49 protein-coding genes and 2 pseudogenes (1 of these 51 only partly in view) are annotated in these 55,485 nt (G+C 72.1%); 22 read left to right on the top strand and 29 right to left on the bottom strand.

Features of this window, described 5'->3' with window-relative positions:
• The 3 genes and pseudogenes from ACWD4G_RS07975 to ACWD4G_RS07985 all read right to left on the bottom strand — a co-directional run.
• A protein-coding gene (locus tag ACWD4G_RS07975) for a pyridoxamine 5'-phosphate oxidase family protein (RefSeq protein WP_451291360.1) crosses the window boundary here: on the bottom strand, window positions 1-310 show its 5' portion. It extends 134 nt beyond the left edge of the window; only the first 310 of its 444 coding nucleotides appear in the window; its start codon is at window positions 308-310; the stop codon falls past the left edge of the window.
• A 54-nt stretch (window positions 311-364) separates the two neighbouring features.
• On the bottom strand, window positions 365-1,057 hold the full coding sequence (locus tag ACWD4G_RS07980; protein WP_451291361.1) for a helix-turn-helix domain-containing protein: 693 nt from the start codon (window positions 1,055-1,057) through the stop codon (window positions 365-367).
• 13 nt (window positions 1,058-1,070) lie between these two features.
• Window positions 1,071-1,466 (bottom strand): annotated as a pseudogene (locus ACWD4G_RS07985) (zinc-binding dehydrogenase); the annotation flags it as partial.
• Window positions 1,467-1,804: 338 nt separating this feature from the next.
• On the opposite strand from ACWD4G_RS07985, the gene ACWD4G_RS07990 reads away from it, so the two are divergent.
• The 3 genes from ACWD4G_RS07990 to ACWD4G_RS08000 all read left to right on the top strand — a co-directional run bounded on the left by ACWD4G_RS07990 (window position 1,805) and on the right by ACWD4G_RS08000 (window position 3,631).
• Complete coding sequence (locus ACWD4G_RS07990; protein WP_451291362.1) at window positions 1,805-2,173, top strand: STAS domain-containing protein; 369 nt, start codon at window positions 1,805-1,807, stop codon at window positions 2,171-2,173.
• Window positions 2,174-2,306: 133 nt separating this feature from the next.
• Window positions 2,307-2,888 carry an Rv1733c family protein gene (locus tag ACWD4G_RS07995; protein WP_451291363.1) on the top strand — a complete coding sequence of 194 codons (582 nt, stop codon included), beginning with the start codon at window positions 2,307-2,309 and terminating at the stop codon, window positions 2,886-2,888.
• A gap of 41 nt (window positions 2,889-2,929) precedes the next feature.
• Window positions 2,930-3,631 (top strand): universal stress protein, encoded by a 702-nt coding sequence (locus ACWD4G_RS08000; RefSeq protein WP_451291364.1) that lies wholly within the window; start codon window positions 2,930-2,932, stop codon window positions 3,629-3,631.
• Window positions 3,632-3,707: 76 nt separating this feature from the next.
• On the opposite strand, the gene ACWD4G_RS08005 is transcribed toward ACWD4G_RS08000, so the two are convergent.
• From ACWD4G_RS08005 to ACWD4G_RS08045, 9 genes are all read right to left on the bottom strand, one after another.
• Window positions 3,708-4,205, bottom strand: a complete 498-nt coding sequence (locus tag ACWD4G_RS08005) for a flavodoxin domain-containing protein (protein WP_451291685.1) — start codon at window positions 4,203-4,205, stop codon at window positions 3,708-3,710.
• 45 nt (window positions 4,206-4,250) lie between these two features.
• On the bottom strand, window positions 4,251-5,018 hold the full coding sequence (locus tag ACWD4G_RS08010) for a CBS domain-containing protein (RefSeq protein WP_451291366.1): 768 nt from the start codon (window positions 5,016-5,018) through the stop codon (window positions 4,251-4,253).
• 30 nt (window positions 5,019-5,048) lie between these two features.
• On the bottom strand, window positions 5,049-7,748 hold the full coding sequence (locus ACWD4G_RS08015; protein ID WP_451291367.1) for a bifunctional acetate--CoA ligase family protein/GNAT family N-acetyltransferase: 2,700 nt from the start codon (window positions 7,746-7,748) through the stop codon (window positions 5,049-5,051).
• 172 nt (window positions 7,749-7,920) lie between these two features.
• Window positions 7,921-8,934, bottom strand: coding sequence for a type I glyceraldehyde-3-phosphate dehydrogenase (gene gap, locus ACWD4G_RS08020; RefSeq protein ID WP_451291369.1), 1,014 nt, complete (start codon window positions 8,932-8,934; stop codon window positions 7,921-7,923).
• A 31-nt stretch (window positions 8,935-8,965) separates the two neighbouring features.
• Window positions 8,966-11,377 (bottom strand): phosphoketolase family protein, encoded by a 2,412-nt coding sequence (locus tag ACWD4G_RS08025; protein ID WP_451291371.1) that lies wholly within the window; start codon window positions 11,375-11,377, stop codon window positions 8,966-8,968.
• Between the two features lie 124 nt (window positions 11,378-11,501).
• Window positions 11,502-12,380, bottom strand: coding sequence for a universal stress protein (locus ACWD4G_RS08030; protein ID WP_451291373.1), 879 nt, complete (start codon window positions 12,378-12,380; stop codon window positions 11,502-11,504).
• A 5-nt stretch (window positions 12,381-12,385) separates the two neighbouring features.
• The gene (adhP, locus tag ACWD4G_RS08035; protein WP_451291374.1) at window positions 12,386-13,408 is read right to left on the bottom strand and encodes an alcohol dehydrogenase AdhP; all 1,023 of its coding nucleotides are present in this window, start codon (window positions 13,406-13,408) and stop codon (window positions 12,386-12,388) included.
• A 45-nt stretch (window positions 13,409-13,453) separates the two neighbouring features.
• Window positions 13,454-14,398: a universal stress protein gene (locus ACWD4G_RS08040; RefSeq protein ID WP_451291375.1), complete on the bottom strand. Its 945-nt coding sequence runs from the start codon at window positions 14,396-14,398 to the stop codon at window positions 13,454-13,456.
• 176 nt (window positions 14,399-14,574) lie between these two features.
• Complete coding sequence (locus ACWD4G_RS08045) at window positions 14,575-15,204, bottom strand: DoxX family protein (protein WP_451291687.1); 630 nt, start codon at window positions 15,202-15,204, stop codon at window positions 14,575-14,577.
• A gap of 251 nt (window positions 15,205-15,455) precedes the next feature.
• Between ACWD4G_RS08045 and ACWD4G_RS08050 the strand changes: the two genes are divergently transcribed.
• Window positions 15,456-17,174 (top strand): SulP family inorganic anion transporter, encoded by a 1,719-nt coding sequence (locus ACWD4G_RS08050; protein WP_451291376.1) that lies wholly within the window; start codon window positions 15,456-15,458, stop codon window positions 17,172-17,174.
• A 9-nt stretch (window positions 17,175-17,183) separates the two neighbouring features.
• Here the strand turns inward: ACWD4G_RS08050 and pflA are convergent, their stop codons facing one another.
• From pflA to ACWD4G_RS08080, 6 genes are all read right to left on the bottom strand, one after another.
• Window positions 17,184-17,909 carry a pyruvate formate-lyase-activating protein gene (pflA, locus tag ACWD4G_RS08055; protein WP_451291377.1) on the bottom strand — a complete coding sequence of 242 codons (726 nt, stop codon included), beginning with the start codon at window positions 17,907-17,909 and terminating at the stop codon, window positions 17,184-17,186.
• A gap of 8 nt (window positions 17,910-17,917) precedes the next feature.
• Window positions 17,918-20,176 (bottom strand): formate C-acetyltransferase, encoded by a 2,259-nt coding sequence (pflB, locus tag ACWD4G_RS08060; protein ID WP_451291378.1) that lies wholly within the window; start codon window positions 20,174-20,176, stop codon window positions 17,918-17,920.
• 120 nt (window positions 20,177-20,296) lie between these two features.
• Entirely contained in the window at window positions 20,297-21,220 is a 924-nt protein-coding gene (locus ACWD4G_RS08065) for a carbamate kinase (protein WP_451291379.1), read from the bottom strand.
• 3 nt (window positions 21,221-21,223) lie between these two features.
• A complete protein-coding gene (gene argF / locus ACWD4G_RS08070) occupies window positions 21,224-22,234 on the bottom strand; it encodes an ornithine carbamoyltransferase (protein WP_451291380.1) in 1,011 nt (336 codons plus the stop codon).
• 21 nt (window positions 22,235-22,255) lie between these two features.
• A complete protein-coding gene (locus ACWD4G_RS08075; RefSeq protein ID WP_451291381.1) occupies window positions 22,256-23,485 on the bottom strand; it encodes an arginine deiminase in 1,230 nt (409 codons plus the stop codon).
• A 45-nt stretch (window positions 23,486-23,530) separates the two neighbouring features.
• Window positions 23,531-25,015 carry an APC family permease gene (locus ACWD4G_RS08080; protein ID WP_451291382.1) on the bottom strand — a complete coding sequence of 495 codons (1,485 nt, stop codon included), beginning with the start codon at window positions 25,013-25,015 and terminating at the stop codon, window positions 23,531-23,533.
• A gap of 256 nt (window positions 25,016-25,271) precedes the next feature.
• Here ACWD4G_RS08080 and ACWD4G_RS08085 point away from each other — a divergent pair, with 256 nt between their 5' ends.
• Entirely contained in the window at window positions 25,272-26,660 is a 1,389-nt protein-coding gene (locus tag ACWD4G_RS08085; protein WP_451291383.1) for an AlbA family DNA-binding domain-containing protein, read from the top strand.
• 56 nt (window positions 26,661-26,716) lie between these two features.
• Here ACWD4G_RS08085 and ACWD4G_RS08090 read toward each other — a convergent pair whose 3' ends face one another.
• Window positions 26,717-26,917, bottom strand: a complete 201-nt coding sequence (locus ACWD4G_RS08090; RefSeq protein ID WP_451291384.1) for a hypothetical protein — start codon at window positions 26,915-26,917, stop codon at window positions 26,717-26,719.
• Window positions 26,918-27,112: 195 nt separating this feature from the next.
• Here ACWD4G_RS08090 and ACWD4G_RS08095 point away from each other — a divergent pair, with 195 nt between their 5' ends.
• The 4 genes from ACWD4G_RS08095 (at window position 27,113) to ACWD4G_RS08110 (ending at window position 30,228) form a co-directional block, all read left to right on the top strand.
• Entirely contained in the window at window positions 27,113-27,406 is a 294-nt protein-coding gene (locus tag ACWD4G_RS08095) for a cyclic nucleotide-binding domain-containing protein (RefSeq protein ID WP_451291386.1), read from the top strand.
• Window positions 27,407-27,422: 16 nt separating this feature from the next.
• Complete coding sequence (locus tag ACWD4G_RS08100) at window positions 27,423-28,142, top strand: CBS domain-containing protein (protein WP_451291388.1); 720 nt, start codon at window positions 27,423-27,425, stop codon at window positions 28,140-28,142.
• 250 nt (window positions 28,143-28,392) lie between these two features.
• A complete protein-coding gene (locus tag ACWD4G_RS08105) occupies window positions 28,393-29,094 on the top strand; it encodes a response regulator (protein WP_451291389.1) in 702 nt (233 codons plus the stop codon).
• A 135-nt stretch (window positions 29,095-29,229) separates the two neighbouring features.
• Window positions 29,230-30,228 carry an Acg family FMN-binding oxidoreductase gene (locus ACWD4G_RS08110; protein WP_451291390.1) on the top strand — a complete coding sequence of 333 codons (999 nt, stop codon included), beginning with the start codon at window positions 29,230-29,232 and terminating at the stop codon, window positions 30,226-30,228.
• A gap of 11 nt (window positions 30,229-30,239) precedes the next feature.
• Here the strand turns inward: ACWD4G_RS08110 and ACWD4G_RS08115 are convergent, their stop codons facing one another.
• The 5 genes from ACWD4G_RS08115 to ACWD4G_RS08135 all read right to left on the bottom strand — a co-directional run bounded on the left by ACWD4G_RS08115 (window position 30,240) and on the right by ACWD4G_RS08135 (window position 33,923).
• Window positions 30,240-30,836, bottom strand: a complete 597-nt coding sequence (locus tag ACWD4G_RS08115; protein WP_451291391.1) for a hypothetical protein — start codon at window positions 30,834-30,836, stop codon at window positions 30,240-30,242.
• A gap of 171 nt (window positions 30,837-31,007) precedes the next feature.
• The gene (locus ACWD4G_RS08120; RefSeq protein WP_451291393.1) at window positions 31,008-31,892 is read right to left on the bottom strand and encodes a DNA-processing protein DprA; all 885 of its coding nucleotides are present in this window, start codon (window positions 31,890-31,892) and stop codon (window positions 31,008-31,010) included.
• A gap of 66 nt (window positions 31,893-31,958) precedes the next feature.
• Entirely contained in the window at window positions 31,959-32,423 is a 465-nt protein-coding gene (locus tag ACWD4G_RS08125; RefSeq protein ID WP_451291395.1) for a hypothetical protein, read from the bottom strand.
• Window positions 32,424-32,456: 33 nt separating this feature from the next.
• Window positions 32,457-32,717 carry a hypothetical protein gene (locus ACWD4G_RS08130; RefSeq protein WP_451291397.1) on the bottom strand — a complete coding sequence of 87 codons (261 nt, stop codon included), beginning with the start codon at window positions 32,715-32,717 and terminating at the stop codon, window positions 32,457-32,459.
• Between the two features lie 468 nt (window positions 32,718-33,185).
• A complete protein-coding gene (locus ACWD4G_RS08135; protein WP_451291399.1) occupies window positions 33,186-33,923 on the bottom strand; it encodes a TetR/AcrR family transcriptional regulator in 738 nt (245 codons plus the stop codon).
• Window positions 33,924-34,122: 199 nt separating this feature from the next.
• Here ACWD4G_RS08135 and ACWD4G_RS08140 point away from each other — a divergent pair, with 199 nt between their 5' ends.
• Both ACWD4G_RS08140 and ACWD4G_RS08145 read left to right on the top strand, forming a co-directional pair.
• On the top strand, window positions 34,123-36,000 hold the full coding sequence (locus ACWD4G_RS08140; protein WP_451291401.1) for an FAD-dependent monooxygenase: 1,878 nt from the start codon (window positions 34,123-34,125) through the stop codon (window positions 35,998-36,000).
• 146 nt (window positions 36,001-36,146) lie between these two features.
• Window positions 36,147-36,911 carry a hypothetical protein gene (locus ACWD4G_RS08145; protein ID WP_451291403.1) on the top strand — a complete coding sequence of 255 codons (765 nt, stop codon included), beginning with the start codon at window positions 36,147-36,149 and terminating at the stop codon, window positions 36,909-36,911.
• 66 nt (window positions 36,912-36,977) lie between these two features.
• Here ACWD4G_RS08145 and ACWD4G_RS08150 read toward each other — a convergent pair whose 3' ends face one another.
• A complete protein-coding gene (locus tag ACWD4G_RS08150; protein WP_451291405.1) occupies window positions 36,978-38,279 on the bottom strand; it encodes an MFS transporter in 1,302 nt (433 codons plus the stop codon).
• Between the two features lie 339 nt (window positions 38,280-38,618).
• Here ACWD4G_RS08150 and ACWD4G_RS08155 point away from each other — a divergent pair, with 339 nt between their 5' ends.
• Window positions 38,619-39,320: a TetR family transcriptional regulator gene (locus ACWD4G_RS08155; RefSeq protein ID WP_451291406.1), complete on the top strand. Its 702-nt coding sequence runs from the start codon at window positions 38,619-38,621 to the stop codon at window positions 39,318-39,320.
• Between the two features lie 381 nt (window positions 39,321-39,701).
• A pseudogene (locus ACWD4G_RS08160) lies at window positions 39,702-39,921 on the top strand (hypothetical protein); the annotation flags it as partial.
• 217 nt (window positions 39,922-40,138) lie between these two features.
• On the opposite strand, the gene ACWD4G_RS08165 reads toward ACWD4G_RS08160, so the two are convergent.
• Window positions 40,139-41,761 (bottom strand): MFS transporter, encoded by a 1,623-nt coding sequence (locus tag ACWD4G_RS08165; RefSeq protein WP_451291407.1) that lies wholly within the window; start codon window positions 41,759-41,761, stop codon window positions 40,139-40,141.
• A gap of 378 nt (window positions 41,762-42,139) precedes the next feature.
• On the opposite strand from ACWD4G_RS08165, the gene ACWD4G_RS08170 reads away from it, so the two are divergent.
• Both ACWD4G_RS08170 and ACWD4G_RS08175 read left to right on the top strand, forming a co-directional pair.
• Entirely contained in the window at window positions 42,140-42,778 is a 639-nt protein-coding gene (locus ACWD4G_RS08170; RefSeq protein ID WP_451291409.1) for a TetR/AcrR family transcriptional regulator, read from the top strand.
• A 63-nt stretch (window positions 42,779-42,841) separates the two neighbouring features.
• Window positions 42,842-43,639, top strand: coding sequence for an LmeA family phospholipid-binding protein (locus tag ACWD4G_RS08175; protein ID WP_451291410.1), 798 nt, complete (start codon window positions 42,842-42,844; stop codon window positions 43,637-43,639).
• 81 nt (window positions 43,640-43,720) lie between these two features.
• Here the strand turns inward: ACWD4G_RS08175 and ACWD4G_RS08180 are convergent, their stop codons facing one another.
• Complete coding sequence (locus tag ACWD4G_RS08180; protein WP_451291411.1) at window positions 43,721-44,356, bottom strand: TetR/AcrR family transcriptional regulator; 636 nt, start codon at window positions 44,354-44,356, stop codon at window positions 43,721-43,723.
• 135 nt (window positions 44,357-44,491) lie between these two features.
• Between ACWD4G_RS08180 and ACWD4G_RS08185 the strand changes: the two genes are divergently transcribed.
• The 6 genes from ACWD4G_RS08185 (at window position 44,492) to ACWD4G_RS08210 (ending at window position 51,769) form a co-directional block, all read left to right on the top strand.
• Window positions 44,492-45,646, top strand: a complete 1,155-nt coding sequence (locus tag ACWD4G_RS08185) for a VOC family protein (RefSeq protein WP_451291412.1) — start codon at window positions 44,492-44,494, stop codon at window positions 45,644-45,646.
• A 23-nt stretch (window positions 45,647-45,669) separates the two neighbouring features.
• A complete protein-coding gene (locus ACWD4G_RS08190; RefSeq protein WP_451291413.1) occupies window positions 45,670-46,608 on the top strand; it encodes a fumarylacetoacetate hydrolase family protein in 939 nt (312 codons plus the stop codon).
• A gap of 62 nt (window positions 46,609-46,670) precedes the next feature.
• Window positions 46,671-48,296, top strand: a complete 1,626-nt coding sequence (mhpA, locus tag ACWD4G_RS08195; protein WP_451291414.1) for a bifunctional 3-(3-hydroxy-phenyl)propionate/3-hydroxycinnamic acid hydroxylase MhpA — start codon at window positions 46,671-46,673, stop codon at window positions 48,294-48,296.
• Complete coding sequence (locus ACWD4G_RS08200) at window positions 48,293-50,272, top strand: acetoacetate--CoA ligase (RefSeq protein WP_451291415.1); 1,980 nt, start codon at window positions 48,293-48,295, stop codon at window positions 50,270-50,272. The genes mhpA and ACWD4G_RS08200 overlap by 4 nt, the downstream gene beginning before the upstream one ends.
• Entirely contained in the window at window positions 50,269-50,613 is a 345-nt protein-coding gene (locus tag ACWD4G_RS08205; protein WP_451291416.1) for a DoxX family protein, read from the top strand. Before ACWD4G_RS08200 ends, ACWD4G_RS08205 begins: the two co-directional genes overlap by 4 nt.
• 115 nt (window positions 50,614-50,728) lie before the next feature.
• Entirely contained in the window at window positions 50,729-51,769 is a 1,041-nt protein-coding gene (locus ACWD4G_RS08210; protein ID WP_451291418.1) for a MarR family transcriptional regulator, read from the top strand.
• A gap of 34 nt (window positions 51,770-51,803) precedes the next feature.
• On the opposite strand, the gene ACWD4G_RS08215 is transcribed toward ACWD4G_RS08210, so the two are convergent.
• Window positions 51,804-53,225 (bottom strand): protein kinase domain-containing protein, encoded by a 1,422-nt coding sequence (locus tag ACWD4G_RS08215; RefSeq protein ID WP_451291419.1) that lies wholly within the window; start codon window positions 53,223-53,225, stop codon window positions 51,804-51,806.
• Window positions 53,222-53,968, bottom strand: a complete 747-nt coding sequence (locus ACWD4G_RS08220; protein WP_451291420.1) for an FHA domain-containing protein — start codon at window positions 53,966-53,968, stop codon at window positions 53,222-53,224. Before ACWD4G_RS08220 ends, ACWD4G_RS08215 begins: the two co-directional genes overlap by 4 nt.
• A 324-nt stretch (window positions 53,969-54,292) precedes the next feature.
• On the opposite strand from ACWD4G_RS08220, the gene ACWD4G_RS08225 reads away from it, so the two are divergent.
• Window positions 54,293-55,408, top strand: coding sequence for an ABC transporter ATP-binding protein (locus ACWD4G_RS08225; protein ID WP_451291421.1), 1,116 nt, complete (start codon window positions 54,293-54,295; stop codon window positions 55,406-55,408).
• Window positions 55,409-55,485 lie beyond the last annotated feature (77 nt).

A 55,485-nucleotide genomic window follows, 5' to 3' on the forward strand; every position in this document is an offset into this window, starting at 1 on the left:
GACGGGCGTGGACCGCCGGATCGGTGACGACGGTGGCGGTGCCGGTCACGACGACGCTCCAGCCGGAGTGCCGGGCCGCGTCGACGGCGTCGGCCTCGAAGGCGACGACCGCGCCGTCGACCGAGCGCGCCAGCTCCGAGGCCGCCGAGGTGCGCAGCACCACCGCTCCCCCCTCGTCCAGGGCGAAGTTGACCGGCAGCACCGCCGGCAGGGCCCGGCGGGTGTGGACGACGCGGCCGATGGGCGCCCGCGCCAGCAGCCGCAGACACTCGTCTCGGTCGAGTTCGCGGAACCCGTCGTTGGCGTACATCGGCTGCTCGTCTCTTGTCGTCTCTTCGCGTGGGTGGGGTGTGGCGGCGCCGGGTCACACACTGATCCGGCGACCGGTGACCGTGTCCGGCTCGACCCGCATCCACAGGTCGCGGCCACCGTCGGCCCAGGGTCTGCTGTGGACGTGGCCGTCGAGCCGACGCCTCTCGTCGGGGTCGGTCACGGTCCGCGCGCTTCCACGCACGAGGACGCTCCAGCCGGAGCTGAGGGCGTTGTCGACGTGGTCGACCTCGAAGACCACCCGGTGACCGGCCGCGGGCGACGGTGTAGCGCCGACGGCCGTCCGGAAGACGATCGCGCTGTCGACGACGCCGTAGTTGACGGGCACGACGAGTGGCCCTTCGCCGCTGGTCACTGCGATCCGACCGACACCGTGCGTCCCGAGCGGGGCCCGGCACGCGTGGGCGTCGAGTTCCGTGAACTCCGGTGCGCGGGCGGCCTGTTCGCGGCCGGGCGGGAGGTCGGCGGTGCCGCCGGTGAGCTCCGACACCGTGGTCTCCAGCGCCGCGGTCAGGCTTGCCAGTGTGCCGCGGTTCGGCGCGGCGCCGGGACGTTCTTCCAGGTGGTGGAGGTAGCTGAGCGCGACGCCCGCCCGGTCGGCCGCCTCCTGTCGGCTCAGGCCCAGTCGGGCGCGGCGGGCGGCGATGCGGCGGCTCAGGTCGCCCCGGGGGCGCTCCGCCGCCGTGGTCCCGTCGTCGGCGGGTGTCCGTTCGGTCATGACCGTCATCTCCCTGCCTTCTTCAGGCCGCGCTCGCGGCCACGACGTCGTGCCGTTCTCCGCCGAGGACGACCTTGAGGGCGCCGGTGCCGGCGGCGCGGGCGAAGACGTCGTACGCCTCTTCCATCCGGTCGAGCGGGAAGGTGTGGGTGACCAGCCGCGAGGTGGGCAGGCGGCCGGCGGCGGCCATGCGCAGCAGGGTCGGGGTGGAATAGGTGTCAACCAGGCCGGTGGTGATGGTGATGTTCCTGATCCACAGGTCTTCGAGGTGCAGGGTCGCGGGGGCGCCGTGCACGCCGACGTTGGCGACGTGGCCGCCGGGGCGGACCACGCGGGTGCACAGTTCGAAGCTCTCCGGGACGCCGACGGCCTCGATGACGACGTCCGCGCCGTCGGTGGGCTCTTTGACGGCCGGGTCCGGGACGTCTTCCCAGGCGGACTGTCCGGGACCGTGGAACACGAAGGCTTTCATGACGCTCCTCACCCCAGTCGGTTGCGTTGCGGGGCCCGGGGGACCGGTGGCGAGGTGACGGCGGCCGGTAGGGGACCGGTGGCGCCCTCACGCCGGAATCGCCCCGCATGTCCAGCCTGGCCCTCGTGCGCGTGTGCCGCTTGGGCCGGTCGGGCCCTTGTCTCCGGCCGGACGGGAGCGGGGACACGGTCGGCCGCTCAGGGCGACCCAGGGACCACCGGACCGGGACGAAGGGGACCGTTCGGCTCTTCCGGACCGTCCGCCGACACGGCTTGGATCTGACCATGTCCGACAACCTCACGAGGTCCCTGCCGTCCCACACGGTCCGTACCGTCGCCGGAACGACCGTCGTGACACCGACCGGCGAGATCGACCTCGCGACGGCGGTCCCGCTGACGGCTCTCCTCGACTCGCTGACCCGTGGCCCGCAACCCGACTTGGTGGTCGACCTGACGTCCGTGTCCTTCATCGACTGCGCCGGCCTCGGAGCCCTGTGCCGGGCCCGCAACCGGGTCCTGGCCCGTTCCGGACGACTGCGGCTGGTCGCCGACGGTGACAGCTTCTCGCGGGTCGTTCGCGCCGCCGGGCTCGGTGGGGTCTTCGAGATCCAGCCCCGCCTGTCCGATGTTCTGCCAAGTCCCGTTGTGATCTAGGCCGTTCGGCCCCCTGCCCCGTCGCGAACAGGTCCCGGTCGGCCCCACGACAGCACCTGGTCGGCCCGTGTCCGGCCCCCGGCGGGACTGCCACCTTCGAAGGGTGACGAACGACCGGAGGAGGTGCGGAGCCATGGGACGTGGAAAGCCGATGAGGAAGCGGTTCTGGCGTTTGCGGAGCAACCCGCTGCGCCGGCGCGACGACATCGTCGAGGGCTGGGTCGTGGCGGCCGTATGGACAGTCGCCGTCGTGGGAGGCACCACGGTCGGCCTGGTCACGGCGCACGCCACCGAGGCGACCTTCGACCGGCAGCGCGCGCAGCGGCACCCCGTGAACGCCGTCCTCGTCGCCGACGTACCGAAACCCACGGTGGGCAAGTGGTCCTCCGGCGACAAGAGTCTGGCCGAGGTCCGCTGGACGGCCCCCGACGGCTCCAGCCGCACCGACCGCACCCTGGTCGACACCGGCCTGAAGTCCGGAACCCACCTCGTCGTCTGGCAGGACGGCCGGGGCACGCTGGTCACCGAGCCGCCGAGTGCCAGGGAGGCCGCCGTCGAGGGAGCCGTGATGGGCGGCTTCGCCGGGTTGTCCCTCGTCGGCGGCGTGTATGCCGTGGGCGCGCTCGCCCGCCGGCGGCTCGACCAGCGGCGCATGGCGGGCTGGGACCGGGAGTGGGACCTGGTCGGCCCGAAGTGGGGGCACCGCACCGGCTGAGGCCCCCGGCCTCCGCACGAAACCCCGGAGGAGGTATCGCCATGAACAGCACCCCGGCACACCCTGCGGCGCACCCCGAGCGGTCCGCCGCGCCACCGGCCCCCGGACGCGTCGTCGTCCACGTCGGCCGCTCGGTCCCCTGCCGGGCGGTCGTTCGCTGGGCCTCCTGGGAAGCGACCCGGCGCGGGCTGCCGCTCCGGGGCAGTCGTCACTGGACGCCCGCAGTCCCCGCGGCGGCGGAGCTGGTCGTGGCCGGCGTGCGGGACCTGGACACCGTGGCCGGTTCGCCCTGTCCCGTCGTCCTGGTCCCCGAGGAGTCCGGGGAACCCGTCCTCGCGGAGGTGGTGCTCGGCCTGGACGCCCACGGCCCCGCGGCGGGAGCGGTCGGCTTCGCCTTCGACACCGCCCGGCGCTGGGGCGTACGGCTGCGTGCCGTGCACACCTGGCGGTTCCCCTCCTGCGCCGCCGAACTGCCCTTCGGGATACCGGAGGAGGACCGTGCCGCCTGGGAGGACCACGAGGTGCAGCTGCTGTCCGACGCGCTGCGGCCCTGGCGGGAGAAGTACCCGGAGGTGGCGGTGCTGGAGGACGTCCGGCTGCTCACGCCCCTGCAGGCACTCGTGCGGCGGTCCGCGCGCGCCGGGCTGCTGGTCGTGGGCCGAAGGGAGCGGGGCGGGCCCGGCGCGGTCGCGCGCGGGATCGTTCGCGAGTCCCTGTGCCCTGTCGCCGTGGTGCCCTCGTAGCCGTACACCACATACGTCGAGGGGGCGGTCCAGGCCCAGGACCGCCCCCTCACGCTCGTCGCTCGCCTCGCACCTCTCACCGTCGGGTCAGCTCGGCGGCCAACCGCCCCGCCCACTCCTCGATGGCGGTGAAGTCCCGGAAGTCTCCGCCCTTCCCGGAGCGCAGGATCATCCGGGCCACCCATCCCTTCGCCCCCTCCTCCAGGCGGCCGCCGAACGTGACGTGCTCGCGGGCGTCCAGCCGGATCACGGCCTTCTTCACGCCGGGCACGGGCGGGATGTCCCGCCCGACCGCCTCGGCGCCGAGCGGGCCGCTGCTGAACAGCCACAGCGGGCGTTCGGCGAGGGCCCGGCGGTGGCGGCGGACGAAGCGGCGGGCGTCCTTGTGCCAGCGCCCCGCGTACAGGGCGCCGCCGACCACGACGGCGTCGTACGGGGTGATGTCCCTGACGGACGCGGCCGGGGCCGCCTCCGCCGTGAGCCCCGCCTTGCGGAGCACGTCGGCGACGGCCTCGGCGATCTCCGCGGTGGATCCGTTGGTCGTCCCGTAGGCGACCAGCACCTTGCCAGTCATGGTGGTGGTCATGGCGGTCCGCCTCCTCTCCTCAGGGGTCTGTGCTCACCGTCGGCGCAGCCAGTCGTCGGCCACGCCGTGCACGGCCGGTTCGTCGGGGCGCAGCCGGTCGTCCTCCACGTGCCAGGTGAGCCGGTCGACCACGCCGACCACACCGTCGATCTGCCGGACCATCGAGACGGCGATCTCCGTCTCGCTCTTGCGTTCCATCTGCCCGCTGAGCGTGACGACCCCGTCGGTCACGGAGACGTCGATGCTGCGGGGCGGTATCCACAGGGCGCGCACGAGCACCTCCTGGACGACCATGTCGCGGATCTCCTCGTCGGGCCGCAGGAAGACCTGGAGCAGGTCGCGGCGGGTGACGATGCCCACCAGCCGATCCGCCTCGTCGAGCACCGGCAGCCGCTCGACGCGCCGCCCGGCCATGGTGCGGGCGGCCTCGACGATCGAGTCGTCGGCGTGCACGGTGACCGCGGGCTTGGTCATCAGCTGTCCGGCGGTCCGGGCATGGGCCTTGGCGGCCTGCCGCCGGGCGCCTCGGGTCAGGCCGGCCAGACGCCGGCGGCGCGGCGGGTCGAGGGGGCCGGGGGTCGCCGCCTGGCGGACCTCCCCCAGTCTCGGCTTCGCTCGACCGGGGGGACCCCCATGGTCCGTCTCGGAGATGACGCCGACGACCTTGTCGTCCTCGTCGACCACCGGGAGTCCGCTGATGCGGTGGTCGGCCAGCAGCCGTGCCACCTCCTTGAACGGTGTGCCGTACGTGGCCCGGACGACCTCACTGGTCATCACGGAGCCGACCTTGTCCTGCTTCATGGCTCTTGCCTCCTCGAAGGATCGGTGCGATCAGCGCAGTCGGCGCAGATAGGGGTCGTGCGGGCGGCGCGGCAGCAGCCGGATCCGTGAGTCGAGCACGGTGACCCGGCCGGGTGCCGCGAGCACCGGGTTGAAGTCGGCCTCGGCGAGCTGCGGCAGGTCCGCGGCCATCCGGGACAGCCGTGCCAGCAGTTGTTCCAGGGCTTCGAGGTCGACGGGCGGGCTGCCGTGCGCGCCGAACAGGAGCGGGGCGCAGCGCGGGGAGGCGATCAGGTCGTGCACGTCGTGGTCGGTGAGCGGGGCGAGGCGGGCCGCGTGGTCGGCGAGCACCTCGGTGGCGGTGCCGCCGAGCCCGAACAGGACGAGCGGCCCGAAGACCTCGTCCTGCACCACACCCGCGAACAGTTCGGTGCCGCGCGGGGCCAGGGGCTGGACGACCACTCCGGTCATCAGCCCGGCGAACCGTGTCCGAAGGTCCTGGAACGCCGCCCGCACCTGGGAGTCACCCCGCAGGTCGAGGTGGACCGCGTGCTCGGCGGTCTTGTGCACAAGGCCCGGCCAGTGGGCCTTCATGACCACCCGGCCGTCGAAGCCGCGCAGCCGGTCGGCGGCGAGGACGGCGTCGTCCTCGGTCTCGGCCCAGGCCCACGGGATCTGGGGGATGCCGTAGCAGGCGAGCAGGGCGGCGCGGGTGCGCGGGTCGAGCCAGCCGCCGTCGGGGTTGGCGGCCAGGTACTCCTCGACCGCCCTGCGGGCCCGCTCCGTCTCGACGCCGTCGAGGTCGGGGACGGTACCGGCGGGCCGGGCGAGCCAAGCCGCGCGGTCGGCGGCGTGCGCCAACGCCCGCGCCGCCGCCTGCGGTTCGGCGTACGCGGGGATCGTCCCACCGTCGGCGGGCAGCAGCTCGACGGACCGGTCCTGCTCCAGGCGTACGACGGTGACGGGCTTCGGCCGGTGCGCGGGCGCCCGCGTCACCGCCCGCGCCAGGTCGTCGCCGGTCGCCTCGGCGACGGCCGTGGGCACCAGGGCCACCAGCACCGCGTCGATGTCCGGGCACCGCATGAGCCGCTCCACGCACGCGCCGAGCTGTTCCTCGCTCACGGCGGCGGTGGCGTCGACCGGGTTGCCGATCGCGGCGCCTTCGGGCAGTACGGCTCGCAGGTCGTTGACGGTCGCGGGCGTCAACGGCGGCAGGGCGAGCCCGGCCTCGGCGCAGGCGTCGGCCGTGAGGACGCCCGCGCCGCCCGCGTTGGTGAGGATGGCGACCCGGGACCCGGCGGGCAGCGGCTGGGCGTGCAACAGGGCGGCGGTCTCCAGGAGTTCACCGACCGAGCGGGTCGCGGTGACGCCCGCCTGGGTGAACAGGGCCTGCCGTGTCATGGTCCGGGTCGCCGCGGCGGCGGTGTGCGAGGCGGCGGCCCGGCGGCCCGCGTCGGTGCGGCCCGCGTCGACGGTCAGCACCGGCATCCGGCGGGCCACCCGCCGGGCCGTACGGGAGAACGCGCGTGGGTTGCCGAAGGACTCCAGGTGTAGCAGGGCCAGGTCGGTGCGGCCGTCGCTCTCCCACCATTGGAGCAGGTCGTTGCCGCTGACGTCGTACTTGTCGCCCAGGGAGGCGAAGGAGGAGACGCCGATGCCGAGACGGGACAGTCCGTCGAGCAGGGCGATACCGATGCCGCCGGACTGCACGGCGACGCCCGCGCTGCCGGGGCGCGGATGGCCGGCGGCGAAGGTGGCGTCGAGGCGCAGGGCCGGGTCGGTGTGGGCGATGCCTAGGCAGTTCGGGCCGACCAGGCGCATGCCGTGGGTGCGGCAGGCGGCGAGCAGGTCCCGTGCCTGGCCGGCGTCGAGACCGGCGGTCACCACGAGCAGGGCCCGCACGCCCGCCTTGCCGCACTCCTCGGCGGTGGCCGGGACGGCCGCGGCGGGGATGGCGAGCACCGCCAGGTCAGGCGTCCTGGGCAGGGCGCTGACGGAGGGGTGGCAGGGCACCGAGAGGATCGAGTGCGCGGCCGGGTTCACCGCGAACAGGCGCCCGGTGTAGCCGCCCTCGCGCAGATGGTGCAGGATCGCCCGGCCGACCGAACCGGGCCTGCGCCCGGCGCCGACGACCGCGACGGTGTCCGGCCGCAGCAGAGGTCGCAGACTGGCCACGTCGGCCGCCCGGCCCCGGGCCTCCACGGCCGACAGGTAGGTGTCGTCCTCGGCGAGCCGGATGGTGCAGCGCACCTCCGGGCCCTCGAAGCGCCGGGCGGTGCGCAGGCCGAGGTCGGCGAAGAGCCGCAGCACCTCGTGGTTCTCGCTGAGCGCGTCGGCGGTGAAGGCCGTCACGCCCTCTGCACGCGCCGCCGAGACCAGGTGCTCGACGAGCAGGGTGCCCACACCCCGGTGGTGCAGCCCGTCCGCGACGGCGATGGAGATCTCCGCCTCACTGCTGCCGCTGCCGCTGCCGCCGGTGTCGTACTCGGCGAGTCCGATCACCTGCCCCTGGGCCTCGGCCAGCAGGGCCCGGTATCCGGGACGCCTGGTGCCGCAGGCCCGGTCGGCGGCCATCGCGGCGGACCGTCGGCTCGCGGCGAAGAACCTCAGGCGCAGGTTCTCCGGGGACATCTCCTCGTACAGGCCCTCCACCTGGTCGTGGTCACCCGGCACCACCGGGCGGATGCACACGGTGGTGCCGTCCGCGAGCAGGGCGTGCACCGGGGCTCGGTCGAGCGTCGCGTCCGTCATCTGGGTCTCCTTCGGCCTGTCCTAGCGCTTCGAGCATCCAGCGGATCGGCGAGGGTGCCCATGGGCTGTCCGGGGTGGACCGGGGGCCGGTCGGCCCACCCTTTTCCGCTGGTGGTCCCGGGTATGCGGAAGGGGCCGGTGATCGGCGGCGCCGGCCCCTTCCGGACCGTGGTCAGCCGTCGGCGACCAGGGCGGTGAGATCGAGGAGCCGGTTGGTGTAGCCCCACTCGTTGTCGTACCAGCCGAAGACCTTCACCAGCGTCCCGTTGGCCTGGGTGAGGGCCGGGTCGAAGACGCAGGAGGCGGGGTCGCCGATGACGTCACGGGAGACGATCGGGGCCTTGGAGACGCGCAGGATGCCGTGCAGGGGCCCGGCGGCGGCCGTGGCGAACGTCTCGTTGATCTCGTCCGCGCTCGCCTCGCGGCGCAGCACCACGGCGAGGTCGGTGAGCGAGCCGTCCTCGACCGGCACCCGGACGGCGATCCCGTCCAGCGCGCCCGCCAGTTCCGGCACCACGAGCCCTACGGCGCGGGCGGCGCCCGTGCTGGTCGGGATGATGCTGAGGGCTGCCGAGCGGGCGCGGCGCAGGTCCTTGTGGGGACCGTCGATGAGGGCCTGGTCGTTGGTGTAGCCGTGGATGGTGGTCATCACGCCGCGCTCGATGCCGAAGGCCTCGTGCAGCACCTTCACCATCGGGGCGACGCAGTTGGTGGTGCAGGAGGCGGCCGAGACGATCCGGTCGCGGTGACGGTCGTACGTGTTGTCGTTGACGCCCATGACGATGGTGGCGTCCGCGTTCTTGCCGGGGGCCGACAGGAGCACGGTGTGCGCCCCGCCCTTCAGATGCAGGGCGGCCGAGTCGCGGTCGCGGAAGCGGCCGGTGGACTCCACGACGATGTCGGCGCCGTGGTCCGACCAGCGAAGGGCGGCCGGGTCGCGTTCCGCGGTGACGTCGATGCGTCGGCCGTCGACGGTGATCGAACTGTCGTCGTGCGCGACCTCGCGTCCGATGTGCCCGAACGTCGAGTCGTACTCCAGCAGATGGGCGAGCGTGGCGGGCGAGGTGATGTCGTTGATCGCGACCACCTCGACGTCCTGGGTGCCCGCCTCGGCGCGGTCCAGTGCGGCGCGCAGGTAGGTGCGGCCGATCCGGCCGAAGCCGTTGATGCCGACGCGTACGGTCATGGCGGTGAACTCCTCTCAACGGAACGGCTGTTCAGCTGTTCCAGGTCCAGTCGGCGACCTCGGGCAGGTCGGTGCCGTGTGCGCGGATCCAGGCTGCGTGGCGGGTGCGGGCGTCGGCCATCCGCTGGCGTACGGCGGCGGCACGGACGGCGAGGCCGGGGACGCGGTCGATGACGTCCATGACCAGGCGGTAGCGGTCGAGGTCGTTGCGGACGACCATGTCGAAGGGTGTGGTCGTGGTGCCGGACTCCTTGTAGCCGCGCACGTGCAGGTTGGGGTGGCCGGTGCGGCGGTAGGCGAGGCGGTGGATGAGCCACGGGTAGCCGTGGTAGGCGAAGATCACCGGCTTGTCGGTGGTGAACAGCCCGTCGTACTCGAAGTCGCTCATCCCGTGCGGGTGTTCCTCGCGCGGCAGCAGCCGGGTCATGTCGACGACGTTGACCACGCGCACGGCGAGGTCGGGGAGGTGGCGGCGGAGTAGCTGGGCGGCGGCCAGCACTTCCTGGGTGGGTACGTCCCCGGCGCAGGCGAGGACGACGTCCGGTTCACGGGAGCCGTCCTCCGTGCCCGCCCAGTCCCAGATCCCGGCGCCGCGCGCACAGTGGGCGCGTGCCTGGTCCATCGACAGCCAGTCGAAGCAGGGCTGCTTGCCGGCGACGATCACGTTGACGTAGTCGCGGCTGCGCAGCGCGTGGTCTGCCACGGAGAGCAGGGTGTTGGCGTCCGGCGGGAGGTAGACGCGTACGACCTCGGGGCTCTTGTTGAGGACGTGGTCGACGAAGCCGGGGTCCTGGTGGGAGAAGCCGTTGTGGTCCTGGCGCCACACGTGCGAGGTCAGCAGGTAGTTGAGGGAGGCGATCGGGGCCCGCCAAGGCAGCTCCCTCGATGTCCTCAGCCACTTGATGTGCTGGTTGACCATCGAGTCGACGATGTGGATAAAGGCCTCGTAGCAGGAGAACAGTCCGTGCCGGCCGGTGAGGAGATAGCCCTCCAGCCAGCCCTGGCAGGTGTGTTCGGACAGGATCTCCAGCACCCGGCCGTGCCGGTCGAGGTGTTCGTCGACCGGCAGGCGCTCGGCCTGCCATGCCTTGCCGCTGGCGTCGAAGACGGCCTGGAGGCGGTTGGAGGCGGTCTCGTCCGGGCCCACAACTCGGAAGTCGCGGCGCAGCCGGGTGTCGTGCGTGATCCGCTCCAGCAGGCCGCCGAGGACGCGGGTCGGCTCGTGCAGGGTCGTGCCCGGTTTCTCCACCGGTACGGCGAAGTCGTCCAGGGGCCGGATGGGCAGGTCGCGGACGAGGAGTCCGCCGTTGGCGTGCGGGCTGGACCCGAGCCGCTTGGCGCTGTCGGGGACGCAGGCGAGAACGTCGGCGCGGGGGCGGCCGTCGGCGTCGAAGAGTTCCTCGGGCCGGTACGAGCGCAGCCATGCCTCCAACTGCCGCAGATGCTCCGGGTTCTCGCGTACGCCTGCCAGCGGCACCTGGTGGGCCCGCCAGGTGCCCTCGACGGGTACGCCGTCGACCTCGGCGGGGCCGGTCCAGCCCTTCGGGGTGCGCAGCACGATCACCGGCCAGTGCACGCGCCCGGCGACGCCGTCCTCGCGGGCCGTGCGCTGCATGTCGGCGATGCGGTCCAGGGCGGTGTCGAGGGCGTTGGCCATGGCGCGGTGGACGGTCGCCGGGTCGTCGCCCTCGACGTGGAGGGGCACGTGGCCGTAGCCCCGGAGGAGGTCGTCGAGTTCGCGCTCGGGGAGGCGGGACAGGACGGTCGGGTTGGCGATCTTGTAGCCGTTGAGGTGCAGGATCGGCAGGACCGCGCCGTCGTGGACCGGGTCGAGGAACTTGTTCGCGTGCCAGGAGGCGGCCAGCGGACCGGTCTCCGCCTCGCCGTCCCCGATCACACACGCCACGAGCAGGTCCGGGTTGTCGAACGCGGCGCCGTAGGCGTGGGAGAGGGAGTAGCCCAGTTCGCCGCCCTCATGGATCGAGCCGGGGGTCTCGGGTGCGACATGGCTGGGCACCCCGCCCGGGAAGGAGAACCGCCGGAACAGCCGCTCCATGCCCTCCCCGTCCCGCGACACGTCCGGATAGGTCTCGCTGTAGCTGCCCTCCAGCCAGGAGTTGGCGAGGACGGAGGGCCCGCCGTGCCCCGGCCCCCACACGCACAGCGCGTCGGTCCCGCGCGCCTTGATCACACGGTTGAGGTGGGTGTACACGAGGTTGAGGCCGGGCGAGGTACCCCAGTGGCCGAGCAGGCGCGGCTTGATGTGCTCCGGTCTCAGCGGCTCGCTCAGCAGGGGGTTGGCGAGCAGGTAGATCTGCCCGGCGGCCAGGTAGTTGGCGGCCCGCCAGTGGGCGTCCAGGGTGCGCAGTTCGTCGTCGGAGAGGGCGGAAGGTGCGGAGGGTGCGGTGGTGTTCTGGAATACGGCGCGTTCGACCTTCGGCATGGGAGGGCTCCGTCGTGGTCGGTGGGCGGGCGATCGGGGCGGACGGGGGTGTCCGTCGCGCTCCGCGTGATCCATGGCCGGGCCCGGATCACGCGGCGGGCCTCTGAGCAGCCGGTCTCCGCCCTCACACCCGCTCGGGCACGATCACGACCGGGCAGGCGGAGTGGTGCAGCACGCCGTGGGCGACTCGGCCCAGCTGGAGCCCGAAGTGCCGCTGCCGGCGACGGGCCCCGAGGACCAGGAGGTCGGCGTCGCGTGAGGCGTCCACCAGCACGGTCCGGGCGTGGCCCTCGGCCGTACGGCGGCGCACCTCGACCCCGGCGGGGACGTCCTGGAGCGCCTTCTCCAGCGCCTCCGCCGCCTGCTGCTCGTGCAGCCGGGCAGGCCCCCCGGCGAGCAGCGGGTGGTCGGCGGTCTCGTGCGCCGGGCACCGCCAGGCCCGTACGGCCTCCAGTTCGGCTCCGCGCCGCCGCGCCTCCTCGGCGGCGAAGCGCACCGCCGCCGAGGCCACCGGCTGCTCACCCACGCCGACGACCACGCGGTCGTGGGTCGCGGGCAGGGTCTGGTTGTCGTGACTTCCGCGCACGACGACCACGGGGCAGTGGGCGTGCCCGGCCACGGTCAGGCTCACCGAACCCAGCAGCGCCTCGGCGACGACGCCGCGGCCTCGGGTGCCGGTCACCAGGAGGGAGGCGGTACGGCTCTCCCGTACCAGCGCGTACTCGGGTTCCTCGGGCCGCACGTCGGTGGAGACCTTCACCTCGGGCCGCCGGCCGGAGGCGCGCCGGGTGGCGGCCGCCACGACGTCCTCGGCCAGTACCTCCTCGGACGGCTTGTCCGTGTCCTTGGCGAGGTAGGCGCCCTCGTACCGCTCCCACAGCGAGGCGTACACCAGCCGCAGCGGCGCCCCGCGCCGGGCGGCCTCGTCCGCCGCCCAGTCCACGGCCCGCAGGGCGGGCTCGGAGCCGTCGACGCCGACGACGATCGGCAGATCCTTCGCCATGCCCGTCACCGCCTCGCGTCCAGGTCGAAGACGATCCGTGCCTTGACCTCACCGCGCAGCACCTCGTCGATGCACTCGTTGACGGAGGCCAGCGGGCGGGTCTCGCTGATGACCCGGGTCCGGCCGGCCGCGTGCAGCTGGAAGACCTCGGCGAGGTCCTGCCGGGTCCCGACGATCGAGCCGATGACGGAGGTGCCGTTCAGGACGGTGTCGAAGATCGGCACCCTGACCGTGCCGTGCGCGGGCAGCGCGACCATGACCAGCTTGCCACCGCGCCGGAGCCCGGCGTTGACCGCCTCGAACGCGGCGTCGTTCACGGCGAGCGCGATCGCGGCGTGCGCCCCGCCGTGTTGCTTCAGGACCGCGCCGACGTCGTCCTTGCGGGCGTCGACGATGATGTCGGCGCCCAGTTCGGCGGCGAGTTCGAGCTTCTCGTCGGTGACGTCGATGGCCGCGACGGTGGCCCCGGCGATCTTCGCGTACTGCACGGCCAGGTGCCCGAGCCCGCCGACACCGGAGATCGCCACGAGCTGTGCGGGCTTCACCTCGGCGACCTTGAGCGCCTTGTACGTCGTGACGCCCGCGCAGGTCAGCGGGGCCGCGTCGACGGCCGTGACGCCGTCCGGCACGGGCTGCGCGAAGTCGGCCCAGGCCAGCATCTTCTCGGCGTACCCGCCGTCGCAGCCGTAGCCGGTGTTGACCTGCCGCTCGCACAGCGTCTCCCAGCCGGACAGACAGTGCTCGCACCGCCCGCACGCCCTGCCGAGCCAGGGCACGGCCACCCGCTGCCCGACGCTCAGATGGGTGACGCCGTCGCCGAGCTTCTCGACCAGGCCGACGCCTTCGTGGCCGGGGACGAAGGGCGGGCTGGGCTTGACGGGCCAGTCGCCGTGGGCGGCGTGGATGTCGGTGTGGCACAGCCCGGAGGCCTCGACGCGGATACGGACCTGGCCGGGGCCGGGCTCGGGGTCGGGGCGGTCCTCGATGACCAGGGGCTCGCCGAAGACTCGTACGACCGCTGCCTTCATGGGGTTCAACTCCTCGGGTTCCTGGGGGTCTTCGGGGACGGGACGTCAGTCGTGGGGGACGACGGCGACGGGAGCGGCGGAGTGGTGCAGAACGGCGTGGGCGACCGGGCCGATGTGGGTGCCGAACGGGTTGCGGCGGATCCGGCGGCCCACGACGACCAGGGATGCCTCGCGGGAGGCGTCGACGAGGTGGTTGCCGGGGGTGCCGTAGTGCGACTCCTCGGTGACCTCGACGTCCGGGTGCTTCTCCCGCCACGGGTGCAGGAACTCGGTCAGGGCGACGGTCTCGCGGCGGGCGAGGGCGCCGTGGAGTTTGAGGTCGGCGGCGAGGCCGTAGGCGTAGTACGGGGGCGGGGTCCAGCCGTGCACGACCCGCAGGGACGTGGCGCGGCGGGCCGCGGCGGCGAACGCGAACTCGATCAGCTCCTCGTTCGGGCTCTCGATGTCGAGGCCGAGGACGACGGGCCGGAACGGGGCCGCGGCGGACGGGATGCCGGCCGGGTCCATCTCGTGCTCGTCGGCGGCCTGCGCCCCGGCCCGCACCAGGACGACCGGCCGCTCGGCGTGCGCCACGGTCGCCAGGCCGACCGAGCCGACCATGAAGCCGCCGATGCCGCTCATGCCCCGGGACCCCAGGACGAGCAGTTCGGCGTCCTTCGCCGCGTGCGCCAGGACGTCGGCGGGCCTGCCGGACAGCTGCTCGGTGGTCACGTCGAGGCCGGGGTGACGCAGCCGGATGCCTTCGGCCGCCTCACGCGGAATCCTCCCCCAGCCTTCGGCCGGGGGGACCCCCATCTCGCTTCGCTCGGTCCAGTGCGCTTGCGTCTCCACCCCGAGCAGCGGCGCCTGAGCGATGGGAACCGGCACCGGCTCCCACACATGCACCAGCCTCAGCGGCAGGCCCAGCAGCCTGGCCTCACGGGCCGCCCACTCGGCGGCGGCCAGGCTCTCGCTCGAACCGTCGAGGCCGACGGTGATGGTGTGGGTCATGTTCTCCACCTCTTGAATCGGGTGATGCGGGGGCTCCGATACGAGCCTTGTCTCCGGACGAGGCCCTTGGCAGGGGCCGCAGGTCCCTGCCAAGGGCCGACCGGCCCAACCGGCGGCCGGTGCTGCGGGGGCAGGGGACCAATCGGGCAGGTCCGCCGCTCCTGCCGCGGTCGGCGTCAGCGCAGCCAGGAACTGCGGCGCACGAACGGGAGCCTCGCCCACAGCCGGCCTAGGCCGAGGGTGTCCCCGGCGGCGGTGGCGGCCAGAGCGATCAGGACGACGGCGTAGACGACGTGGTACTCGGCGAACGGGTTCGTCGACATGCTCGGCGAGCCGTCCGAGAGGTGCCGCGCGGGCGGCCACTCGGCGACCCACATCAGCGCCATCATCAACGTGCCCGCGACGGCCGCGAAGCGCAGCGCCACGCCGGCGATCAGCGCGACACCGATCCCGAGCAGACCCAGCATGAACAGCCAGTCCGCCCAGGCGGCCCCGGCCCACTCGTGGAAGGTGGACTCCATCGGCCCGGCGGCCACTCCGCTCAGGAAGCCCTTGGTGGGCGAGCCGCCGTCGATCCAGCCCTTGCCGGAGGAGGTGGCATAGCCGAGGCCGAAGGTCTTGTCGAGGAAGGCCCACAGGAAGACGAACCCGGTGAGCAGGCGCAGGGACGCCAGGACGTAGGCCTGCGCGGTGTGTGTGTCGCTGAGTGCCGACACGGTGGACTCGGAGGTGGATGCCTTCCGGTTCCTGCGGAAGGACGGCAGGTGGAAGCCCGAACTCCGGTGAGGGTGCTCGTGCACGGCCATGGCGGTGGTCCCTTCGGTAAGAGTGGGCATGGGGGTGAGGTGCGGGTCGGTCACTGTCCGACCCCCCTCACTCTCGTGCCGTGAGACCGCTGCCGCCGGATGCCGAAGGTCCGCGGCCGTTGGGCTGAACGGCCCTGTCCGCCAGGCCCGTTGGGGTACGCGCCCGACGGCCGACGGGCCGGACCCGTACGGCCTCTCGTCAGTGTGGAGGGGCCGGTGGATCATGTGGCCCGACGGGAGAGAGGTGACTCATGGCACGCGGCACGGTCGGGCCGACGGAGAGGGCGCGTCGTCTGGCGCCCGGAGCGGTCGTCCTCCTCGGCTACCGGCGCGCCTGGCTACGGGGCGACCTGCTGGCCGGTGTCACCGTGGCCGCCTATCTCGTCCCACAGGTCATGGCGTATGCGGGGGTGGCCGGGCTGCCGCCGGTGGCCGGGCTGTGGGCGATCCTGCCCGCCCTCGCCCTGTACGCCCTGCTGGGCTCCTCACGTCTGCTGTCGGTCGGCCCCGAGTCCACGACCGCGCTGATGACCGCGACCGTGGTCGCCCCGCTCGCCGCCGGCGACCCCGGCCGGTACGCCACCCTGGCGGCCACCCTGGCCGTCACGGTCGGCCTGCTGTGCCTGGTCGCACGGGCGGTACGTCTGGGCTTCCTCGCGGACCTGCTCTCCCGTCCCGTCCTGATCGGGTACATGGCGGGCGTGGCACTGATCATGATGGTGGACCAGCTGCCGAAACTCACCGGGGTCGAGACGACGGGCAGCGAGTTCTTCCCGCAGTTGTGGTCCTTCCTGCGGAACCTGCCCGACGCGCACACGGCCACCGTCGTCGTCTCCGCCGCCGTGCTCGTCCTCCTCTTCACCGTCGCGCGATACGCCCGTGCCGTCCCCGGCCCGCTGCTCGCCGTGGTCCTCGGCACGTCCGCCGTGGCGGCCTTCGACCTCGACGGCCGGTACGGCGTCCCGGTGATCGGCGAAGTCCCGTCCGGTCTGCCCGGCCTCGTCTGGCCGGACTTCGGCGAGGTGCCGGGCCTTGTGCTCCCGGCCCTCGGCGTGCTCCTGGTCGCGTACACGGACTTCGTCCTCACCGCACGGGCGTTCGCCGGAAGGGGCGGTGACACGGACGGTCCCGGTCTCGACGCGAACCAGGAGTTCCTGGCCCTGGGCGCGGCCAACCTCGGCGCGGGTGTCCTGCACGGCTTCCCCGTCAGCAGCAGCGCCAGCCGCACCGCGCTCGCCTCTTCGGCGGGCGGGCGCAGCCAGGCGTATTCCCTGGTCGCCGGGGCCGCGGTGCTCGCCGTCCTGCTCTTCCTCGGCCCGCTGCTCACCCGCACACCCTCTGCCATCCTCGGCGCGCTCGTCGTCTACGCGGCCGTCCGCATGATCGACCTCGCGGGCTTCCGCCGTCTGGCGTCCTTCCGCCGCCGTGAACTCCTGCTCGCCCTCGGCTGCCTGGCCGGAGTGCTGGCCCTGGACATCCTCTACGGCGTCCTGGTGGCCGTGGGCCTGTCGGTGGCGGAGCTGCTGACCCGGGTGGCCCGCCCGCACGACGCCGTGGAGGGCCTGGTCCCCGGGGTCGCCGGCATGCACGACATCGACGACTACCCGACGGCCCGCACCATCCCCGGCCTGCTGGTCTACCGCTACGACTCCCCACTCTTCTTCGCCAACGCCGAGGACTTCCACCGCCGCGCCCTGGCCGCCGTCGACGAACAGAGCGGCCCCGTCCTCTGGTTCGTCCTCAACACCGAGGCAAATGTGGAGGTCGACATCACCGCCCTCGACGCCGTGGACCAGCTGCGCCGCGAACTCACCGACCGGGGCATCGTGTTCGCCCTGGCCCGCGTCAAGCAGGACCTCATGGACGACCTCAAGGCGTACGGCCTCGCGGACTCCGTCGGGGCGGACCTGATCTTCCCGACCCTGCCGACGGCGGTGGCCGCGTACCGCACGTGGTGCCCTGACCAGTAGCAGACGTAGTCAGTAGGCCGCCAACCCGCGGGCCCGGAACGACGCACGGACGCTCTCGGTCAGTTCGGAGGTGGGGACCGGGTTGTCGCGCAGCGGGAACGGGATGCCGAGGGCCTCGTACTTCGCGGCGCCGAGCTTGTGGAACGGCAGGACGTCGACCCGGTCGACGGACCCGAGCCCGGCGATGAAGCCGGCCAGCCCCGTCACGGCTTCGGGGGCGTCCGTCCAGCCCGGGACCAGGACGTATCGGATCCACATGGGGACGCCGAGCCGGTCGAGGCGGGTGGCGAAGTTCAGGGTGGGAGCGAGTTCCCCGCCGGTCAGCCGCCGGTAGGCGGGGACGTCGAAGGACTTGATGTCCAGCAGCACCAGGTCGGTGTCGGCGAGGAGTTCGTCGGAGGCACGGGCGCCGAGGAAGCCGGAGGTGTCGAGGGCGGTGTGCAGCCCGGCCTCCTTGCAGCGGCGCAGGATCTCGCCGGTGAAGGCGGGTTGCAGCAGCGGTTCGCCGCCCGTGACGGTCACTCCGCCGCCGGCCGTGGTGAGGAAGGCGCGGTACTTCTCGACCTCCGCCATCACCTCGTCGACGGTCGTCTCCTTGCCGTCGCGCATGTGCCAGGTGTCGGGGTTGGCGCAGTACAGACAGCGCAGCGGGCAGCCGGAGACGAAGAGGACGAACCGGGTCCCGGGCCCGTCCACGCCGGTGGACAGGTCCCAGGAGTGGATCCGGCCGCTCACCACCGCACTCACAGCGATCCGTGGAAGGTCCGGCTGATCACGTCGAGCTGCTGCTCCCGCGTCAGCCGGACGAAGTTGACCGCGTACCCGGAGACGCGGATGGTCAGGTCCGGGTACTTCTCCGGGCGCCGCATCGCGTCCTCCAGCGTGGCCCGGTCGAGGACGTTCACGTTCATGTGGAAGCCGCCGGAGGCCGTGTAGGCGTCCAGGATGCCCACCAGGTGCCCGGCCCGCTCGTCGGGGTTGTGGCCCAGCCCCTCGGGTGTGACGGTCGTCGTCAGTGAGATGCCGTCGCGGGCCTGTTCGTACGGCAGCTTGGCCACCGACAGCGCGGAGGCGGCGACCCCGTGCCGGTCGCGGCCGTTCATCGGGTTGGCGCCCGGCGCGAAGGGCGCTCCGGCAGGGCGGCCGTCGGGGGTGTTGCCGGTGTGGTGGCCGTAGACGACGTTCGAGGTGATGGTGAGCACGGACTGGGTGTGCTCGGCGTCCCGGTAGGTGGGGTGCCGGCGCACCTTGACCATGAAGGATTCCACGAGTCCTACGGCGATGGAGTCGGCGCGGTCGTCGTTGTTGCCGTACGCCGGGAACTCGCCCTCGGTGCGGAAGTCGACGGCGAGCCCGGTGGCGTCCCGGAACACCTTCACGCGCGCGTACTTCACGGCGGACAGGCTGTCGGCCGCGACGGACAGCCCGGCGATGCCACAGGCCATGAAACGGTGCACGGGGTGGTCGTGCAGGGCCATCTCGACGCGCTCGTAGGCGTACTTGTCGTGCATGTAGTGGATGACGTTGAGCGCGTCGACGTACGTCTTCGCCAGCCAGTCCAGGACCCGGTCGTACGCCGCCGACAGCTCGTCGTAGTCCAGGTACTCGCCGGTCAGCGGGGGCGTCGCGGGCGAGATCTGCTCGCCGGTCATCTCGTCCCGGCCGCCGTTGACGGCGTACAGCAGGGCCTTGGCGAGGTTGACCCGGGCGCCGAAGAACTGCATCTGCTTTCCTACCGCCATCGCCGACACACAGCAGGCGATCGCGGTGTCGTCGCCGGTGCACGGGCGGGTCAGCTCGTCGTTCTCGTACTGGACGGCGCTGGTGTCGATGGAGACCCGGGCGCAGAACTCCTTGAATCCGGCGGGGAGTCGGGGCGACCACAGCACGGTCAGGTTCGGCTCCGGTGCCGGGCCGAGGTTGTAGAGAGTCTGGAGGAAGCGGAAGGAGGTGCGGGTGACCAGGGTGCGGCCGTCCTCGCCGATGCCGCCGATGGACTCGGTCACCCAGGTAGGGTCGCCGGAGAACAGGGCGTCGTACTCGGGGGTGCGCAGGAACCGTACGATCCGCAGCTTGATCACGAAGTCGTCGATCAGCTCCTGGGCACGGGACTCGTCAATGGCCCCCTCGTCCAGGTCCCGCTGGAGGTACACGTCGAGGAACGTGGAGGTGCGACCCAGGGACATCGCGGCGCCGTTCTGCTCCTTCACCGCGGCCAGGTAACCGAGGTAGAGCCACTGCACGGCCTCGTGCGCGGTGGCGGCTGGCCGGGTGACGTCACAGCCGTAGGTGGCCGCCATCTCGGCAAGTTCGCCCAACGCCCGTATCTGCTCGGCGAGTTCCTCGCGGTCGCGGATGACGTCGGCGGTGGAGGGGCGGGCGTCCAGCAGAGCGCGCTCGGCCTTCTTGGCCGCGATCAGCCGATCCGTGCCGTACAGCGCGACCCGCCGGTAGTCGCCGATGATCCGGCCACGGCCGTAGGCGTCGGGCAGCCCGGTGATGATGCCGGCCTTGCGGGCGGCACGCATCTCGGGGGTGTAGGCGTCGAAGACACCGTCGTTGTGGGTCTTGCGGTAGGTGCCGAAGACCCGGGTGACGAACGAGTCGGGCTCGTAGCCGTACGCCTTCAGACCGTTCTCGACCATCCGCAGTCCGCCGTTCGGCATGATCGCGCGCTTGAGCGGGGCGTCGGTCTGGAGGCCGACGATCAGCTCCCGCTCGCGGTCGATCCAGCCGGGGCCGTGCGAGGTGATCGTGGAGGGGGTGGCGGCGTCCACGTCGAAGACACCGCGGCGCCGCTCCTCCGGGAACAGGCCGCTGACCTTCTCCCAGACGGCGCGGGTGCGGTCGGTGGGGCCCGTCAGGAAGGCCGCGTCGCCTTCGTACGGCGTGTAGTTGGCCTGGATGAAGTCGCGCACGTCGACGCGCTCGCGCCAGCCGGCGCCCGCGAAGTCCCGCCAGGCGTCGGCCGTCCGGTTCTCCGTTGTCACGGTGATGGTCATCGCCGTTTCCTCCCGCGCTCGTGGTCCGCTTCCGATCCTGGTGGTCGGTGGTTGCCGTGGGCAGAGCCGACCAGGGCCCGGGGCAGGGCCGTACGGCCCTGCCCTGCCCGCCGTACGGCCTCAGGCGGCGGTGAGATCCCGGCGGACGAGCGTGCCTGACCGGCCGTGGACGATCTCGTACGCCGCGTCCAAGGCCCCGATCGCCGCCAGCCCACCGGTGCGTTCGACGAACCGGGCAGCGGCTTCGGCCTTCGGCCCCATCGAGCCGGCCGGGAAGCCGCCGCCGCGCAGCTGGGCGGGGGTGGCGTCGAGGACGGGCCGCTGGTGCGGGGTGCCGTAGCCCTCGTAGACGTTCGGGACGTCGGTGAGGATGAGCAGGAAGTCGGCCTTGAGGTCCTCGGCGAGCAGGGCGGCGGTGAGGTCCTTGTCGACGACCGCCTCCACCCCGGTCAGCGCGCCGGTGTCGCGGTCGGCGGTGACGGGGACGCCTCCGCCGCCGGCGCAGACGACGAGGGTGCCGCCGGTCAGGAGTTCGTGGATGGTGTCCGTCTCCACGATCCGTTCCGGTGTCGGCGAGGGGACGACGCGGCGCCAGTCCGCCCCGTCCCTGGCGATGTGCCACCCGTACCTGCGGGCCAGGAGCTCCGCCGACTGCCGGGGGTACACCTGGCCGACGAACTTGGTGGGCCGGTCGAAGGCGGGATCGTCGGCGCGGACGACGGTGTGGGTGACCAGGGCGGCGATGCGGTGGCCGGGCAGGACGTTGTGCAGGGTGCGGGCCAGCAGGGAGCCGATCATGCCTTCGGTCTGGGCGCCGAGCAGGTCCAGCGGATATGGGGCGGTGAGGGCGCGGTCGGCGGCGCTCTCCATGGCGAGCAGGCCTACCTGGGGGCCGTTGCCGTGGGTGACGACGAGTTCGTGGTCGTGGGCGAGGGCGGCGAGCGCTGTGGCGACGCGCTCGATGTTGGCCGTCTGTACGGCGGCGTCGGGGCGTTCGCCGCGGTGGAGCAGGGCGTTGCCGCCGAGGGCTACGACGATGCGCATGGCTCAGGCCTCCGGGTCGGTCAGGGTCGCGACGAGTACGGCCTTGATGGTGTGCAGCCGGTTCTCGGCCTGGTCGAAGACGATCGACGCCGGGGAGGCGAACACCTCGTCGGTGACCTCCAGGCCGTCCAGGCCGTAGGTGTCGAAGAGGTTCTCGCCGAGGCGGGTGCGGCGGTCGTGCAGGGCGGGCAGGCAGTGCATGAACCTGACGTCCGGGTTTCCGGTGGCCGCGAGGGTCTTGTCGTTGACCTGGTAGGGCAGCAGGAGTTCGATGCGCTCCCGCCAGGTGTCGGCGGGCTCGCCCATGGACACCCATACGTCGGTGTGCAGGAAGTCGGCCCCTCGTACGGCGGTCTCGACGTCCTCGGTGAGAGTGAGGCGGGCTCCGCTGTCCTCGCTCAACACCCGGCAGGCGGCGACCAGTTCGGCCGCCAGCCACAGTTCCCTGGGCGCGGCGATCCGTACGTCCATGCCGAGCAGGGCGCCCATGGACAGCAGCGAGTTGCCCATGTTGTTGCGGGCGTCACCGAGGTAGCAGTAGGCGACGTCCGGCAGCGGCTTGGCGTTGTGCTCACGCATGGTCAGGACGTCGCACAGGCTCTGTGTGGGGTGGGCGGTGTCGGTGAGCCCGTTGCAGACCGGGACACCCGCGTGGGCGGCGAGTTCGGTGACGAGGGCCTGGTCGGAGCCCCGGTACTCGATGGCGTCGAACATGCGGCCGAGGACGCGGGCGGTGTCGGCGACGGACTCCTTGGCGCCGATATGGGTGTCGCCGGGGCCGAGGTAGGTGGTGCGGGCGCCCTGGTCCGCGGCGGCGACCTCGAAGGCGCAGCGGGTGCGGGTCGAGGTCTTCTCGAAGATCAGGGCGAGGTTGCGGCCGGTCAGCCGGGGCCGCTCGGTGCCGGCGCGCTTGGCGGCCTTCAGTTCGGCGGCGAGGCCGAGGAGGTGGTGGATCTCGCGGGCGGTGAAGTCGAGTTCGCTCAGGTAGGAGCGGCCTCGCAGGTCGACGGTCATGGTGATGCTCCCCTTGCTGGGTCAGTTGGCCGGGTCGCGTTCGATCGGGCAGCTCATACAGCGCGGGCCGCCCCGGCCCCGCCCGAGTTCGGCACCGGCGACGGTGACGATCTCGATGCCCTGCTTGCGCAGGTAGGTGTTGGTGGTGACGTTGCGTTCGTAGCCCACGACCACGCCGGGGGCGACGGCGAGGAAGTTGCTGCCGTCGTCCCACTGCTCGCGCTCGGCGCCCCGGATGTCCTGCGGCGCGGACAGCATCCGTACCTTGTCGAGGTCGAGGGCCTCGGCGAGCGAGGTCGCGAGGTCGGAGTCGGGGGTGACGTCGAAGCCGGTGTCGTGGGTGTCGCTGGGCCGCAGGGTCCATGAGCGCAGGGAGTCGGCGAGGCCCGGATAGATGGTGAAGGCGTCGCGGTCGACCATGGTCAGCACGGTGTCGAGGTGCATGTAGGCACGGGCGGCCGGGAGCTGGACGGCGATCAGACGGTTCGCGGTGCCGTCGGCGAAGAGCCGGGCGGCCAGGTTCTCCACGGCCTGTGCGGTGGTGCGCTCGCCCATGCCGACCATGACGGCCCCGTTGCCGAGGACGTGCACGTCGCCGCCTTCCAGGGTGCCCGGTACGGGGTCCATGAGCGGGGTGCCGGTGTACGTGCCCGCACCGGTGTCGGCGAACATCGGGTGGAACCGGTAGATGGCCTCGGCGTGCAGGCTCTCGCGGCGGCGGGCGGGCTTGGCCATCGGGTTGACCGACAGACTGCCGTAGATCCAGCAGGAGTTGTCGCGCGGAAAGAGGTGGTTGGGCAGCGGGGTGAGCGCGAAGTCGTCCGCGCCGAGCGCGTTCCAGACCAGGCTGTGCGGGGTGGCGAGCGGCAGGTCGCTCTTGAGGATTCCGCCGATCAGATACCCGGCGAGGGTCTCCCCGTCGAGTTCGGCGCACAGTTCGCGGACCGGCTCGATCAGCGCCGGACCGACGGTGGAGGGGGTGACGACCCGCTCCAGCAGCCAGGCACGGGCTCCGGGGGTGTCGAGGGTCTGGGCCAGCAGGTCGGCGAAGTAGTGGACGCGGGCGCCGTGGTCGCGCAGGACCTGGGCGAACGCGTCGTGCTCCTCGCGGGCGCGCTTGGCCCACAGGATGTCGTCGAACAGGAGCGCGTCGACGTTGCGCGGGGTGAGGCGGGAGAGTTCGAGGCCGGGGCGGTGCAGGACGACCTGGCGCAGGGGGCCGACCTCGGAGTCGACGTGGAAGGTGTGCATGGCGATGCCTTCTGACGGAGGGGCGGGCGGGGCGGGCGGAGGACGTCAGTCGTGCTGCGGGAGGTCGTCACGCTTGCGGCGGCCACCGACGCGGCGGGCGCGCAGTCCGCGCGAGAGCCGGGGCGCGGGCGGAGGCGTCTCCGGGGCCCGAGGCTCCCCAGGCGGACTCGTGACCGGCGTGCCCGACTCGCCGTAGGTGCCCTGGCCCCGTTTCAGCCAGACATAGACCGGCACGCCCAGCAACAGCACGAACAGCCCGTAGTAGACGGTCTGGTAACCGCTGCCCTGGATCGACCAGTAGGAGAAGACGAGCGCGAGCGCGGCGACGCTGACATCCCGGGCCAGGCGGCGCGGGCTGAGCTCCTCCCGTCCGCGCACCAGCAGCCAGTACAGCTGCGCGGCGGCCGAGAACAGGTACGGGACCACGGCGGTCAGCACACTCAACAGCACGATCTTCGTGAAGACATCGTCGAAGCGGGTGTAGCTGAACACGGTGATCAGCGAGGCCAGCACGGTCGACGCGACGATCCCGAAGGCCGGCACACCGTTCTCGCCGCGCAGCCGGGCGAAGGCCGCGGGGAAGAGTCCGTCGCGGGCGGCGGCGTACGGCATCTCGGCGCACAGCATGGTCCAGCCGTTGAGCGCGCCGATGCCGGAGACGATCGCGGCGACGGCGACCGCGTCACCGGCCCAGGTGCCGCCGAAGATGTTGTTCGCGGCGTCGGTGAAGGGCGCGCTGGACTCGCCGAGGGCGCCGTGCGAGACGGTGCCGAAGACGGCGAGGGTGCCCAGGATGTAGATGACGGCGCAGACCAGGGTGCCGTAGACGGTGGCACGAGGGACGTTGCGTCCGGGCTCGCGTACCCGTCCGGCGACCACGGAGGCTGCTTCGAGGCCGAGGTAGCTGAAGAGGGCGATGGCCGCCGCAGCCGAGATCGCGCCGAGCGCCGACTGCCCGCTGGCGTTGAACTCGCCGAAGTTGTCCGGGTCGATGAACAGCAGCCCGACGGTGGCCATGAACACCAGCGGCACGAACTTCAGCACCGTGGTGACCACCTGGAAGGCGCCGGTGTTGCGTGCCCCGGTGAGGTTGATCGCCGCCGGTATCCACAGCCCGATCAGCGCGATGAGCACCGAAAGCGCGGTCTTGTGACCGGTGTTGACGAAGACCTCGACATAGCCCACCCAGGCGACCACGATCGCCGCGTTCCCGGCCCAGGCCGTGATCCAGTACGACCAGGCGTTGAGGAACCCGGCGAACTCCCCGAAGGCCTCACGGGCGTAGACATAGGGCCCGCCGCTCGCCGGCACCCGCTTCGACAGCGCGCCGAAGGTCAGCGCCAGCGCGAGCGCCCCCAGGGTCACGACGACGAACGCCACGAGGGAGATGGGTCCGTACGGGGCGAGCGCGGAGGGCAGGGCGAAGACCCCGGTGCCGACGATGCTGCCGATGACGAGCGCGGACGCGGCGGGAAGCCCGAGAGCCAACGCGGGCTTCGCGGGCTCCCCGCTCCTGGGCGTGCTGGGCATGGCTGTGCTCCTTGCGCGGGTCGCGTGGGGTGGGGTGCCCCACGCGGGTTGCCTGGGGCGTCGATCCGCGGACGATCCTGCTGCGCGGCGACGGACGGGGGCAGCGGCCACAAGTCCCACAGGGGGCCCGTTGGTCCTGGGGCCGACGGGCCGATCGGCCCGGGAAGCCTCAACTACCGTGTCGTTGCTGTCCGCAGACGAAGCACCGGCGAAAACCGGTGAGCCGCAGGAGACCCATGAGGACTATCGTGCGGATATGTCGTACTACCGTCGGCTGGCCACACTCCTGGCCACCGACCCCGCGCAAGCCACAGCCGATGACGTCCGACGGCTGCTGAACAACCCCAGAGCCGCGGAGGACCAGGACCTCGACCACAAGCTCGAACCCCACGCCAACGGCACAGAGGGAGGCGGCGAACTCGCCAAGGACATCGCCGCGTTCGCGAACTCGACCGGTGGTGTGCTCATCCTCGGCCTCCAGGACGACCGCAGGACCTCGGTCCCCGTCCACGACGCGGCCATCCCCCTCACCGACGCGCTGCGGCGCAGCTACAGCGAGACGCTGGCCTCCCGGACAGCGCCGATCGTCGACGTCGACATCCACTTCGCCGCGGAGACCGGCTCCGCGCCTGGTGCGGTCCCTCAGGGATTCGCCCTGGTCATGGTGGCGCCCAGCCCCGGTGCACCGCACGCGGTTCTCGGCCTGAACGACCCAAAGGACGGGTGCCTGCGGTTTCCCGTACGGTCCGGCTCACGGGTCCGGTTCATGAGCCCGGCCGAGGTGGAGACCGCCCTGCTGGACAGGCAGACACGCCGTGCGCAGCGAGAACGACGGCACGGTCAGGTGCTGGAGGCCATCGCCGAGCAGCAGTCCTTCGGTACGGCGCCCGTGGCGCGGGAGGGGGCGGTCAAGGTACCGCTGTCCATCACGCTGGTACCGCACATGCCGGGCTCGCTGCCCTGGGACAGGGCGGCCTTCGAGGGGTACCGGCAGCAGGTCCGTGCGGAGATGACCTTGCTGAACGAGCGGCACACGACCTTCGATGAAGTGGAGCCGATCGCGGACGGTTTCGTGGCCCGGCACGGCTCGGGTACGACCCGCCAGGTGATCGCGGTCTTCGGTGAGGACGGGAGCGCCGGGATCGAATATCCGCTGTCTCCCGAACTGCCTCGCGGCCAGCAGGGCGGCCAGCCGGGCGAAGCCCTCCGGATCGGCACGGGAGAGCTGACGGAGGTGGTCGTCTCGGCGCTCGGCGTGCTCGCCCGACACGCCGCCGACCGCGCGGGAGCCACCGGAGGCTGCACGGTGCGGCTCGCTGTACGAGGTCCTTGGGCCCGCTACCCGGGCGAAACAGGGTTCGGGGTACGGTCCGTCGCGCTGACCTCCGGCAGCAGGCAGGCCGAGGGTGCCACCGCCGAGATCGGCACTTTCGTCGAGGATCTCGTCGAACCCGGACCCGCGCTCATCGAGACGGCCGACCTGCTCCTCACCCGTGTGGGACGCCGATTCGGGCAGGTGGAGTCGCCCTACACGGCCTCCGACGGCACGGTGATCAGGGACCAGAGGACCCCGTACTTCCCCGGAGAGTTGTACCGGTGGGCCGAGCAGGTGGGCGTCACAGTGCGCGAGCGCAGCCCCCGCTGACCGGGCGCAGAGTGACGCGGCCCCCTGGAGACAGAGGGTCGCGTCAGTTCATGGCCTCATTGATGCAGCACGGGCCGGCGGGGCCCGCGAGCTACCGTAGCTGTCCGGCCGACGGACACCGGATGCCGCCGCCGGCGCTGCTGCAGCCGAACGACGAGCGCGTCCAGCACGGCACTCACCACGAAGGTGGCTGTCGCGGAGATCACCAGAAGGACCGCGAACAGCTTCCAGAAGTCGGGTGTCAGTGAGGTACCCACAGTGCTCACCCCCTCCGACGGGCGGGTCGTCTCACACCTCCAGGGAACAGCGGGCCCGGCGTGACCGCAGGGTGCCGGAGGTCTCCTCGTAGGAGCCGAGCGGCCCGCCCGCAGGACCGAGTGGCCCATGGTCTGCCGCTGGGCATCGGACACACGCTGGTCATGGCAGTTCCACACCCCGCAGGGAGGCCCGCCGTGATCAACGCCCCCACCCCCAGCATCCTGCGAGCCCTGCCCGCCGAGCACCGGCAGCGGCTCATGCGCTTCGCCCGTGAGGTGTCCGTCCCCCAGGGGACGCGGCTGTTCGAGGAGGGCGGCAAGGCCGACCGGTTCTGGATCATCCGCACCGGCACGGTCGAGCTCGACATGCATGTGCCGGGCAGCACCATCGCCCAGTGGGTCGGCGACGTGCTCGCCCACCGCCTCCGCTCCGCCCGGACCCGGCTGCTGGACATGTACGCCCCCTACGGCGCCGGCAACCCCGTCTGAACCGCGAGGAGCGATCATGCACGGCACCCCGCACATCGTCAGCGACGTCATGACCCACACGGTCACCGCGGTCGGCCGCAATGCGACCTTCAAGGAGATCGTGCGGATGATGCAGGACTGGAAGGTCAGTGCCCTGCCCGTCCTGGAGGGTGAGGGCCGCGTCGTGGGCCTGGTCTCCGAGGCCGACCTGCTGCCCAAGGAGGAGTTCCGCGACAGTGACCCCGACCGGTACACCCAGCTGCGCCGCCTGTCCGACCTCGCGAAGGCCGGCGGCGTGAGCGCGGAGGAGCTGATGACCGCCCCGGCGCTCACCACCCGCCCCGGCGCGACGCTCGCCGAAGCCGCCCGGACCATGGCACGGGCCAGGGTCAAGCGGCTGCCGGTGGTCAACGAACTGGGCATGCTGGAGGGCATCGTCAGCCGGTCCGACCTCCTCAAGGTCTTCCTGCGCGACGACGAGGACCTCGCCGAGGAGGTCCGCCGTGAGGTCGTCGCCTACCTCTTCCCGCCACCGGGATCGGCGGTCCGCGTCCAGGTGCACGACGGCGTGGTGAAGCTGGTCGGCCGGGTCCGGGACACCTCCCTGGTCCCCGTGGCCGCCCGCCTGGTGCGCGCCGTCGAGGGGGTGGTGGACGTGGACTTCGAACTGGAGAGCCGGGAAGGGGCGGACGGCTCGTTGGCTCCGACGGGAAACACGGCCACGGAGGTCAGGGATTCGGCGTCGGATGCTCGGTGAGCCACTGGCGCGCCACGGTCAGACGGGGAGCCAGTACGTCGTACCCGCGGGCGTATGTCGCCGCCGACTGCCTCACCTGTGAGCATGCTCCCGCCACCGGTCATCCCGACGTCCATGCCCGTACGGGCAACAGGGGGCACATCCCGAACCCACTAGGGCCGGTCGGCCCTAGTACATCCGGCCCCGGCAAGCGATGATCGTCGGCACGGGTGACCCGCAGCCCGTACGCCACCGGGGACGAGGGGCCGTCATGACCGAGACACGCACCTTCACGGAGCAGAACCCGATCCGGGTGTTCCTGCTCGACGACCACGAGGTCGTACGACGCGGCATCACCGACCTCCTCGACGCCGAACCGGACATCTCCGTGATCGGCGACGCGGACACCGTCGAGCACGCCCTCGTCCGTGCACCGGCGCTGCGTCCGGACGTCGCCGTGCTCGACGTACGGCTCCCGGACGGCGACGGCATCACCGTCTGCCGGGAACTGCGCAGCCGGATGCCGGAGCTGGCCTGCCTGATGCTGACCTCGTTCGACGACGAGGACGCCCTGCTCGACGCGATCATGGCCGGAGCCTCCGGCTACGTCCTCAAACAGATCAGGGGCACCGACCTGGTCTCGGCCGTCCGTACCGTCGCCTCCGGCCAGTCCATGCTGGACCCCGCGACCACGGCCCGCCTGATGCGCTCGCTGCGCGCCGACCCCGCCGAGACACCGGCCCTGTCACCCGAGCTGGCGAGCCTGTCGCCCCGTGAGCGGGACATCCTCGCCCTGATCGGCGACGGCCTCACCAACCGTGAGATCGGCAAGAAGCTCTACCTCTCAGAGAAGACCGTCAAGAACCACATCTCCCGCCTGCTCGCCAAGCTCGGCGTCCAGCGCCGCGTCCAGGCCGCGGTCCTCGCCTCCCAGCTGGAGCAGCCGGACACCGGCGAACACCCCGGGCGGTGAGCGGCGGCGAGGGCCGTCCGGAGCCACGGTGGGGCCGTACGGCCCCTGCCCCGCGCCGCGCGCCGGACGCCACCCTGGTCCGGTCACCGAATGCCCCGCCGCCCACCATGGACGCGGGGCGGCGAGGAGGCTCCGATGCGCACCGCGGTCCTCGACGGCACCACCCTGGAGACGTTGCTCTCCGCGGCCGTGGCCGCCCCGTCGATCCACAACACCCAGCCCTGGCGCTTCCACCTCGACCCGGACACGCTCACCCTGGAGATCCGCGCCGCCACACACCGCGGCCTGCGCCACACCGACCCGACCGGACGGGCCCTGCACCTGTCCGTCGGCTGCGCCGTCCTCAACCTGCGCATCGCGGTCGAACACTTCGGCTGGACACCGGTGACCCGACTGCTACCGCGCCCCGACGCACCTGACCTCCTCGCCACGGTCCGTCCCGCCGACACCACCCGGACCACCACCGGCAACCCCGCCCTGTACGACGCCGTCTGGCGCCGGCACAGCAGCCGCCTCCCCTTCACGGAACGACCCCTGCCCACCCCCGTCCTCACCGAACTCACCGAGGCCGCCCACACGGAAGGCGCCCTGCTCCACCACCTCCCTCCGGCCCGGACCGACACCGTGCTACGCCTCACCCGGGAGGCCGAGCACCGCAACACCACCGATCCCGACCGCGCCGCGGAGAGCCGCCGCTGGCTGACCGGACCGGACACCGGAGCCGGTATCAGTACCGGCCTGGGCATGCCGCCCGAGGTGCTGGGCCCCCAGGACTTCCTGGACCACATCCCGATGCGGGACTTCGGCGCCCACCGCCACCCGGACACACTCCCCGCCCGCCCCTTCGAGAGGCGGCCCGCCATCGCCGTACTGACCACCGCGCACGACCGCCGCACCGACTGGCTTCGCGCGGGCCAGGCCCTCGAACGGGTCCTGCTGACCGCCACCGCCCACGGCGTCCGCGCCTCCCTCCTGCACCAGGCCCTCGAATGGCCCGACCTGCGCGAACGACTGATGCCCCCGACCGGCCCACGCACCTGCCACCCCCAGATGGCGTTCCGCCTAGGCTACGGCCCCGAAGGCCCGGCCACGCCACGAAGGGCCGGAGTTCGCGAGGGCCTGACATCCGGTTGATGAGGCAGCGGTCACGGCTGCGCGTGATCCCAGGGCTTCAGGGCGCAGGCACCCCAGGAGAAGCGGCGCAGCCGCGCCTGCTGCACGTGCGTCGCGGTCTCGCCGTAGGAGGTGTTGAGATGGCGCCCCAGGACGACGACCGCCACGCCGCCCGCTCCGGCGGCCTTCAACGCTGTGGCGGCGGACTGCGCGTGGTGGCCGGTGGTCCATGTGTCGTCGATGAGCAGGACGTTCTCTCCCCATAGAGCTGAGGCCGAGTAACGCGTGGGAGAAGCGGTACGGCCGAGCGCGCTCGCGTCCGGTGCCGCGGCGAGGAGGTCGCGGTGGCGCTCGCGGGTGGGGCCGATCATGTCGGCGACCATCGTGCGCAGGGGGTGGTTCGTGCGCCCGCTGGTGCTGGGGACGGTGGTGACGATGTCGAAGCCGGGGATGGCGCGGTGGCCCGCGACACAGCCCTCGTGCAGGGTGAGGAACCGCCACAGGACGGCGGCCAGGCCCATGCGGAAATACTGTTGCTGCGGACCGGCGGTGTTCTTGTAGCGCCAGAGTTCGTTGGCGTACTGCTCACCCTTGAGGGCCAGACTGACCGGGACCACGGCGTCGGCCACGCTGGGATCGAGGATCTGCCGGCCTCGTAGCACTGCCAGCAGGTGGGGTAGCCGACCTTCGCCGGGCCGCGGCAGACCTGGCAGACGCCCGGGCCGGGCAGCAACGGGTGGACGAGGAAGTTGGCGTAGCGGGCGGACAGCCCGACGACGGTTGTCACCCGGGCCCGCCGGTTACGCCCAGGTCAGCTCGCCCGTGGTGGGGACCAGGGAGCCGAGTTCGCGGAAGACGTCGTCCGGACCGTCGATGACAGTGGTGTTGGGCCGGCCCGCGTACTCCCGAGCCCATTCGTGGGTCATGAGGGAACGCATAAGGAACACCCGGCGGCCGTGCTCCAAGGCGAGACGCGCCTGCATACGAGCCCCGCTGCGATAGGCGGCCTCGACCACGACGGTGGCCAGGCAGTAGCCACTCATGACGGCGTTGCGCATTGGGAACGACGCCTTCGAGGGCGGCGAGTCCGGCCAGAACTGCGAGACGAGCAACCCTCGCTCGGCGATCTCCTGCTGGAGACGGGCGTTCTGAGCGGGATAGGAGCGGCGCAGTCCGGTGCCGATGACGGCGACCGTACGACCACCGACGGCCAGGGCAGTACCGTGCGCGGCCGTGTCGATGCCGGCCGCCAGACCGCTGACCACGGTGACACCCCGCTCGGCGAGCCCGCCCGCGATCGCGCGCGCGTGCGCGACACCCTCCGGGGTGGGGGTGCGGGTACCGACGACCGCGACCCGCAGATCGTCCTCGACCGCGGCTCCACGCAGGAAAAGGAACGGCGGACGCTGGTGGACGAGCCGCAGGTACAGCGGGTAGTCCTCGTCCAGGACGGTCACCAGTCGCATGCCCTCGCGTTCCCAGGCGGCGATCTCGGCGGCGACGGACTCCAGGTCCACGGCGGGCTCGGTGTCGAAGAGCGCGCCTTGTCCCGAGGCGTCGAGCGCGTTGTCCAGGACCTCGCGTGCGCTTCCCACCGTCTCGACCTGATCAGTGAGCTCAGGCCACGGGCGATCACCGCGCCGCAGGAGTGAGACGAGGGCGGCTCGCTCCAGCTCCTGGTCCATGCGACAAGCATAGGAATGGCCGCCCCGGCGGGACGAGGAACGTGGAGGCCAGGCCTCGCGGAGTACTCACGGCGATGGACCGGAGTCCTCCGAGGCATCCGCGACGCCGTGGAGGTCAGCGAGGATCCGCCTGATGCCCGCAGCCAAGGTCGCGGGTGTGGGAACCCGGCCGGCCCGAACGGACAGAGCCCCCGGGGTGTCCGGTGGATCAGCCTCCACCAGGTAACCGCCTTCCGTCAGGATGCCGAACAGGGCGGCGTGCAGGTGACGTCGAGCGGCTTCCTGCGCGCGGTCCGCCATGCCCATGGGCCAGCCCCGCAGCTGTTCGTCGGCGGCGGCGCGGCGGAGGCTGCGGGAGACGAACCACTCCACGCCAACTGACTCACCGCGATCCGTCACCAGGACACCGTGGGCGCGATAGCGATCGTCGTTGTCCGCTTCGGGGAGGCCGGCGGCTGCCAGAAGCGTCCGGATCTCCAGCCTCAGTGAACCACGACTCGACGGCTGGCGCCGGTGCTGAGCACTGGTCACAGGGCATCCTCCCTATTCGGCGGGCCTGAGTGTTCATTTGACGAGAGTGATGACGCCGTCAGGAATCCAGCCCTCAAGATATCCACGCAGAAATGGACCAAGCTCGCGTGGAACCACATCGAAATCCTCATCCTCGACATCCGGCAACGGATGCCAGACATAAGAGGAATCCGTGACCGGGTGGGGACGGCCACGAAGGCTGATCGTCCGCATTCTGCTGCGACGGACGACGAAGATACGCATCGATTCGTCAAGACCACCGCCCTCCGGCAGCTGGTTGAACCTGCCGACCACCGATACGAATCACCCGAGACACAACAGGCCGCCAACAAGACTCGCCTCGAACTCTGCACAGCGGCACACGTTCATGGTGGTCGACCACAGCCAAAACGGTGCGCGACGATTTCCTTCGGAATGCGCTCTTCATGCCGTGAGCGTCCGTCAGAACGGACAGCTACGCCTCCGCTGAGGCGGAATGGGGTGAAGGCAAAAAACAAGGGGAGAACCGCTGAAGTGGGACCCGAATCACCAGGTGCCCGCGGCTGACGCTGTGGCAGCCACCGACATGGCCAGAGGGGTATGCCCCGACCCGCAACGATCGGCCGAGCGTTCCCGAATCGGCGGGGGTGCGTTCCGCGGCGATCTCCCGGCCACCCGCTGACCTGCGGCGACGGACTTTTCTACAAGCCTCACGAAGGCGAACGAAGGCGGGGATCTGTACCGCGGTCAATGTAGCGGTGGCGGGGGTGGGGGCGGTAGGTCTCAGTCGATGAGGGGGCTGCGATCAGGGGGTTCCTTGGTCAAGTCGTCGTCGCGCAGGGGTGCTTTGTCCTGGGTGGGGAGGGTCAGTGAGCAGATTCGTGTGGCTTCGGTGGTGGGTATGCCGAAGTGGCGGAGCAGGGCGCGGGCGGCGAGGTCCGTGGAGTTCGCGTCGTCGCGGTCGGGCTGGGTGTGCAGCAGTGTGCCCAGGGCCAGTTGGGCGCTGACCGTCATCGCCACGGAGACGTCCAGGTCTTCCACCTCGAACCGGCCGGCGTCCGCCGCGGTCCGGATGTCGCGGCGGGCGCGTGGGGCCAGGCCGCGGTCGGAGTGGAGTGCGTCGAGGCCGTGCCGTAGCAGGACCAGGCTCAGTTGCGGGTAGCGGCGGTGCAGGCGGCCGGTCATGCGGAAGGTCTGCGCGTACGCGATCGCCGGGTCGTCGATGTCGGTCGTGAGCCGGTCCATCAGGCCGCCGAACCACTCCAGCGCCTCTTCGACCGCCGTGCGGTAGAGGTCCTCCTTGGTGTCGAAGTGGTTGTAGAACGTGCCGACCCCGACGTCCGCCAGCTCGGTGATCTCCAGGACCGCCACATCGGTCCGGCCCTCGGCCAGCAACCGCTGAGCCGCGCACACCAGGGAGGAGCGCGTCCGAGCCCGTCGCTGTTCGGCGCGTCGGGGTGCGGTCCTCTCGGTCCTCTCGGCCTTCTCGGTCCTCTCGGTCCTCTCGGTCTTCTCGGGCATTACGTCCTCCGCCCGCGCGTACCGCATACCTCTTTGTCCGCGCGTACCGCGTTCCCTTCGCCTGCGCCTATCGCATTCCCTCGCGACGCACTCTAGCCGTCCCGGCCGAGTTATCTGAATGTTTCGTCAGTTCTATTGACTGATGTCAGTCTCGAAAGTGAAGCTTTCGTCAAGAGTGGGGAAGGGGAGGTGCTGAGCCATGGCTGTCCAGTACGAGGAGACCTCCGTGCTCGTGGTCGGTGCGGGTCCGGTCGGGCTGACCTTGGCCATGGAGTTGGAGCGGCACGGGGTGGAGACCCTGGTGGTGGAGCGGAATGCCTCCACCACCCGGCATCCGAAGATGGACGTCACCAACGGCCGGAGCATGGAGCTGTACCGCCGCCTCGGTGTCGCCGACGATCTGCGGAAGGTCGCCGTTCCCGCCGATCGTCGTACGAAGGTGATGTGGGCGACGAACGCCGTCGGCTGGGAGCTGGCCTCCTTCGAGTACCCCAGCGTCGACGAGTCGCGCCGACAGGCCCGCGAGCGCAACGACGGCACCCAGCCCCTGGAGCCCTGGATGCGGGTCTCCCAGGTGGTCCTCGAACCGGCGCTGCGGGATCTGCTGGCGGATCGCGCGACGCGTGTGACGGTGCGGTACGGCTGGGAACTGGAGAGCTTCGAGGAGGACGGCGACGGCGTCACCGCCCAGCTGGTCTCCGCCGACGGCACGAGCCGCAGCAAGGGCAGTAAGGGCGGTAAGGGCGGTAAGGGCAGTGAGAGCAGCAAGGGCAGTAAGAGCAGTAAGAGGCGCAGTGCGAGCGGTCGTACGACCGGCAGTACGACTGGCGGCTCGTACGGCGGATCGAACGGCCGTGTGAGCCGCCGTACGGTCCGTGCCCGTTATCTCGTCGGGTGCGACGGCGCGAGCAGCCGCACCCGCGGGCAGCTCGGGATCGGTCTGGACGAGATCGACCTGCGCGGGCTGGTCGTCAAGGAGCTGGGTCTGCCCCGCACCCTGGCGGCCCTCGCCCGTGCCTTCCGGGAGCGGCGGGAACGCCCGGCGGACGGCCGTTTCCAGCTGGTGCACTTCACCACCGAGGACACGGCGGTCCTGGGCCGCTTCGGTGCCGTCTGGCACCTGCAGTCGCCGGAGGGCTGGACGCTGATCTCGCAGAACGACGGCGACACCTTCACCCTCCACGCGCCGCTGGGCATCGGCGTCGACGCCGACCGCATCGACCCGCGCGAGTTCGTGTACGAACGCCTCGGCTGCCGTTTCGAGTTGGACGTGCTGGTCGCCAACGCCTGGACACCGCGGCTGACCGTCGCCGACTCGTTCGGCCGCGGGCGGGTCTGGCTCGCGGGCGACGCCGTCCACCAGGTGACCCCGACCGGCGGCTACGGCATGAACACCGGCGTCGGCGACGCCGTCGGCCTGGGCTGGGCGCTCGCCGCGGTCCTCCAGGGCTGGGGCACCCCCGATCTCCTGCGCGCCTACGAGCACGAGCGCCGGGCCGTGGCGCTGCGCAACCGCCACGCCGCCGCCCGGCACGCCCTCGTACGGGCCGCCGTCATGACCGCCCACCGGGCCGAACTGCACAGCGAACACTGGCTCGGCGCCCGTACCCGGCGGCGCGTCGGCCGCGAGATCCACGATCTGGGCAACCTGGAGAACGAGGCCCTCGGCATCGAACTCGGCTACCGCTACGACACCTCACCCACCGTCTGCCCCGATACCGCGCCCGGCGCCCGGGCACCCCGCCAGAGGATGGACGAGTACACGCCCAGCACCTGGCCGGGCACACGGCCGCCCAGCGTGCTGCTGGAGGACGGCCGCGCCCTGTTCGACCTCTTCCGCCCCGATGGATTCACCCTGCTGCGCTTCGCCGACCTCGACGTCGGCGCGCTCGTCGACGCCGCCGCCGAACGCGGCGTCCCCCTGGCGGTCGTGGACGTGCGCGACCCGCATGCCCGCGCTCTCTACGAACGGGACCTGGTCCTCGTACGACCCGACCAGCACGTCGCCTGGCGCGGAGACACCGCGCCCGCCGACCCGCTGTACGTCGTCGACCGCCTCCGGGGCGCCCGCCGCTGAGGTGCGTCCAGCGAGCGGCGCGTAACGGTCCACCGGTCGGTCGGGCCAGGGACATACCGCTCGCCAGTCCTGCCGGAAGGGCCCCGTCCTGCCGGGGAAGCCAGTCGTGCCGGGGAAGTGGGAGAAGCAATGAGTCAGGAGAAGTGATGAGCCGACCTGTGAAGACCACCTCCTTCATGTCCCCGGTCTGGTTGCGGGCGGATCTGCCGAGGGAGGCGGCCCTCGGGTACTGGTCCGGGCCGCACGCGCGGATCGCCGGGCGGCTGCCCAACATGGCCGAGTACGTGCAGCGGCACTTCTCGCCCACCGATCACGGCTACTGGCCGTCGTCCCCGACGGTGGGCACGGTGGTCCCGCCGGGCTGGCGCTGCGACGGTGTCGCCGAGGTCCGGTTCGGGAGCACGGTCGCCGCGCTCGGCATGCCAATGCGCATGTGGGAGGTCTACCTGGACGAGCAGAACGCATTCGAACGGGTTCTCGGCCAGGCCACCGGTCCGGGCGGAGGCCGCTGGTGGACCGGCGGTCACGACGACGCCGTGGGGCATCGCACGGTTCTGCTGCTGCGTCGGCGCCGGGGAGTGAGCGGCCGTACCTTCCGGCGATACGTCCACGACCGCATCGGCCCGGCGCTCCAGGAGGCCGGTGCGCGGGATCTGCGGACGTACACCTTTCTGCCGTGGTCGCGGTATGTGCATCCCACGCTCGGTGTCGGCCACGACAACCCGGTCTTCCGGCGCTACCACGCGAGCGTCGTCATCGGGGCCGGGAGCCGCGCCGCCATGGACGACCTGCTGGGGTCCGAGCAGGTCGCCGGAATCGTGGCCGGCCAGCGGACGGTGCTGACGGCCGTCCACGCCTACACCGTGGAACGCAGCGTGCCGGTCGTCCGCGTCGCCCCGCCCGGCACGTGATGTCGCCCCGCCCGGCACGTGATGTCGCCCCGCCCGGCACGTGATGTCGTCCCGCCCGGCACCTGATCAAGAGGGGGTCCGGTGCCGGTCCGCTTCAGGACCGCCCTCCGCCGTACGGGCACGGGCGGCGGGACGGGCGTGAGTGATGGGACCGGGGGCGCGGTCGATGATCCAGATGTTGCGTCCCCGGTCGGCGAGGTAGGCCGCGAGCGCGAGCAGGAGTGCGCCCGCTGCCACGGCGAGGGCCACCAGGAGGGCGCCGTGGACGCCGTGGGTTTCGGCGAGGCCGCCGGACACGGCCTGCCCGGCGGCCGTCCCCAGGGGGCCGCCGGCGCACAGGACGGTCATGGCGATCGCCGCCCGCTCGGCGGGGGCGAGCCGTTCGGTCAACGCGTACAGGCTGATCATGTACGGAGCGATGGTGAAGCTCGCCAGTGCCATGGCGACGGGGAGGGAGGCCGTCCGGGCGCCGACGAAGAGCACCAGCATGCCCACGAAGAGTGCCGTGGCGAACGAGACATAGCGCAGGCGCGGGGTGAATCGGCGCGGCAGCCAGGCGCAGGCCAGGCCGGCCAGGGCGCTGCCGATGCCGAACTCGGCGTACAGCAGCCCCGAGACACCGGGTTCGCCGATCGCGTCGGCGTACACGGTGACCGCCGTCTGGACCGCGCCGAAGATCGCCCCCATCGCCGCCATCGCCAGGACCATGACGGCCAGGGGGCGACGCGGCAGGCGCGGCAGACGGGGGAGGTGCGGCTTTCCGCGCTCCCCGGTCGGAGGCCGCCGCGTGGCGCGGTCGGCGTGGCGGAGGGCGAAGGGGAGGGTGCAGGCCGCGATCAGGGACATGGTCACCACGGCGGGCGCGAGCGGGCTGAACGTTGCGAGCAGCCCGACGAGCGCGGGTCCGGCGACGAAGCTCATCTCGTCCGCGGACGCCTCGTACGACAGCGCCGTGGACAGCAGATGGTGCTCGTCGTGCGAGCGCAGCAGGCGGGACCAGCGCACGCGGACGAGAGGGGCGACCTGAGGCTGGGTCAGGCCCACGAGAGCGGCCGCCGCGAACATGCCTTCCCGGGGGCCGTGGCTCGCGGCCAGCAACGCGGCCCAGGCGGCGAGGTTGGCGATCGCGGCGGCGGCTCCGACCGGTCGGTGCCCGTGGCGGTCGGCCAGGGCCCCGACCAGGGGGCCGCCGATGGCGGTGGCGACGCTCTGGGCCGCACTGGCCAGTCCGGCGAAGGCGTAGCTGTGGGTCGACGCCTGGAGCAGGATGAGTGTGGAGAGGGCCGAGGTGGCGTAGGGCAGGCGGGCGAGGAACCCCAGGGGGAAGAAGCCGGCACCCGCGATACGCAGCAGGGAACGGTACGACACTGATGTCTCCGTCGGGCAGGTCGAGGAGACGCGCCTCCCAGCCACCAACGCGTCGACGAGCCCGATTCCGGTCGTCAACGTAGTGGAGGCGGCCGAGGACTGTACAGATCGGCATCGGCCGAAGGCCCTCCACACCGCCGTCGGCCCTCCGCCCTCTCCTTTCCTCCTGCACGGCGCTACGGCGATGCGGCGCCACGACGCCGCGGTTTTACGGCGCCCACGCCCGCAGAGCCGCGTCCACCACCCTGTTCACCGGGGGCCGGGGCCCGGGAGCGGTCGGGGCCCGCGTGCCAGAATGGGGAGGTCCGTTCTCGTTCCGGCTCCCGCGAGGTTCGTTTCGTGTCCCAGCCCGTCGGCCGTGTGCCCCAGCGGCGCAACGCGCGGTCCAACCGGGCGCGCATCCTGGCCACCGCGCGCCAGGAGCTCGGGCGGAACCCCGACATCACCCTGGAGGAGCTGGCCCGCGCCTCCGGTGTCGTACGGCGCACGCTGTTCGGGCACTTCCCCGGACGGGCGGCACTGCTGGACGCGCTGGCCGAGGAGGCCGCCGAGGCGCTCCAGGCCGCCGTGGCGGTCGTTGCGGGGGTGACGGAGCCGGCCGACCGGGCGCTCGCCCACTTCTCGTTGTCGCTCTGGCCCGTCGGCGACCGCTACCGGATGCTCCTCGCGCTGGCCCGGCGGGACCTCGGCGTGGAACGTGTCGCCGGGATTCTGGAGCCCGCCCGGGTGAGGGTCACGGCCATCCTGGAGCGGGGACAGCGGGACGGCGTCTTCCACTCCCATCTGCCCGCCCCGGTGCTGAGCGCCGGTCTGGAGGCGATGACAGTCGCCCTGCTGGAAGAGGTCAACACCGGCGCGCTGGAGGACGACGGCACCCGTACGGCCGTCACCACGCTCATCGCGGCCGGTGTCCCGGAGCAGCGGGCACGCGCCGTCGTCGACGCCGTGGCCGCCACGACCATGGCCACGACCACGACCACGACCACGACCACGGCCACGGCCACGGCCACGGCGGAGGCCGCCGCCGACATCGAGCCGTAGTACGGCTGTTCACGCGGAGGCTCGAACGGGCCCTGGCGCCAAGCCACCACCGGGGCCTTCGTACGAGCCGCGCCCGCAACTCGGCCCCGCTCGGCCCCGCAGGCATGGCAAGGCGTGGCAAGACATGGCGAGGCAAGGCAGGCGAGGCAGGCAAGGCACGGCGTCGTGCACCGGACGGCCATCGAGCCGGACGGCACCATGCTGACCGGCACGGACAGCTGACCGGCACGGTCGGCGGTACCGGCACGGTCGGCGGCACCGGCACGGTCGGCGGTACCGGCACGGAGGGCGGCACCGGCACGGAGGGCGGCACCGGCACGGCGGTACCGGGACGACGTCCAGGTGGGGCGTCACCGTCGCCGGACGGCAAAGGCCGCCGGGCGCGGGCCGTCCGACTTCCTCAAGGCGCTGTACGCCCACCGCCCCGCCGGGCACGGCGAGATCGAGGCATGGGCCGACGAACCCGAGAAGGGCGCCGAGAACCCCGCCCCGCACAAGACCTCCGCCGACCAGGCCTGGCCGCTCCCGCTGGACGACAAGGCCCTGGCCCGCCGCCGCGCGGCCGCCGAGACCGTACTGGCCCACCTGGAACGCGTCGCCACCCAGAAGAACTGGACGGCAGAGGCCACCGGATGGCAAAACCCGCCCGACAGCAAACCGCCCAACAGCAAACCCGCCCCACAGCGAAAAGGGACGGTGCCGGCTGTCCCCGTCCGGCACCGTCCTGGGCCGTGTGCCGCTCAAGGCACGGCCCGTCTTGGGGTGGAGGAGGCCGGACTCGGGTCGCCGGCCTCCGGTGTGCGCACCGACCCCGGGGGTCAGGCGTCCACGGTCTCGGTCTGCTGCTCGGCCGTCTCGGTCGTCTCGGCCGTCTCCTCCCGGCCGGTCGCCGCGTCGCGCTCGCGGCCGGGCAGGACGGCGATGACGATCAGCGTTCCGGCGGCCATGATGATGCCGCCGATGAGGCTGGTGTGGGCGATGGCGTGGGCGAAGGACTCGTGCACCGCCCCCAGCAGGGTCTGGGCCTGCTCGACGCCGCCCTGCGGGTTCTTGGCGACCTCCTCGGCGACCGCTATGCCGCCGCCGACCGAGTCCTTGGCGATCTCCATGCCCTCGGCCGGGAGGTGGCCGCCGACCAGGTCGGTCAGCTTGTCCTTGTAGGACGTGGCCAGCAGTGAGCCGAGGATGGCGATGCCCAGGGCGGCACCGAGTTCCAGCGCGGTGTCGTTGGCGCCGCCGCCGACGCCCAGCTCGTCCTCCGGGAAGGAGCCCATGATGGTGTCGGTGGCCGGGGAAAGGCTCAGGCCGATGGCGAAGCCGAGCATCACCAGGGGCGCCAGGAAATCGGTGTAGGTGGAGCCCGACCCGATCCCCGTGAGCAGGAAGACGCCCGCCGTGCCGATCACCATGCCGGCGCCCACGACGATCTTCACCCCCAGCTTCGGGGCCAGCTTCGCGGTGACCGCGGCGCCGACGAAGACCGCGCCGGCCAGGGGCAGCAGACGGATGCCGGTCTCCAGGGCGTCGTAGCCGAGGACGAACTGCAGGAACTGGGTGGAGTAGTAGATCGAGCCGAAGGTGCCGAAGAAGAAGAACAGCACCGCGAGCATCGAACCGCTGAAGGGCCGCTCGGCGAACTTGCGCACGTCCAGCATGGGGTTCGGGTGCTTCAGCTCCCAGGCCACGAAGGCCAGCAGGCCCACGCCGGCGACCACGGCCGCGGTGACCGGGCCGGCGCCCCAGCCGAAGTGCGGGCCCTCGATGGTCGCGTAGACCAGGGAGCCGACCGAGACGATCGACAACAGACCGCCGACGTAGTCGATACGGCCCATGCCCTCGGCCCTGGACGGCGGGACCAGCAGCAGCGCGGCGACGACGCCGAGGACGGCGATGGGCACGTTCATCAGGAAGGTGGAGCCCCAGGCGTGGTCCTCCAGCAGCCAGCCGGCGGTCACCGGTCCTGCGGCGATGGCGAGGCCGGAGGTGGCCGACCATGCGGTGATGGCCTTCGCCCGTTCACCGCGAGGGAACATCGCGACCAAGAGGGAGAGCGTGGCCGGCATGACGACCGCCGCGCCCACACCCATGATCGCGCGGGCGGCGATGACCAGGTTCGTCTCGTCGACCAGGCCGCCCATCACCGAGCCGCCCGCGAAGATCAGCAGGCCCAGGACCAGGGCGCCGCGGCGGCTGTACTTGTCGCCGATCGCGCCGAGGACCAGCATCAGCGCGGCGTAGGGGACGGTGTAGCCGTCGATGACCCACTGCAGGTCACTGCTGGACAGCTCCAGGTCCTTGGTCATGTCGGGGGCGGCCACGATCAGCGAGGTGTTCGCCATCACGACGATCAGCAGGCTCAGGCACAGGACCAGCAGGGCCCACCAGCGGCGTGGATAGGGCTCGGTCATCTTCTCGACGGGTGTCTTCGCAAAGAGCGGCATGGTCGGGCTCCTCGGTAGGAGGTGAAGCGGTGGCTTCGGGGGTTCGGAATCGAGAGGTGCGGTGCGGGTGCGGCCACGGGTGGGCGCGGCACCGGGGCAGTTAGGGCCTGTCGTTTGGATCACGCCTGGGCCGCGGGGTGTGGCACGCACTCCCCCACGCTCGGCTCCTCCCCCACTCTCAGCTTCGTTCGAGCGGGAGGTGCCCCCACCGCGGGAGGGACCCCCATCACCCCGCTCACCGGCAGCCTCAAGGCGCCGTAGCTCGAAGCCGGCATGATCCAAACGACAGGCCTAATTGCCCGCCGATGTGCAGACTAGTTTATTGCCCGTCGGTGTGCAACTATCGAGCTGTCCGCCCCCGACGACCGAAGGTCCGACATGACCGGCGCACGCGTCGCAGACACCTCGGAACGCAGCCGGACCCGCCTCACACGGGCCCGCATCCTCGAAGCGGCCAGACGGGAACTCGGCCGCGACCCCGACAGCAGCCTCGGTGACATCGCCGAGGCCGCGGGTGTCGTGCGCCGTACGGTCTACGGCCACTTCAACGGCCGGGCCGCGCTCGTGGAGGGGCTGGTGGCGGAGGCCGCGCGGGCGCTGCGGCAGGCGCTCCCGGTGCCGGACGCCGCCGAGGGGGACGCCGTCACGGAGTTGGCGCGCTTCGTCCTCGCCGTGTGGCCCGTCGGTGACCGCTACCGCATCCTGCTCCGCCTCACCCCGCAGGACCTCGGGGCCGAACGGGTCGCCGAAGTCCTCGCCCCCGCGCGCGACATGGCGGAGGCGATCATCGGCCGGGGCCAGCGGCAGCGGGTCTTTCAGACCCGCGTTCCGCCGGTCGTGCTGACCCGGGCGCTGGAGGGACTCCTGCTGGGGCTCCTGGACTGTGTGAACGGCGGGGCCTGGAGTGACGACGGCACGGGCACCGCGACCGCCGCCCTGGTCGCGATGGGCGTGGACGGCGACCGCGCCGGGGCCTGTCTGCGCGGCCTCGTCCGGCCCCAGGACCACGGCGCCTAGGCGCACTTCACGAAGAACCACCCGAAGGCGCACTTCACGAAGAACCACCCCAAGAGGAGAACCATGTACCAGTCCCAGCGCGACGAGGAGTACTTCGGCGAGCCCTTCGCCGAGCCCTACGGCGACGCAGCCGTGTATGTGAGCGCCCCGACACCGAGGAGGCGGCGCCTGATCATCGTCGTCGGCGCCTCCCTGGCGGCGCTGCTGATCGGCTCGGTCGCGGTCGACCGTATCGCCGCGGCCCGCGCGGAGAGCCGTACGGCCAAGGCGTTCCAGGACGGGATGGGAACCGCCGACCGCCCTTCGGTGCACGTCAGCGGCTTTCCCGTGCTGACACAGCTGGCCCGGGGCCGCCTGGACCACGTCGACCTCACCGCCGAGGACATCCCCGCGAACGGCACGACCCGGCCCCTGCCGGTGACGAGACTGACGGTCGGCATGGACGGTCTGAGGACATCGGGGAGTGCCGACGAGGCGCACGCGCGCGGTGTTCGGGCGACCGCCCATCTGTCGTACGCGGATGTGACGAACGCGCTCGGCGTGGAGGTGTCGCGGGGCGGCGAGCCGGGCCGGATCAACGCGACGGCCGGTCTGCCGCTCGTCGGCGCGGTGACCGTGAGCGTGGCCGTCTCGGCGGCGAGCGGCAACAGCATCACCTTCACGGATGTCCGTGCCGTCCGGGGAGAACTGATCCCTCCGCTGAAGTCACTGTTCGACAAGGCCCTGGACGAGCCCATTCCGTTGGAGAACGTTCCCGAAGGGCTCCATCTGCGGTCGGTCACCACCACCGACGACGGGATCGACGCCCGCTTCACCGGTACGTCGGTCACCTTCCGCCCGGATACGTCGTCGGGTACGTAGACGTGCCGGGCGCGTGGGCGGGGGCGGGCGGTCGGTCGAGGCAAAGGAGCAGGTCGGGGTCAAGGAGGGGGCGGCGGGCGTTCAGTCGAGGTCGGGGAGGGGGCGGCGGGCGACCTCATGGGCGTCGTCCGCAGGCAGGCCCAGCATGCGCAGGACCATCTCGGCGAGGTTCACCGCGGCCTCGTCGCCGTCCACCTCGGGGCGGGCGAAACGCAGCTCCACCAGGGACAGCAGGGTTCCGCCCAGCGCCGAGAGGGCGACCACCGGGTCGAGGGCGGTGAAGCGGCCGGAGCCGATGCCGGCCTGGAGATCGCGCAGCGCCCGGCGGGCCAGGCCGTTGTCCGCGTGGATGTGCCCGAGGCCGCGGCGGCGCAGGACCTGCATCAGCTCCGGGTGGGAGTCGGCCATCCGGGCGCTGAGCCGGAAGCCGGCCGCGACGAGCTCCGCCGGGTCGTCGATCCCGGCCAGACGCTCGTCGAAGTTCTGGCCGAACTCCTCCATGGCGTCCACCACCGCCGTCTCGAACAGCTCCGCCTTGGACTCGAAGTGGTTGTAGAACGACCCGAAGCCGACGTCCGCGCGCTCGGCGATCGCCTGGATGCTGGCGCTCGTGTCCCCGGTCTCGGCGAGTATCCGCCGGGCCGCTCGGACGAGAGCCCTGCGGGTCTCCGCGCGACGCCGCTCGAACCGGTTGCTGGGCGGGGCTGACATAGGCATGCGGGGATTCTAACCGCCGGGCCGATGATGATCGCAGTCCTGATGAATTCATCATTTCCTCCCGCGAACGCCTTGACGACAGAACTGTCACAGTTGATGATTTCCTCATTACGGCGATGTTGCTCGGAGGGCACCATGTCTGAAATCCGCGTCGACGGGACCGGCGCCATCACGGCCCACCAGGACCTCCACAGTGAGCAGGGCGCCCTGCGCGGCGAACACCCCGGCCGCTCCCGGAACCCGGTGATCAAGGTGGCCGACCTGGCCTGGCTGGAGTTCGAGAAGCCCGACCTGGACCGCGCCGAGGTCTTCGCCCGGGACTTCGGCTTCCAGATCGCCGCCCGCACCGAGCGGGAGCTGTGGCTGCGCGGCACCTTCGCCGGCCCGCCCTGCATGGTGATCCGGCGCGGCCGTACGTCCCGCTTCATCGGCCCGGCCTTCCGGGCGGCCGAGCGGGCCGACCTGGACCGGCTGGCCCGCGCCACCGGAGCGGCCGTACGCGACCTCGATCGGGCCGCCGTTCCCGGTGGCGGCCAGGTGGTCGACCTGCTCGACCCCTCGGGCTTCCCGGTGCGGGTCGCGCACTGCGGCGAACAGCTCCCCGCGCTGCCGGAACAGCGGCCGCTGCTCCTCAACTTCGGCACGGACCACCGTCGTACGAACGCCACGCAGCGTCCGCCGCGCGAGCCGTCCCGTGTCCAGCGCCTCGGCCATGTGGTGCTGGAGACCCGGGTGTTCGGCCGGGCCCTGGACTGGTACCTGGACACCCTCGGCATGATCGTGTCCGACTTCCTGTTCCTGGACGGGCAGCGCGGGCGCGGTCCGACGATGGCGTTCATCCGCTGCGACCTGGGCGGCGTGCCGGCCGACCACCACACGCTGGCCATGCACCTGGGGCCGGGCACCGGCTATGTCCACTCGGCCTACCAGGTCACCGACCTCGACTCCATCGCCGCCGGTGGCGAGTACCTCAAGGAGCGCGGCTACAAGCGCAGTTGGGGCATCGGCCGGCACATCCAGGGCAGCCAGCTCTTCGACTACTGGCGCGACCCCGACCACTTCATGCTGGAGCACTTCGCCGACGGCGACCTGTTCTCCTGCGACGTCGAGCCCGGCTGGGCGCCGATGTCGACCAGCGGTCTGGCCCAGTGGGGCCCGCCCGCCACCCGCGACTTCCTCGGCGCGAGCCCCTCCCCGCAGCGGGTCCGCGATGTCATCGAGGCCCTGCGCGGCGACAACGAGATGGACCCCGCCCGTCTGTTCGGCCTGCTCAAGGCCGCCAACTCCTGAACCCCTTCACAGAGAGCCATGTCATGAGCACCAATGTCCTGCGCACATCCGACGGCTGGTGGGTCGTCCGCGGCGACCGGGCCGTCCGCGTCGGCACCAAGGCCGCCACCACCGCCGAGCTGCTGGCCGACCGGGCCGCCGTCCGCGAGGCCGCCGCCTCCGACGAGCCGGGCACCCCGGTCGCCGACCTGGTGGCGCTCTCGCCGGTCACGACCCCCTGCCGGGTCGTCGCCCAGATGGTCAACTACCGCAGCCACGCCCGCGATTCGGGCTTCACCGGCGACATCCCGCCCGCCTTCTTCCGCAAGGCGTCCGGCTCGGTCAGCGGCCCCGGCGACGCCGTCGTCCGCCCCGCCCATGTGCAGTTCCTCGACTACGAGATCGAACTCGGCCTCGTCATGGGCGCCCCCCTGCCCATCGGCACCGTGGTCGAGGAACGGGACCTGTCCTCGTACGTCGCCGGACTGGTGATCACCAACGACATCAGCGCCCGCGAGGTGCAGCTGACCAGGACCCAGTTCTACGAGAGCAAGTCGTACCCCACCTTCACACCCACCGGCCCCCACCTCACGCTGCTGGAGCCCGAGGACTTCGCCCGACTCCTGGACCTGCGGCTGAAGTTGAGCGTCAACGGCGAGCTTCGGCAGGACCGCACCCTCGCCGACATGATCGTCCGCCCCGCGCGGGCGCTGACCCTGCTGGCCCGCTTCCAGACCCTGGACGCCGGCGATCTGCTGCTGACCGGCACCCCCGGCGGCACGGCCCTGAAGGCGCCGCCCAAGGCGGTCGAGAAGATCGGCTCGCTGCTGCCGCCCGCGGTGAAGTGGAAGGCCTTCTTCAAGAGCCAGGCCAAGAACCCGCACTACCTGCACACGGGCGACGTGATCACGGCGACGATCGCGACCCCCGACGGCCGCATCGACCTCGGCGAGCAGCGCACGCCCGTCACCGACGCGAACTGACATCCGAGGTGAGCCGCATATGACCGTCACCGACGCGAACCGACACCCGAGGTGAGCCGCACATGACCGTCGACGAAGCCGCCCGCGTGCCCGTCGTGATCGTCGGGGCCGGGCCGGTGGGCGTGACCGCCGCCCTCCTCCTGGCCCGGCGCGGAGTCCGCAGCGTCGTCCTGGAACGCCACCAGGACGTCTACCCGCTCCCGCGCGCCGTCGCCACCGACGACGAGATCCGCAGAATCCTCCAGGCCGCGGGCGTCGGCGAGGAGTTCACCGCGATCACCCGCCCGGCCGGAGGGCTGCGGCTGCTGGACGCCCGGCACCGGGTGATGGCCGAGTTCCGGCGCTCCCCGCACGGCGCGCACGGCTATCCGCAGTCCAGCATGTTCGACCAGCCCGAGCTGGAACGCGTCCTGCGCGACGCCCTGGCCCGGCGCCCGGAGTGCGAACTGCGCGGCGGCGTCGAGGTCACCGGCGTCGGCCCGGACACCACGGGCCCCGTCCGGGTGACCTACCGCGACGACGACGGCGAGCACGAGCTGTGGGCCGACGCGGTCCTCGGCTGCGACGGCGCGGGCAGCCTCACCCGCGAAGCCATCGGGGGAGTCTGGGAGGACCTGCGCTTCGAGGAACGCTGGAAGGTCATCGACGTCCGCACGACGGCCGACGTCCGCTGCTGGGAGGGCGTCGACCAGGTCTGCGACCCCGACCGGCCGGCTACCTTCATGCGGGTGGGCGAGGACCGCTACCGCTGGGAGTTCCGGCTGGGCGACGGCCAAGAGACGGTGCGCGAGCTGGTCGCGCCATGGCTCCCGCCCGCGTACGACGGGGACTTCGAGGTCGTCCGCGAGACGTCGTACACCTTCCGGGCGCGCGTCGCCGACCGCTGGCGCGCCGGACGTGTCTTCCTGCTCGGTGACGCCGCCCACCTCACCCCGCCGTTCGTCGGGCAGGGGCTGTGCGCGGGCATCCGGGACGCCTACAACCTCACCTGGAAGCTGGCCCGAGTCCTCCGACAGGGCGGCGATGAGCGGCTGTTGGGGACGTACGAGAGCGAACGCAAGCCGCACGCGCGGCATGTGATCCGTCTCGCGGTCGCCATGGGCTGGGCCATGACCGGCGGCCAGGACGGCGCCGCCGCCTTCCGCCGCAGGGCGCTGGCCGCGGCCTGCCGCGTACCCGGCCTGACCGAGCTGGCCGGACGCGACCTCAGCCCGCCGCTGACCGCCGGGCCGCTGGTGCGGCGCGGTGTCCGCCGGGGCCTGGCGGGCACGCACTGTCCGCAGCCATGGGTGAGCGCCGGCGGCCGGCGCACCCGTCTCGACGAGGTGCTCGGCGACTCCTTCACCGTCCTGACCGCCGCCGAACCCGGGCCCTCGCTGACCGCGCTCGCCCACGGCCTCGGCGTACGCGCGGTCGCCGTGGGCGGACTCGGCGACGACGGCACGCTCGCCGCCTGGCTGCGCGCCGGACACGCGGACGCGGTCCTGCTGCGGCCCGACCGTGTCGTGATGGACGTCGTCCCGTCCGGCGGCCGCGACTTCACCTCGACCGCCGACTGGGCGTCCCTGCTGCACACCACGCGACGCCCCGGTACGCGCAGCCCCGACACACGAAGCCCCGACACACGAAGCCCCGGTCCTTCCGAACGGACGTCCCCGAAAAGCCTGTTGAGGAGCACCACACGATGAAGACGTCGTATCCGGACCCGTTCTTCACACCCGACCCGGAGGCAGCGGCGGCCAGCCGCATCGCGGACTTCGCCCGCCACGCCGGAGTGGACGCCACCGACTACGCGGCCCTGCACCGGTGGTCGGTCACCGACCTGGAGGGCTTCTGGGGCGCGGTGTGGACATACTTCGCCGTCGACGCCGACACCCCGTACGAGCGGGTCCTGGCCGAGGAGACCATGCCGGGCGCCCGCTGGTTCCCCGGCGCCACCCTCAACTACGCCCACCACGCCCTGCGCCATGTCGGGGACGACGATGTCGCGATCATCGCCCTGGACGAGACCGGCACCGCATACGAGGTGACGGGGGAGCGGCTGCGCGCCCAGGTGGCCTCCGTCGCCGCCACCCTGCGCGACCTCGGCGTCGGCAGGGGCGACCGGGTCGCCGGCTATCTGCCCAACACCCCGCACGCCATCGTGGCGTTCCTCGCCGCCGCGAGCCTGGGCGCCGTCTGGTCGGTGTGCGGGCAGGACTACGCGCCCAAGGCCGCCGCCGACCGGTTCGGCCAGCTCGAACCCACCGTCCTGATCGCCGCCGACGGCTACCTCTTCAACGGCACCACCCACGACCGCCGCGACGCCACCCTCGAACTCGCCGGCTCCCTGCCGACGCTGAAGGCCACCGTGCTGGTCGACCACGTGGGCCTGCCGTGGCCGTCGCGGCCGTACCCCTCGCTGGTCGTCCCCTGGGAGGACGCCTCCACCCGCACCGAGGAACTCGCCTGCGCGCCGGTGCCGTTCGACCACCCGCTGTGGGTCGTGTTCTCCTCCGGCACCACCGGCCTGCCCAAGGGCATCGTGCACGGCCACGGCGGCGTCCTGCTGGAGCACCTCAAGACGCTGGGCCTGCACTCCGACCTCGGCCCCGGCGACCGCCTCCTGTGGTACACCACCACCCACTGGATGATGTGGAACCTGGTCGCCTCCACCCTCCTGACCGGCGCCACGACCTGCACCTACGACGGCAGCCCGGCGCCCTTCGCCAAGCTCGACGTCCTGTGGGAGCTGGCCGCCCGCCACCGGATCACCGTCTTCGGCACCAGCCCCCAGTACCTGCTGGGCATGGCCAAGTTCGGCATCGACCCCTCCGGGCACGACCTGTCCTCGATCCGCGTCGTCGGCTGCACCGGCTCCGCCCTGCCCGCCTCCGCCTACCCCTGGGTCCGCGACCACGTCGGCGAGCACGTGCTGCTGGCCTCCATCAGCGGCGGCACGGACGTGGTGTCCGGCTTCGCGGGCAGCGCCCCCAACACCCCCGTCTGGGCAGGGGAGTTGTCCGCACCCCACCTGGGCGTGGCACTGGCCGCGTACGACGCCGAGGGCGCCCCGGTCGTGGACCAGGTCGGCGAGCTGGTCGTCACCCGCCCCATGCCGTCGATGCCGCTGTCCTTCTGGAACGACCCCGACGGCACCCGCTACCGCGACGCCTACTTCTCCTCCTACGCGGGCATATGGCGGCACGGCGACTGGATCACGATCACGGGCCATGGCTCGGTGATCATCCACGGCCGCTCCGACTCCACCCTCAACCGCAACGGCGTCCGCCTGGGCAGCGCCGACATCCACGACGTCGTCGAACGCCTCCCCGAGATCGCCGAGGCCCTGGTCATCGGCGCGGAGGAGCCGGACGGCGGCTACTGGATGCCGCTGTTCGTGGTCCTCGCGGCCGGGGCGACCCTGGACGACACCCTCCGCGACACGATCCGCGACGCCATCCGGACCGGAGCCTCACCGCGCCACGTCCCCGACGAGATCCTCGAAGTGCCGGGCATCCCGCACACCCGCACCGGCAAGAAACTCGAAGTCCCCGTCAAACGGCTCCTCCAGGGCGCCCCGGTCGAGCAGGTTGTCAACCCGGCCACCGTGGACGACCCCGACCTCATCGCCCACTACGCCCGCCTGGGCGACGAACGCCGCAAGGGCAGGGCCACCGCATGACGACAGCACTCGCCGTCGCCCTGTGCCTGGTCTTCCTCCCCCTCGGCCTGGCGAAGCTGGCCGCCGTGCCGTTCATGCGCGAGGCGGCCGCCCACCTCGGCATGTCGACCCGGCTCTACCGCGTCGTCGGCGCGCTGGAGGTCGCCGGGGCCACCGGTCTGCTGACGGGCCTGACCTGGACGCCGCTGGGCGTGGCCGCCGCGACCGGCCTCGCCCTGCTCATGACCGGGGCGGCCGTGGCCCACCTGCGCCACGGCGACCCGCCGCCCCGGGCCGTCCCCGCCGTCGCACTGGCCCTGATCGCCCTCACCTACGCGGGAACGGCGATGGCCACCGGCTGACCGGTGCTCCCGCCCCGCGCGCCGGCCGTACCTGGAACTTTTCAGGGACGTCCGCGACGGCGTACGGGTTAGCGTCGGGCGATCGCACGAGCCGGTTTCCTCGGGGGAGAACGACGTGCTACGCATCCATTTCAGCGACGCCGACCTGGGCAGAACCAGACTGTCCGCCGTACCGGACCCGCTCTGGGAGATCGCCGCCAGTCTGCACCGGCTCCAGACCCGGCAGGGCCGCTGGGCCTACGCCGAGTGGTACCGCACCACCCGCCGGCGACTACGGGAGAAGGGCCTGGAACGAGCGGTGCGCACCGTACTGCTGCCGCTGCTGCCACGGGCCGCCTACTTCCCGGACTTCCTGACGCCCTACCAGTCCGTCGACGGACTCGGCGCCGGTCTCGACGCCATCCTGGCCACCCCGCCGCACCGGGTCCTGAAGGAGACGGCCCGCCTCGACCGCCTCGTCGGAGCGCCCTCCTGGGCCCCGCGACTGGCCGAGCCGACGGTCCGCGAGGAACTGGTACGGGTGCTGCGCGCCTACCACGAGGTCGCCATCGCCCCGTACGAGGAGCAGATCCACGCCCGTGTCGAGGCGGAGCGGGTGGCGCGCTGCCGGATGGTCATGGACGGCGGCGTCGAGGGCATGCTGGCCGGGCTCGGCCCCGGAATGCGCTGGGAACGCCCCGTTCTGCGCGTCGACTACCACCCGACGGTGGACCGTGACGTACACCTGGACGGGCGCGGGATGCTGCTGGTCCCGTCGTACTTCAACTGGCAGCGCCCCGTCACCCTCGCTGACCCGGACCTCCCGCCGGTGCTGGTCTATCCGCTGCTCCACGAGCCGCCGGCGCCGCGCCGCGCGGAGCGGGCCGGCTCACCCGTCGAGTCGCTGGCCGCGCTGCTGGGGCGTTCCCGGGCCGCGGCTCTGTACGCGGTGGCGGCGGCCGGCGCCACGACCGGCGAGATCGCCCGCGCGGCCGGGGTGGCCGCCTCCTCCGCCAGCCGGCACGCCACCTTGCTGCGCGACGCGGGCCTCATCACCAGCGTCCGCCACGGTCCGACCGTGCTGCACACCCTCACACCGGCCGGAGCGTCCGTACTGCGGGCAGCGACCCGGGCGCCGGGCGGTGGCGGCGGTGGTGACGGTGGCCGTGGCGAGTGAGGCCGCCGCCGCCGAGTCCGCCGGCCCCGGCCCGTCACGGCTTCTCGGTCCCGCGCAACGCGCGCCACGTGTTCGGCCCCACGATGCCGTCCGCGTCCAGCCCGGCCCGCTTCTGGAAGGTGATGACGGCCGCCTGGGTCAGGGGACCGAAGTCGCCGTCCGCTTCCCCCACTTCGGTGATGCCGTGCAGATGTCTGAGCAGGCACTGGGCCTCGCGGACCTGACTGCCCCCGTCGCCCCGCTTGATGGTGAAGTCCCAGGTGCCGTTCCAGCCGGCCGTGTAGCCGAGGCCGTGCTCGTCGTCCTCGTACACCGCCGGTTTCTCGCAGGTGGGCGGGGCGGTCGCCACCGCCCGCGCCTCGGGGTCCGCCCGCGACTCGGTGTATGTCACCGCCGCCGCCCCGAGCGCCGCCGCGGCGAACACGCCCGCCAGCACGGGGCGCCGCCACCGCCGGGGCCGCAGTCTGGGCAGGCGGCCCGACGGCGCGGCACCGGCGGCCCGCTCCACCCGGCGCAGCAGCGAGGCGGTGTCGACGACGCGCTCCTGGTGGGTGGCGGCCAGACAGTCGCGGACGATCCGCTGCCAGGCCTCCGGGAGTTCGGGGGACAGCCGCAGTTCCTCGGTGCCGCGCACGTACCGTGTCGCCGCGTCGGCGCGGGCCTCGGCGGTGGCACCCGGGAGCGGGAACGTACCCGTCAGGACGACATGGCAGAGCACGCCGAAGGCCCAGACGTCGGCGGTGGGCCGCACCCGGGCGCCCCGCTCGTCGACCTCGGGCCACAGCAGCTCCGGCGCGGTGTAGTCGGGGGTCGCGAACGCCGGGGCGTAGGCGTGCGTGCCCTGCAGTTCGGCCGCCATGTTGAAGTCGGCCAGCCGTACCGAACCGTCCTTCATCAGCAGCACGTTGGCCGGTTTCAGATCGCCGTGGAGCCAGCCCGCGTGGTGCAGCTGGTGCAGGCCCTGGCAGATCTGGGCCAGCAGCGCGGGGCCCGCCTCGGGGGTCGGCGTCCTCTTCAGCACGGCGTCCAGGGAGCCCTCGGCCCGCTCCAGGACGAGGACGGTGGCGCCGTCCAGCTCCGGGTGGCCCGGATCGTCGACCGTCAGGGTCTCGTACATGCGGATCAGCCGGGGCGCGCGCAGCCGCTCCAGCAACTGCACCTCGCGGTCGGCCAGTTCGCGCAGATGACGCAGTTGCCGAGGCGTACGGGTGCCGGTCGGCAGGAACTTCAGCGCGGCCCGGCGGGGCAGGCCGACGCCCGCGCCCTCCTCGCCGGCTCGGCGCGGCAGCGCCGCCTCCGCTTCTCCGTCCCCGACCTCTCCGTCCCCGACGCGGCGGGCCTCGTACACGGTGGCGAACGCGCCGGAGGCGATCGGCTCGCGGACCTCCCACGAGCCGATCCGGTACCCCTTCGGCACGGCGACGGCGACGGCGTCGGAGTGCGGCTTCCCGGTCATCGGCGGACCACCCCCTCGGCCGTGGCGGAGGCGAGGACGACGAGGTCGTCCTCGCGGACCAGATCGAAGCGCAGCGCGAGTGAGACCAGGGACTCCTTCTTGCCGTTGACGCGCCGCCCCGGCTCGGCCGCCTCCGGGCCGGGCCGCAGCCGCAGCTTGAGGGCGAGGTAGTCGATGTTCCAGTAGACGGCGGAGCGGCTGACCTGCGGCCAGGTGGGGCGCAGCAGGTCGACCAACTGCTCGACCGTGGGCGGCGGGGCGTGCGGTTCGCCGCGCAGCCGGGGCTCGCACAGGGCGACCAGCACCGCGAAGTACCGGCTCGCGCGGTCCAGGGCGAACGCCGGCGCGGTCATCGCGCCGGGCAGCCCACGGCGGTCGGTGTCGCGGTAGCTGTGCCGGGGGGCCCAGACGTCGAAGGAGAGCAGATCACCGGAGGCGGGCAGGACCACCCGGGCGAACTCGAACGGCACGGGCGCCTCCACCCGGCCCGGCGCGACCTTGATGTGCTCGCCGGCGCCCTCCGGGTTCTCCACCACGTATGTCTGGTCCGCGCTCAGATTGCTCAGCAACCAGTAACTCCCGGTCGCCGTGATCTCCCCGGCGACCCGGGGAACTCCCGCGTGCGCGATGGTGAGACCGCCTTCCGTCTCCGTCCTGCCGAAGACGAGGCGTTCCCCGCCGCCGATCCTGATCTGGTCGTCCGGCCCACCGCAGAACGGCGGTACGACGATGATGCTGTGCAAGGGCTGTCCCCTTCCCCCGGGCCCAGCAGGGCCGCCCACTCACCCCGATCCGACGGACCAAGGGGCAGGGTAGGCGGGCCCACTGTGCGGTTGCGAAGCTTTCCCGGACACGGCGCGTCGCCCGCCCGACGGCAGAATCGTGACATGTGCCCATGCCTGCCATCACTGCCGTGAGCGGGCAGTCCTGACCGTCCCCTCCTTGCCGGTCGGCCCGGAGACCGATGGGTCTTATTTCGTTGTTCCTCGGTGGCCTTCGAGCCCTAGCATGGGCCGTTGCACCGGATGTTGTTCGATATTTCGAACGAATGAGCAAGAGTGGATGTGATGCCATTGACTGCGGTGATCGAGGCGCGCGGGCTGTCCAAGGTGTTCCAGACGACCGTGCGCCGGCCGGGGCTCGCCGGCGCCCTGCGGTCGCTCGTCAGCCCGGAGCGGGTCGACAAGGTGGCCGTACAGGACGTCGAATTCAGCGTCGGCAAAGGGGAGTTGCTCGCCCTGCTCGGACCCAACGGGGCCGGGAAGTCCACCACCATCAAGATGCTCACCGGGATTCTGACGCCCACCTCCGGCGAGGCGCTCGTCGCGGGCGTCGTCCCGCACAAGGACCGGGAGCGCAACGCCCGCAACATCGGGGCCGTGTTCGGGCAGCGGACCCAGCTGTGGTGGGACCTGCCCGCCCGGGAGTCGTTCGAGATCCTCCGGGACATCTACGGGGTTCCCGGGGAACAGTTCCGGGCCCGTATAGCGGAGTTCGACGAACTGCTCGAACTCTCCGAGTTCTGGGACACCCGGGTGCGGCATCTGTCCCTCGGGCAGCGGGTGCGCTGCGATCTCGCCGCCTCGCTCCTCCACGACCCTCCCGTCGTCTTCCTCGACGAGCCCACCATCGGCATGGACGTGGTGGTCAAGGAACAGGTACGGCGGTTCCTGCGGCATCAGGTCGAGGAGCGGGAGCGGACCGTGCTGCTCACCACCCATGACATGACCGAGGTCGAGAGGCTCGCAGAGCGGGTCGTGCTCATCAACCACGGGCGGATCGTTCTGGACGGCTCCCTTCAGGAGATACGGCACCGTTTCGGCGGCAGTTGGCAGATCCGGGTGACCCTCGCCGACCTCACGGCCGACTCCGAGCACGAGATCGACCCCGCCCGGCTACCCGGGTTCGAGGGCATCGCCGTACTTCGGAGGGAAGGACCCCGGCTGGTGTTCGGGCCCGTCGGCGCGGACGCGCCCTCCGTCCACGAGGCGCTCAAGGTGATCATCGGGCGGTTCCAGGTCTCCGACCTCGCGCTGGAGGAGAACGACCTGGAGGACGTCATGCGCGCCGCCTACCTCAGCGCCGTACCGGCCCAGGCGACGAGCGCACAGACGAGCGCCGAGAAGCCCGCCGACGCGTCCGCCGACGAATCCGCCGTCCCGACCGCCTCCCAAGGCGGGTGAACCGTGGCCACCACCACCGCGCCCCCGAAACCGAACGAGGCGGCGCCGGGCATCGGCACGCTCGTCTCCCGGGTCCG

It is taken from the genome of Streptomyces sp. NPDC002643 (assembly GCF_053592555.1).

What these genes read in the sequence shown, in the direction of transcription:
- ACWD4G_RS07980 (WP_451291361.1), bottom strand. Translation starts at nt 1,057, where the DNA reads ATGACGGTCATGACCGAACGGACACCCGCCGACGACGGGACCACGGCG.
- ACWD4G_RS07990 (WP_451291362.1), top strand. Translation starts at nt 1,805, where the DNA reads ATGTCCGACAACCTCACGAGGTCCCTGCCGTCCCACACGGTCCGTACC.
- ACWD4G_RS07995 (WP_451291363.1), top strand. Translation starts at nt 2,307, where the DNA reads ATGGGACGTGGAAAGCCGATGAGGAAGCGGTTCTGGCGTTTGCGGAGC.
- ACWD4G_RS08000 (WP_451291364.1), top strand. Translation starts at nt 2,930, where the DNA reads ATGAACAGCACCCCGGCACACCCTGCGGCGCACCCCGAGCGGTCCGCC.
- ACWD4G_RS08005 (WP_451291685.1), bottom strand. Translation starts at nt 4,205, where the DNA reads ATGACTGGCAAGGTGCTGGTCGCCTACGGGACGACCAACGGATCCACC.
- ACWD4G_RS08010 (WP_451291366.1), bottom strand. Translation starts at nt 5,018, where the DNA reads ATGAAGCAGGACAAGGTCGGCTCCGTGATGACCAGTGAGGTCGTCCGG.
- ACWD4G_RS08015 (WP_451291367.1), bottom strand. Translation starts at nt 7,748, where the DNA reads ATGACGGACGCGACGCTCGACCGAGCCCCGGTGCACGCCCTGCTCGCG.
- gap (WP_451291369.1), bottom strand. Translation starts at nt 8,934, where the DNA reads ATGACCGTACGCGTCGGCATCAACGGCTTCGGCCGGATCGGCCGCACC.
- ACWD4G_RS08025 (WP_451291371.1), bottom strand. Translation starts at nt 11,377, where the DNA reads ATGCCGAAGGTCGAACGCGCCGTATTCCAGAACACCACCGCACCCTCC.
- ACWD4G_RS08030 (WP_451291373.1), bottom strand. Translation starts at nt 12,380, where the DNA reads ATGGCGAAGGATCTGCCGATCGTCGTCGGCGTCGACGGCTCCGAGCCC.
- adhP (WP_451291374.1), bottom strand. Translation starts at nt 13,408, where the DNA reads ATGAAGGCAGCGGTCGTACGAGTCTTCGGCGAGCCCCTGGTCATCGAG.
- ACWD4G_RS08040 (WP_451291375.1), bottom strand. Translation starts at nt 14,398, where the DNA reads ATGACCCACACCATCACCGTCGGCCTCGACGGTTCGAGCGAGAGCCTG.
- ACWD4G_RS08045 (WP_451291687.1), bottom strand. Translation starts at nt 15,204, where the DNA reads ATGGCCGTGCACGAGCACCCTCACCGGAGTTCGGGCTTCCACCTGCCG.
- ACWD4G_RS08050 (WP_451291376.1), top strand. Translation starts at nt 15,456, where the DNA reads ATGGCACGCGGCACGGTCGGGCCGACGGAGAGGGCGCGTCGTCTGGCG.
- pflB (WP_451291378.1), bottom strand. Translation starts at nt 20,176, where the DNA reads ATGACCATCACCGTGACAACGGAGAACCGGACGGCCGACGCCTGGCGG.
- ACWD4G_RS08065 (WP_451291379.1), bottom strand. Translation starts at nt 21,220, where the DNA reads ATGCGCATCGTCGTAGCCCTCGGCGGCAACGCCCTGCTCCACCGCGGC.
- argF (WP_451291380.1), bottom strand. Translation starts at nt 22,234, where the DNA reads ATGACCGTCGACCTGCGAGGCCGCTCCTACCTGAGCGAACTCGACTTC.
- ACWD4G_RS08075 (WP_451291381.1), bottom strand. Translation starts at nt 23,485, where the DNA reads ATGCACACCTTCCACGTCGACTCCGAGGTCGGCCCCCTGCGCCAGGTC.
- ACWD4G_RS08080 (WP_451291382.1), bottom strand. Translation starts at nt 25,015, where the DNA reads ATGCCCAGCACGCCCAGGAGCGGGGAGCCCGCGAAGCCCGCGTTGGCT.
- ACWD4G_RS08085 (WP_451291383.1), top strand. Translation starts at nt 25,272, where the DNA reads ATGTCGTACTACCGTCGGCTGGCCACACTCCTGGCCACCGACCCCGCG.
- ACWD4G_RS08100 (WP_451291388.1), top strand. Translation starts at nt 27,423, where the DNA reads ATGCACGGCACCCCGCACATCGTCAGCGACGTCATGACCCACACGGTC.
- ACWD4G_RS08105 (WP_451291389.1), top strand. Translation starts at nt 28,393, where the DNA reads ATGACCGAGACACGCACCTTCACGGAGCAGAACCCGATCCGGGTGTTC.
- ACWD4G_RS08110 (WP_451291390.1), top strand. Translation starts at nt 29,230, where the DNA reads ATGCGCACCGCGGTCCTCGACGGCACCACCCTGGAGACGTTGCTCTCC.
- ACWD4G_RS08120 (WP_451291393.1), bottom strand. Translation starts at nt 31,892, where the DNA reads ATGGACCAGGAGCTGGAGCGAGCCGCCCTCGTCTCACTCCTGCGGCGC.
- ACWD4G_RS08135 (WP_451291399.1), bottom strand. Translation starts at nt 33,923, where the DNA reads ATGCCCGAGAAGACCGAGAGGACCGAGAGGACCGAGAAGGCCGAGAGG.
- ACWD4G_RS08140 (WP_451291401.1), top strand. Translation starts at nt 34,123, where the DNA reads ATGGCTGTCCAGTACGAGGAGACCTCCGTGCTCGTGGTCGGTGCGGGT.
- ACWD4G_RS08145 (WP_451291403.1), top strand. Translation starts at nt 36,147, where the DNA reads ATGAGCCGACCTGTGAAGACCACCTCCTTCATGTCCCCGGTCTGGTTG.
- ACWD4G_RS08165 (WP_451291407.1), bottom strand. Translation starts at nt 41,761, where the DNA reads ATGCCGCTCTTTGCGAAGACACCCGTCGAGAAGATGACCGAGCCCTAT.
- ACWD4G_RS08170 (WP_451291409.1), top strand. Translation starts at nt 42,140, where the DNA reads ATGACCGGCGCACGCGTCGCAGACACCTCGGAACGCAGCCGGACCCGC.
- ACWD4G_RS08175 (WP_451291410.1), top strand. Translation starts at nt 42,842, where the DNA reads ATGTACCAGTCCCAGCGCGACGAGGAGTACTTCGGCGAGCCCTTCGCC.
- ACWD4G_RS08180 (WP_451291411.1), bottom strand. Translation starts at nt 44,356, where the DNA reads ATGCCTATGTCAGCCCCGCCCAGCAACCGGTTCGAGCGGCGTCGCGCG.
- ACWD4G_RS08185 (WP_451291412.1), top strand. Translation starts at nt 44,492, where the DNA reads ATGTCTGAAATCCGCGTCGACGGGACCGGCGCCATCACGGCCCACCAG.
- ACWD4G_RS08190 (WP_451291413.1), top strand. Translation starts at nt 45,670, where the DNA reads ATGAGCACCAATGTCCTGCGCACATCCGACGGCTGGTGGGTCGTCCGC.
- mhpA (WP_451291414.1), top strand. Translation starts at nt 46,671, where the DNA reads ATGACCGTCGACGAAGCCGCCCGCGTGCCCGTCGTGATCGTCGGGGCC.
- ACWD4G_RS08200 (WP_451291415.1), top strand. Translation starts at nt 48,293, where the DNA reads ATGAAGACGTCGTATCCGGACCCGTTCTTCACACCCGACCCGGAGGCA.
- ACWD4G_RS08205 (WP_451291416.1), top strand. Translation starts at nt 50,269, where the DNA reads ATGACGACAGCACTCGCCGTCGCCCTGTGCCTGGTCTTCCTCCCCCTC.
- ACWD4G_RS08215 (WP_451291419.1), bottom strand. Translation starts at nt 53,225, where the DNA reads ATGACCGGGAAGCCGCACTCCGACGCCGTCGCCGTCGCCGTGCCGAAG.
- ACWD4G_RS08225 (WP_451291421.1), top strand. Translation starts at nt 54,293, where the DNA reads ATGCCATTGACTGCGGTGATCGAGGCGCGCGGGCTGTCCAAGGTGTTC.